The sequence below is a fragment of the Paracoccus haematequi genome, from assembly GCF_900631945.1.
GTDB lineage: Bacteria > Pseudomonadota > Alphaproteobacteria > Rhodobacterales > Rhodobacteraceae > Paracoccus > Paracoccus haematequi_A.
The window spans coordinates 168,101-223,228 of record NZ_UZWE01000024.1 but is presented as its reverse complement, the minus strand read 5'-3'; the positions used below and the strand labels follow the sequence as shown (position 1 = coordinate 223,228).

Genomic DNA, 55,128 nt, shown 5'->3' with positions numbered 1-55,128 from the left:
GTGACGCGGGCCAGTTCGCGGGTGTCCTTGAAGATGGTCGAATACTGCTCGCCCGCCTCGATGGATTTCACCGACTGCACCTCGGCGTCTTGGCCGGTGACGATGGGCATCTGCATGTCGCCCGACCCATAGCCCACGCCCTTCAGCGACGACAGGATCCCGATGGACAGCCCGTCATAGGGCGACAGCACCCCATGGACCTGCTTGTCGCCATAGTTCGAGGACAGAAGGTTATCCATCCGCGCCTGCGCCACCGCCGGATCCCAGCGCAGCGTGCCGACCTTTTCCATGCCGGTCTGGCCCGACCCGATCACGATGGAACCATCGTCGATCAGCGGCTGAAGAACCGACATCGCGCCGTCATAGAAGAAGAAGGCGTTGTTGTCGTCGGGGCTGCCGCCGAACAGTTCCACGTTCCAGGGCTTCACATCCGGGAAGCGTTCCTTCAGCCCGTCGACCAGCGTGCTCGCCTGCTGGACGCCGACCTTGAAGTTGTCGAAGGTCGCGTAATAATCGACATGTTCCGACCCGCGGATAAGGCGGTCATAGGCGATCACCTTGATGTCGGCGGCGGCGGCGTTTTCCAGGGCGTTCGACAGGGTGGTGCCATCGATGGCGGCGATCACCAGGACGTTCACGCCCTTGGTGATCATGTTTTCCACCTGGGCCAGCTGGTTCGGGATGTCGTCCTCGGCATATTGCAGGTCGGTGTCGTAGCCGGCTTCCTGCAACTGCTTGACCATGTTGTTGCCGTCGTCGATCCAGCGGGCGGACGATTTGGTGGGCATCGCGATGCCGATGGTTTCCGCCATGGCGCCGGTCGCCAGCCACGAGACCCCGATCGCCAGCGCGACCGCAGCGGTTCTGAACTTCATCTGTATCCTCCCCTTGCGCGGCACATGGGCCACGCATCCTCCGAATAGATGAGAAAAGATGTAGCAAACGGTTATCATGCCGGTAAAATGATAAAATAGGCAATCTTCATACCGAAAATGATATGTCCATACGCGCCCTGAAGCCGCCGCAACTGCGCCTGATCCACGAAATCGCCCTGCACGGACAGTTGCAGATGGCGGCCGAAGCGCTGGCCATGACCCAGCCCGCCGCCTCTCGGATGCTGGCCGAGGCAGAGCGCCATGTCGGCGCGGCCCTGTTTCTTCGCCAGCCCAAGGGGATGGAGCCGACCGAGATCGGCACCGCCGTGCTGCGCCGCGCCCGCGTGATCCTGCGCGAGATGGCCAGCATCGAATCGGACGTGCGCGCCCTGCGCGGCGGCTATGCCGGTTCGGTGCGGGTGGGGGCGGTGACCGGACCGGCGATCAGCTATCTTGTCAGCGCGATCCGCCAGATCAAGGAGGAAAGCCCCGGCGCCGACATCACCGTGGACGTGATGCCCTCGCGCGATCTGCTGATGCAGTTGTCGGGCGGAGAGATGGATTTCGTGCTGGGCCGGATCCTGCCGGAATTCGACAGCGACGCCTTCAACATCCTGCCGATGTCGGATGAAAAGGTGGCGCTGATGGCGCGGGCCGACCATCCGCTGGCCCGCGCCAGACTGGTCACGCTGACCGAACTGGCCGGGCAGGAATGGATCATGCAGCAGCGCGGCGCCCCGATCCGCGAGGCGACGCTGGCCGCCTTCGCGGGCGTCGGGCTGTCGGAACCCGACAACATCGTCAACAGCCCGTCGCTGCTGCTGACCATCGCCTATCTGGCGCAGACGAATGCGATCACTCCGGTGTCGCAAGAGGTCGCCGAACTGCTGATCCGCCCGCCGGTCGGGGCCGGGTTCACGATCATCCCGACGCCGCAGCCGATCCGGGTGTCGCCCTATTTCCTGCTGGATCTGAAACGCCGCCCGCTGTCGCCGCTGGCAAAACGCCTGCGCGACGCGGTGGCGCAGATGTCGCGCAGCCCGATCAGGAACGCGGACGCGCGCTGAGTTGCCTGCGCCGGGCGATTTCGTATGCCACCGCGCCGATCACCGTGACGGCGATGATGACCAGGGCCAGGGCGTTGACGGCAGGCGTCAGGCCGGTGCGGACCTTGGTGGCGATGAACACGGTCAGCGGCGTCTCGAACCCGCGCACGAACAGCGTGGTGTTATAATTTTCCACTGATTGCAGAATCGCCAGCCCGCCCGATGCCAGCAGCGCGGGCCGGAGGAATGGCAGCAGCACCCGGCGGAACACCATCAGCCGCGACGCGCCCAGGCCCAGGGCCGCCTCCTCTTGCGTGCGGTCGAAGCGTTGCAGGCGCGCCATCACCATCAGCATCACATAGCAGATGATGAAGGTCGTCTGCGCCACCACGATCAGCGCGATGCCGCCGCCGATGCCGACCTGCCGCCACAGGATCAGCGTGGAAATCCCGATCACCACCCCCGGCGTCAGCAGGGGCGAGACCATCACCGCATAGGCGAAGCTGCGCGCCCGCGAATGCAGCGTGGTCAGCACCAAGGCTGCGGCGGTGCCGACCGGCAGCGCCACCAACACCACAAAGAACGCCACGATGGCCGAGGTCCACAGCGCCCGCCACATCGCCGCATCCGCCCACATCGCGGAAAACCAGTCCAGCGTCGTGCCCTGCCAGGGGATCACCGTGGGAAAGCGGCTGGTGTTGAAGGCGGCGGCGCCCATGATGATCAGCGGCATGAACAGATAGGCCACGAAGGCCAGCAGATACAGCACGAACAGCCCGCGAAAGATCCGGTCAGGCGTCATTTCGCCACATCCGTCAGGTTCACGCGGAAGACGCGCAGCGTGACCAGCACCACGGCCAGGCACAGGACCAGCAGCGTCAGCGCATAGGCCGCGCCCCGGTTCCAGTCGCCACCCTCGAAGAACCAGTTGTAGATGATCTCGGTGAACCAGCGGCTGCCGGGGCTGCCCAGCAGCGCGGGCGCGACATAGGATCCGGCCGCCAGCATGAAGGTGAAGACGCAGCCGGTGGCGATGCCCGCCTTGGCATGGGGGATGACGATGCGCCAATGCGTCCGCCATGTGGGCGAGCCCAGATCCCGCGCGGCCTCAATCTGGGATTTGTCCAGCGATTCTATGGCGTTATAGATCGGCAGCAGCATGAACAGGATATAGGCATAGACCATCCCCGCCAGCACGCCGCCGTCCCCCTGCCAGCGGATCGGCGCATCGATCAACCCGATCCCCTGCAAGACCGCGTTCAGCGGCCCGCGATAGGCCAGCAGGATGAACCAGGCCAGCGTCCGCAGCACCTCGTTGATGAAGAAGGGGATGATGACCAGCATCAGCGCGATGGACAACTGCCCCGGCGTCGCGCGCTGCGCCATCCAGAAGGCGATCGGATAGCAGACCACCAGCGTCACCGCCGCGACCAGCGCACTGGCCCAGACCGTCTTGAAGAAGATCGCGCGATGCACGCCCTCGTTCGCCAGATACAGGAAATTGTCCGCCGACCACAGGTCCTGCGGTCCGCCGATCTGCGCGGGCGGCAGGTTCGGGCGCAGGGCATAGTCGATCATCATCAGGTTCGGCGCCAGCACCATCGCCGCCAGCCAGACCAGCACCAGCGACAGAAAGATCGTCGCCAAGCCGCCGCCAAAGCGCGCGTAAAGATCACGCATCGGCCAGCACCACGGCATGTTCCGGCGCAAAGGAAAAGCTGGCATCCGTCCCCGGCGCGGGCGCGTCGGCCAGACGGGTGGAGGGCACCGCCGCCGTCAGCGCCGCGCCGTCGGCAAACTGGCCGTGGATCAGGGCGAAGGCCCCTTCGAAATCCATGCGGCCGACACGGGCGCGCAGGGTATTGGCGCCGACGCCGGGCATCAGCGCCTCGGGGCGGACATACAGCGTGGCGGCCTGGCCGATGGCGACGGCGCCCTGCGCGCGTCCGTGCAGCGGACCCAGGGCGGTATCCACGCGGGCCATGCCGTCGCCCACGGCGCTGACCCGGCCCGCGATGGCGTTCGTCTCGCCCACGAAACGCGCGACGAAGGGCGTGGCGGGATTATCGTAAAGCTGGCGCGGCGTGGCTGTCTGCTGCAACACACCCGCCGACATCACGGCCACGCGGTCGGACATGGCCAGCGCCTCGGACTGATCGTGGGTGATATAGATGAAGGTGACGCCGGTGCGTTTCTGAAGGCTGCGCAGTTCCGCCCGCATGTGCTGGCGCAGCTTCAGATCCAGCGCAGACAGCGGCTCGTCCAGCAGCAGCACGCCCGGTTCCACGGCCAAGGCGCGGGCGATGGCGACCCGCTGGCGCTGCCCGCCCGACAGCTCGCCGGGCATCCGGTCGCCATATCCTTCCAATGCGATCAGATGCAGCAGATCGTCCGCCCGCTTGCGGCGTTCCGCGCGGCCCATGCCCCGCGCTTCCAGCCCGAAGGCGATGTTTTCCCAGACCGGCATCAGCGGGAACAGGGCCAGCGACTGGAAGATCATCGCCGTCGGCCGCTGGTTCGGGCCAAGCCCGGCCATGTCGCGGTCGCCGATCAGCACCCGTCCCTCGGTCGGCTGGATGAACCCGGCGATCATCCGCAGGATCGTGGTCTTGCCGCAGCCCGACGGCCCCAGGATCGAGAAGAACTCGCCCGGCTGGACCGTGAAGGACACGCCGCTGACCGCCTGCGTCCTGCCGAAGCGCATCCCGATCCCGTCAAGTTCCACCGAATGCGACATCCGTCCCCCGTTGGTGAGGGACAGGGGTCGGCTCCCCTGCCCCGGTTGGTCCTCAGGCCGACAGGAAGCGGTCCTGGTATTCGTTGCGCTTGGTCACATACCAGTTTTCCTGGATCGGCCACCACCACAGCTTGTCCAGCGCATCGCCCGGATAGGCGGCGGCGAAGAAGGCCTTGGCCTGATCCGACAGCAGGTCGGCCGATCCCACGGCGGTCGAGTTGATCGAGGTCGCGTTGCTGTACATCGCCCCGGCTTCCGGCGTCAGGAACCAGTTGATGAAGGCATAGGCGGCGTCCAGGTTCGCGGCGCCCTTGGGGATCGACAGCCCCTCCATCCAGGCCAGCGCGCCTTCCTTGGGCGCGATGAAGCCCACCGGCAGATCTTCCTTGGCCAGCGCGGCGGCGGTCGAATCCCAGGTCTGGCCGATGGCCGCGCCGTTGACGCGGAAGGCGCCCTGGGCCTCGTTCTCGTTGTTCCAGAACTGGATGATGTTGCCCTTGCGGGCGATCGCCTCGGCGACGATCACGTCGAAGATCTCGATCTGGGCCTCGGGCGTCTTGAAGGCGTCCAGCAGCGGACGGGGCAGCTTGCCCTCGGATTCCAGCCACAGGCCAAGGCCCACCAGCGCGGAATGGGCGCGCACGGTGGCCTTGCCCGCCGCGGCCTCGCCCCAGATGTCGCCATAGGAGGCGCTGCCGTATTCCAGCGGCATCTGGTCGCGGTCGAAGGCCACCGCCTCGGTCCCCCAGTCGGTCGGCACCTGATAGCGCTTGCCGTCCACCACCGCACCCAGGTTCGTGGAATTTTCCCAGGCCGAGGGCAGCACCTTCGCCACCTCGATCTTCGCTTCGTCCAGCGGCTGCACCAGGTCGAATTCGACATAGTTCGGCACCCGGTCCACGGTCGGCCAGATCAGGTCGAAGCCCGCGCCGTTGTTGGCGCGCAATTGGTTCAGCAATTCGTCGTTGGTGGCATAGGGGGTGTATTGCGGCTTGATTCCGGTGGCCTTTTCGAACGCGCCCAGAATCTCGTCGTTCAGATAGCCCGCCCAGGCGAAGATGTTCAGCGTGCCCGACCCTTGGGCAAATCCCGGCCGCGCGATCAGCGGCGCGGCCAGTGTCAGGCCCGCGGTTGCTGCGGCACCCTTCAAAAGCCCGCGGCGATGGAATGTGGTCATGTGTCGTCCCCCGATAAGGCCGCCCCGCCGGGGCGGTGGTCAATCGGCGCCAAGCATAGACCGGCCCTGTGACAGGTCAAAGACTTGTCTGATCTTTCATCGAAAATCAGCCGCCCCCTCAGTACCGCGACAGCAGGCTGTCAGGGCGCGACCGCGCCAGGGCCTGGGTGATCAGCCCGGTCAGCACCGCCTTGATCAGGTCGCCGGGGATGAAGGCCGTCACCAGAACCGCGCATTCGGCCAGGGTCTTGCCCAGCGCGATGGACATGCCGACGATGCCGAAGGCATACAGCACCACGATCCCGCCGATGACCGAGGCCGCCGCCGCCGTCACCGCCAGGGGCGCGCCGCGCCAGCGTTCGACGATCAGCCCGGTGACGAAGGCCGCGACCGGCCAGCCGATGAAGAAGCCCGAGGTCGGCGCGACGAAGGCCCCCAGGCCCCCGCGTCCGCCCGCCAGCAGCGGCAGGCCCAGCGCCACCAGCGCCATCAGCAGCAGCACCGCCAGCGCGCCGCGCCGCGCCCCCAGGATCGCGCCCGCCAGCATCACGCCCATGCTCTGCGCGCTGATCGGCACGCCGAAGCCCAGCGTCAGGCTGGGGATCAGCCCCAGGGCGGCGATCAGCGCGGCGAACAGCGCGATCCGGGTCATGTTGCGTTCCATCCGTCAGTCCCTCCCTGATCCGGTATCGGGCAGAATCCCGCCCCGCGCGCGCAGAGCTTCGGCGACATGATCGGCGTCGTCCAGTGCCAAGGCGGCCATCGGCATGACAATCCGCCAGTTCGGCCGCCGATGCGACCGGGCGCGCCAAGCCATCGACAGCCTGTTGCCGTTTTCCACCAGCATCGGGGTGAAGCGCAGCACCATGGCGATGGCAAGCGTCACCGCGCGGGTGGACAGGCCGATCCGGCGCAGCGGCGCCAGCAGCCAGGTCAGCACCGCGATCATGTCGGTCAGCCGCGTGGTCATGGTCACGAAATTCGCCAGCGCCAGCGCCGCCAGCAGGCGCAGGGCGATGATCAAGCCCGCCTGCACCTGCCCGGTCAGCCCGTGCCAGACCGCGATCAGCAGCAGGAACGGCCACAGCATCCGCAGATGGCGCAGCCCCTGCCGCAGGAAGACCGCGCCCGCCGACAGATACAGCGCCGCGATGGTCAGCAGGCCCACCCCCAGCATCCACGGCCGCTCGGCCAGGAACAGCGCCACCGTCAGCGCAGACAGGATCAACAGCTTGGTCCCGGCAGGCAGACGATGCGCCCAGGTCTCAATCGGTGAGGTCAGCGAGATCATCGAGACGCCCCCAATCCAACATCTGCGCCTCGAATCGCGGCAGAACCTCGCCGGGCGGGCCGTCCGCGACCAACTGTCCCTGGTCCAGCCACAGGATCCGGTCGAAGCCGCGAAGCTGGCCCGGATCATGCGTCACCATCACCACCTGCGCCGCGATCCCGCCCAGATAGCGCATCAGCTGCATCCGCGTCGGGATGTCCAGGCCCGAGAACGGCTCGTCCATCACGACCACCCCCGGCCGCATCGCCAGCACCGCCATCAGGCACAGAAGCTGCTTCTGCCCCTGCGAAAGGCTGTGCGTCGCCGCGCCCGCCCAATGCCCCTTGCTGAAACGGTCCAGCATGGCCTGGGCCGCGGCCTCCGCCTCGCCGGGGCGGCGGCCCTGCTGGGTCAGGCCGAAGGCGATTTCCTCCAGGACAGTCGGGAAGATGATCTGGTGATCGGGATTCTGGAAAATGAGTCCGACGCTTGCCAGGGCCGCGCGGCGGTTGCGCGCCATGTCGATGCCGCCGATCCGGGCGGTCCCGGAATCGGGCGCGATCAGTCCCGCGATCACCCGCGCCAGCGTCGTCTTGCCCGACCCGTTGCGCCCGACAATGCCGACCCGCCCCTCGGCCAGATGGGCCGAAACGCCTTGCAGCACAGAACGTCCGGCCAGCGTCACGCCGATGTCGCGCAGATCCACGCTCATCGCCCGCCTGTCCCGACAGTGTGCCGTTTGGATCGTGATGCCATCGCGCAAAGCCCCTCGACGCCCTGGCGCGCATCTGCCCCGGAACGGCGCCGCCGCGCAAGTCACGCGTCACTGATAGCTGCGCACCAAGGCCCCCGCGATCATCGACCAGCCGTCCACCGCGACGAAGAAGGCCAGCTTGAAGGGCAGCGACACGACCACCGGCGGCACCATCATCATCCCCATCGACATCAGCACGGCCGAGACCACCAGGTCGATGATCAGGAAGGGCAGCGCGATCAGGAAGCCGATCTCGAAGGCGCGCTGGATTTCGGACAGCATGAAGGATGGAATCAGCACGGACAACTGGGCCGAGCGGTCGCCTGTGCCGGGCGCGATCTCGGCCAGGCCCGCCAAGGTGTCGGGATCGGTGCGCGCGGCCATGAAGTCCTGGAAAGGCACGATGCCGCGCTGGATCGCCTCGCCCAGGGTGATGGTGCCGTCCTGCAAGGGGGCGCCCGCGACGGCCCAGGCCTCGCGCAATACCGGATCCATGATGAACCAGGTCAGGAACATCGCCAGGCTGACGATCAGCATGTTCGGCGGCGAGGATTGCAGCCCGATCGACTGGCGCAGGATCGACAGCACGGTGACGATGAAGGGAAAGCAGGTCACCATGATCGCGATGCCGGGCGCCAGCGACAGCGCCGTCAGCGCCGCGACCAGCAGGACCGCGTTCTGCCCCAGCCCCGCGCCCATCTGCCCGGCGATCTGGCCCAGCTGGTCCTGCGCCAGGGCTGCGGCAGGCATCGCGGCCAGCGCCGCCCCCAGCGCTGCGCGCAGGATCATGCCGCGCCGGGGGCGGGCAGGATGCGCACGCACAGCCGATCCTCGGCGCTGGCGTCGGCGGTCAGTTCGCCGCGCGCGATCACCTTGTCGCCCACGCAGATCTCGACCCCCTCGTCGATGGACTGGTCCAGAAGCAGGATGTCGTCGGCCCGCAGCGAGGAAAGCTGCGCGACGGTCTGGCGGGTCCGGCCCAGCCGCACGGTCACCTCGACCTGGATGGCGTCGGTGTCGATCAGGTGGTTCAATGCGTCCATGATGCCTCGTCTCCGTTCGGTTTCGGCCGGTTGATTTCGCTCAGCAGCGCGCGGATGTCCTCCGCCACACGGTCTGGATCCAGGTCGATCCGGCCGCCGTGCAGGGACAGGGAAATGCGGTCGGATTCGGTCGTCGTGACCTCGATCCCGTCCAGCCCGCAATCGGCCAGGCAGCGGTCCACCATCGCCCGCAGCGCCGGTCCGCAGGCGACGCTGGCGCGCAGCGGCGCGGCGGTGCGCGACAGGCGCAGCAGTTCCTCGGTCAGGGCGGCTTCCAGGCGGCGCGATTCGGCAACCGGAGCCAGGCAATCGAGAATCTGCGTCAGGATCGGGGCCAGGGCCTCGACGGCCTCGCGGCGCAGGTCCGCACGGCGCGCCTCGTCATCGGCCAGGGCGCGGGCCAGGCGGTCCAGTCCGGCATTCAGCGTGCGGACCTGTTCGTCCGCCTGGCGGGCCATGCCTTCCGCCAGCCCGTCGGCGAAGGCCTGGTCCACCGCCTCGCGGCTGAAGGTCAGGGCCGCCCCCTGCGCCGCCATCGCCGCGCCGAAGGATTCGAGCTTGAATACTGCAAGGGTCAATGCGCGTTCTCCTTGTTGTCGATCCACCCGGTCAAGATCTTGACGCTTTCGTCATGGCGTTCCTTCATCATGTTGCGCAGCCGGGCCACCGGATCGCCCGAGGGCAGCGCAAGCTGTTCGGGCGCGCGCGGCGGCGCGGGCGCGGCCATCGGCTCGGGCAGGACTTCGGCGGCGGGCAGGACGGTCCCGCTGAGAACGGGCGCGTCAAGGGCCGGGCGGCTGGTGTCCAGCGCCGGACGGGCGCGGCCCTTCAGGACCGGACGCAGCACCAGGAACACCACCGCCAGGGCGAACAGCCCGATCAGCAGGATCCGCGCCAGGCCGTTCAGCTCCAGCCGGTCCATCCAGCCGGGGGCCGCGGCCGTCCCGCCCTCGCCCAGGCCCGCGAAGGGCAGCGACTTGACGGTGATCAGGTCGCCCCGCGTTTCGTCATAGCCCACGGCCGAGGCCACCAGTTCGCGCAGCACGTCCAGTTCGGCCTGCTGGCGCGGCACCATCTGCGTCTCGCCCTGGGCGTTTTGCTCGGCCACGCCGTTGACCAGCACCGCCACCGTCAGGCGCCGGGTCGATCCGGGCTGGCGGGACACTTCGCGAGTCACTCGGGTCACCTCGTAATTGGCCTGCTGACGGGTTTCCTGGCGATTGGCCTCGGTCCGGTCGCCCTGCGCCTGATCGCCGTCCGGCAGGTTCGAGGCCGCCGTGACCGCGCCCGACCCGGTGCTGTTGCTCTGATCGGTGGTTTCCTCGGTCACCTGGGAAATCATCGCCCGGCTGTCGGGATCGAAGCGCTGTTCGGTCAGTTGTTCGCTTTCCGTGACCAGATCCAGGTTCAGCTCGACGATGGCGTTGCCGATGCCGACATGGGGTTCCAGGATGCGTTCGACATTGCGCTTCATCTCGGCGGCGCGATCGGCGCCCGGCTCATCCTCGCCCGAGGCGACGATGCCGGTCTTGGTGTCGATCACCGTCACCGATTCGGGCGCCATGCCCGGCACCCCCGACGAGATCAGGTATTTCAGCGCCGCCGCCTGGTCGCGGCTGACGCCCTGGCCGTTGGTGCCGATCGTCACCGACGCACTGCCCTGGCCGTCGCGGCGATAGCCGCGCCCGGTCTCGATGGCCAGGTGGACGCGCGCGGTCTTGACGTTGGGCAGCGCCAGGATGGTCCGCGCCAGTTCCCCTTCCTTGGCGCGCCAATAGGCGGCATCGAACATCTGCGAGGTCGTGCCGAAGCCCGACATGCCGTCCAGCAGTTCGTAGCCGGCCCCGCCCGCCGCAGGCAGGCCCTGCGCGGCCAGATCTATGCGCAGCTTGTCGCGGCTGGCGGCATCGACCCAGATCGAATCGCCCCGTACCTCGTAGGCCACGCCCGCGCGTTCGATCCCGGCCACGACCTCGCCCGCCTGGGCCGAATCCAGTCCGCCGTAAAGCAGGCTCATCGAGGGGCGGTTGGCAACCCAGGCAAAGCCGGCGATGGCCATGAATGTTGCCAGAAACGCCGCCACCAGGATGGCTTTCTGTTGTGAGCTTCGCTCTGTCCAGTAGTCCTGCAATTTTTGCAAAACCGGCCCTTTCGAATCAGCGTCAGGTTCCTTCGTCCCGCCGTTGATGACATGGGCGGCGTTAAGATTTGGTTAGTCGCGGGGTGCTAATTCCGTCTTGTCACGACGGAGAATCACCATGACCGATGCGACCGCCGATCAGGCCCTCGATCCGCCCGAAAAGGCATCCGGCAAGAAGAAGCTGGTGCCGATCCTTGCCGCCGTCCTGCTGGCGGGGGGCGGCTTCGCCTCGACCTATCTGGGGCTTTGGTCGCCCATGGCCCTGCTGGCCGCGAAAGAGGAGGCGCCGGTCCTGCCCTCGACCGTGTTCGTGACGGTGCCGACGGTCGACCTGATCATCCCCGGCGGATCGGGCCGCAACCTGGTGCTGTCCGCGAGCCTGGAAACCGACAGCGCCCACCAGGCCGAGGTCGCGCATCTGATGCCGCGCGTCTCGGACGCGTTCACCAGCTTCCTGTCGGGCATCGACCCCGCGGCCTATGACAAGCGCGGTGTCCTGGAAATCATCCGGGCCGAGCTTCTGACGCGCACCCGCTATGTCCTGGGCGAAAGCGCCATCAAGGATCTGCTCATCACGGAGTTTCGCTTCAAATGACATTGGAACACGTCTTTCAGGCCGCGCTGCTGGCGGCCTCCCTGGGCCTTGGGGGGTTCTGCCTGATGCTGTCGCGCCGTCTGCGCAGGCTCAACGACCTGGAAACGGGCCTTGGCGGGGCCATCGCCGTGATGGCCTCCGAGGTGGACCGCCTGGACCGCGCCATCCGCGACGCCAAGGCCGAGGCGACGGCCGCCGGAGAGGCGCTGTCGGCCGAAATCGCCTCGGCGCGCAAGGAACGCGCGCTGTGGGATCTGCGCCAGAAGATCACCCAGGCCCAGGCGCCCATGGCCCAGCCCGCGCCCGTCATTCCCATGCGCAGGCTGCGCAAGCGGGTGGTGAACGGCGATGCGTAAATCCGTCCTGACCATGCTGACGCTGGCCTTCGCCGTCCCCGCCGGGGCCGCGATATGGCAGGGCGGGAATCTGTCGCGCTTCTTCGCGGCCTCGGCCAGTTCGGACGACCTGCTGCAAGGCTGCACCGACGTACCCGAGGCGGTGGCGCTTGCGACCGAATTGCGCGACCGCGCCTTGCGGATCGAACGCTATATGGAGGCGATGGAGACCCGCAAGGCCGAGATCGCCACCGCCGAGGCCGCGCTGCGCGCCCGCGCGACCGAGTTGCGCCAGCAGAAATCCGGCATCCAGTCGCGGCGCGACACCGCGTCCCAGGCGGTGCGCGAGGATATCGACCGCCTGGTCGCCGTCTATGACCAGATGAAGCCCGCCGAGGCGGCGGCGGTGCTGACCAACCTGCCCCCCGATTTCGCGGCCGAGATCCTGATGCGCGTCCAGCCCGAGACCGGAGCCCGCATCATCGCCTCGGTCGAACCGCGCCAGGCGGCGCTGCTGACCGCCCAGATGGGCGCCCGCAGCATCCAGAACGACTGAAGGAGAAAGCCCATGTTCGGCATCGTCGGCATCGTCGTCACCTTCGCCATGGTCTTCGGCGGCTATACCCTTGCCGGGGGCAAGATGGGTGTGATCACGCACTCTCTGCCGTTCGAGATGATGATGATCGGGGGCGCCGCCATCGGATCCTATCTGCTGACCAACGACGGCCATACGCTGAAACAGACGCCGGGCGGCATCATCCGGGCGTTCAAGGGGCCGCAATGGAAGGAATCGGACCATCAGGACGTGCTGTGCCTGATGTTCCAGTTGCTGAAGGTAGCGCGCGAAAATCCCGTCGCCCTGGAGCAGCATATCGAGAACCCGACGGAATCGCCGATCTTCACCGCCTATCCGCGCCTCTTGGCCGATCACGAGGTCGTCTCGCTGATCGCCGACACGTTGCGTTCGGCCAGCCTGAACTATGACGATCCCTACCAGGTCGAGGAGATCCTGGCCCGCCGCCTGGCCGGGCTGCGCGAGGATTCGATGCATGTCCCCCATGCCTTGCAGAACATGGCGGACGCCCTGCCCGCCCTGGGCATCGTCGCCGCCGTCCTGGGCGTCATCAAGACCATGAGCGCCATCGACCAGCCGCCCGCCGTGCTGGGCGGCATGATCGGCGGCGCCTTGGTCGGCACCTTCCTGGGGGTGTTCCTGGCCTACGGCTTCGTGGCGCCGCTGGCGGGCCGCCTGGGCGGCGTCGTCAAGCAGGATCTGGCCTTTTTCGATGTCATCAAGTCGGTGCTGATCGCGGGCCTGCACCAGCACGCCACCAACCTGTGCGTCGAGGTCGGGCGCCAGGCCGTGCCCGACCATGTCCGCCCCAGCTTCAACACGCTGGAAGCCGCGCTGCGCGACCTGAAGAAGGCCGCGTGATGATCGGGGCGATGGTGATGGTGATCGCGCTGTCCGGCAGCGCCCCGGCCGATCCGGCCCTGCTGCCCGACGCTGCGGCCCTGGCCGACGAGGCGACAGGCTGGCTGCTGGAGGGCGAATCGCTGCCCGCCGACTATCGCGCGCGGCTGATGGCCATGTCGCCCGAGGCGCGGCTTCAGGCCCTGGTCTTCCTGCGCCGGGCCGGGCTGCTGACCAGCGAACCCTGGACGCTGTCCGATATCCTCGATCCCGCTCCGGCGCAGGAAGGTGCCGAATGACCGCAGCCCGACGCACCAACCGCCTGAAATCCCTCGACACCTCGGTGCTTGTCACCGGGGGGTTGGTGCTGATCGTCATCTCGATGGTCATCCCGCTGCCGCCGGCGGTCCTGGATTTCGGCTTTGCGCTGTCGATCGCGGCGGCGGTCCTGATCCTGGTCATGGCGTCGCTGGTGGAACGGCCCACCGACTTCCAGGCCTTCCCGATGCTGCTTCTGATGACGCTGGTGATCCGGCTGTCGCTGAACGTGTCCTCGACCCGGCTGATCCTGACCCAAGGCCATACCGGCACGGACGCGGCGGGCCATATCATCAACGGTTTCGCCAGCTTCGTCGCGGGCGGGTCGCTGATGGTCGGGCTGACGGTCTTCGCCGTCATCTCCATCGTCAACTTCATGGTCATCACCAAGGGCTCGGGCCGCATGGCCGAGGTCGCGGCGCGCTTCGCGCTCGATTCGCTGCCGGGCAAGCAGATGGCCATCGACGCCGACCTGAACGCCGGCGCCATCGACCACCAGGAGGCCAAGGGCCGCCGCGCCCGCGACCAGCAGGAGATCAATTTCTTCGGGTCGCTGGACGGGGCGTCGAAATTCGTCAAGGGCGACGCGGTGGCGGGCATCGTCATCACCCTGGTCAACCTGCTGGTGGGCCTGGGCATCGGCATCGTCGCCCATGGAATGCCCGTGGGCGAGGCGATGGCCAGCTATTCCCACCTGACCATCGGCGACGGGCTGGTGGGCCAGATCCCGGCGGTCATCACCTCGATGGCGGCGGCGCTGCTGCTATCGCGGGGGGGCGCGACCGACACGACGGCGCGGCTTCTGTCCAGCCAGCTGATCCGGGGCTGGCAGCCCGCCGCCGTGGTCGCGGCGGCAATGCTGCTGATGTCCTTCGTGCCGGGGATGCCGCGCCTGCTGTTCCTGGCGATCGCGGCCGCCATGGCCTTCGGCGCCTGGAGCCTGCATCGCAAGGCGGTTTCGGCCGCCACCGTCCTGCCCGATCTGCCGGCCGAATCGGCCGCCGCCCCGCGCCCCGCCGCCCGCATCGGCGACGTGCTGGACACAGACGAGATCAGCGTGGAAATCGGCTCGGACCTGGTGCTGATCGCGCTTGACCAGGCGCGGGGACTGGGCAGCCGGATCACCAACCTGCGCATCCATATCGCCCGCGCCTATGGCCTGATCCTGCCCGACGTGCGCATCACCGACACCGACGACCTGCATCCCGGCGACTATCAGATCCGCATCCACGGCGTCGTGCGGGGACGCGGCAGCCTGCGGCCGGGCGCGATCCTGGCGCTTGGCCCCGACACCGTGCTGCAAGGCCTGACGGGCGACGCGGTGCGCGAACCCGTCTATCTCAGCCCCGCCCGCTGGATCGACCGCGACGCCCAGGATGACGCCGCCACCCAGGGCGCCACCGTCGTCACCCCGATGGAGGTCCTGTCCACGCATCTGATGGAGGTCGTGCGGGCCAACCTCTCCTCGCTTCTGACGCTGGGCGCGATGCAGCGCCAGATCGAGGAGTTGAAGACCCTGTCCGACAGCGCGCGGGCCGAACGCAACCGGCGCTATTTCGACAGCATGATCCCCGACAAGGTCTCGCCTGAGACGCTGCTGGCGGTGCTGCGCGCGTTGCTGGACGAAAAGGTCTCGATCCGAAACCTGCCGCTGATCGTCGATGCGATGGCTGAATTCCGCGGCATCGAATCGGTCGAAACGGTCTATGAACTGGTTCGCAAGCGGCTGCGCGGCCAGATCACCCAGCAATACAGCGATCCCGCAGGCCACATCTCGGCCCTGCAACTGCACCCGGCATGGGAGGCCGAGTTCGTCCGCGCCGACGCGGAAACGGGGCGCGCGGGCGGCGGGGCCATGACGCCCGCCCTGTCGCGCAAGCTGCTGGACGCCGCGCGCCGCGCCATCGGGGCGGTGGAGCCCGCGCTCCAGACCGTGCTGGTGGCGCCCGACCACCGGCGGCGGATGCTGCGCGCGGTCCTGGGATCGAACGGCATCGCCATGCCGGTCCTGGGGCTGGAGGAAATCGACCCCGGCGCCGACCTACGCCTGATCGGCACCATCGAGGTCGGCTGATGTGGGACCAGCTTTCCCAGCTTCTGCCCGGGTTCGGCTGGACCTGGGTGCTGGTCTATCTGCGCGTGCAGGCCCTGATGCTGGTCCTGCCGGGCATCGGGGAACGGGTGATCCCGGTCCGGGTCCGCGCGGCGGCGGCCATCGCCGTCACGCCGATGCTGGCGGGTCTGGCGCCCCCCGCCCTGCCGCCCTCCGACACGCTGACGACGCTGGGCCAGGCGGCCGGTGAAACGCTGATCGGTCTGGCGGCCGGGATGGGCCTGCGCCTGCTGGCCCTGTCTCTGGACATCGCCACCTCGGCCATCGCGGCCACGGCATCCCTGTCGCAGCTGGTCGGCGGCCAGAACGAGGCCGCGCCCCATCCCATCGGCAACATGATCCACCTGGCCGGGCTGGCGGTGCTGATGGTCCTGGGCCTGCCCATCCTGCTGGTGCAGCTGATGGCAGACAGCCTGGCCTTGTGGCCTCCCGGCGGCTGGCCCGACGCCGACGGCCTGGCGGCCGAGGCGATCCGCCTGGTCGCCCGCAGCTTCTGGATCGCCATGCTTCTGGCCGCGCCCTTCACGCTGGGCGGCTTCATGTTCCAGGCGCTGTCGGGGGTGATCAACCGCGTCATGCCCGCGCTGCCGGTGATATTCATCGGCTCTCCTGCCGCGATCATGCTGGCGCTGGCGGCGCTGGCGCTGCTGGCGCCGGTGCTGATCGGGCTGTGGGCCGACGCGATCCTGGGCCATGTCCTGCCGGGGGCGCCATGAGCGAGGAAAACGACGACAAGCCCTTCGAGGCGTCCGAGCAGAAGCTGCGCAAGGCGCGAGAGAAGGGCGACATCCCGCGTTCGGCCGAGCTGAACGTGGCGGCGATGTATCTGGGCGCCTGGCTGGCCTTTGCCGTGGGCGCGGGCTTTGCCGTCAAGGCCTGGCTGTCGATGGCGACCCGCGCCCTGGGCGCCGAGGGCTGGACGCCCGGCACCACCGGGGCGATTGCCGAAGCGCTTGGCCATTACGCGGGCTGGGCGGTGCTGGCCCTGGCGGCGGTGCCGTCGCTGGTGATCCTGGTGGCGCTGATCGCAGGACGGGGGCTGGTCTTTGCGCCGCAGAAACTGGCCTTCGACCTGAACCGGATCAACCCGATGAAGACCGCCGGGCAGAAGTTCGGCAAGTCGGGGCTGGTGAATTTCGGGATTTCGCTGGGCAAGGTGGCGCTTGTCTGCGCGGGCGGCTGGTTCCTGTTCCGCGGCTTTCTGGGGCATCTGATGGCCAGCCCGCTGGCGGGCGACCGCTGGATCGCCGATCTGGGCGCGCTGCTGGGCCGGGTGCTGGCCCTGGCGCTGGCGATCTCGGTCCTGTTCGCGGGGCTGGACATGGGCTGGCAATGGTTCGACCACCGCCGCAAGAACCGCATGTCCCGCAAGGAGATGGAGGACGAATACAAGGATTCCGAAGGAGATCCGCATTTCAAGGCCGCCCGCCGCCAGCGCGCCGTGGAAATCGCCACCAGGCAGATGCTGGCCGATGTCGCGAAAGCGGACGTGGTGATCGTGAACCCCACCCACTATGCCGTGGCGCTGCAATGGAAACGCGGCAGCGGCCGGGCGCCGGTCTGCCTGGCCAAGGGCACCGACGAGGTCGCGGCCCGGATCCGAGAACGCGCGCGCGACAGCAAGGTGCCGATCTTTTCCGATCCGCCCTGCGCCCGCGCCATCCATGCCACGGTCGAGATCGGTCAGGAAATCCGCCGCGAACAGTTCGCCGCCGTCGCCGCCGCGATCCGCTTCGCCGAAAAGATGCGTGAAAAGGCCAGGGCGGGGTGGTGACATGAAGGACAGCGACAAGCTGGCGCAACTGGAGCGCATCGCGCGGATCAAGGCGGAACGCGAACTCAAGCGGTTCGCGGCCTTCAGCGTGCATATGACGCAGGCGCAGACCCGTGCGGACGCGATGCGCACCGCGCTTGACCAAAGCTATCGCAGCACGGCGCCCCTGTCGGTGGCCGAGGCGCGGATCGCCAATGCCCAGGCAGGCCGCAGCGCCCGCGAACTGCACCAGGCCGAGGCCGAGGTCGCCCGGATGCAGCCGCGCTTCGACGCCGCCCGCCGCGACGCGGCACGCGAATTCGGCCGGGCCGAGGTGCTGCTGAATCTGTCGGCGCTGCACCGCGCCGAAGAAGACGCGCCGCGATACTGAGAAGCCGTTCCGGGGATCCCGCCCTTGCGGCCTGGGCATGGTTGCATCAGACAAGGGCGATCGCCCTTCGTGCTTCACGCCATGACAGGGTGCCGGGCGGGACCAGAATGCACCGGCATTTCCTCGGCCTGCGCTGCGGCCGGGATCCGCCCCGACGATGGATCACCCGATCCAGCAGGGCGGACCAGCCCGCCAGCGACCCCCGCGACGCTAGCGCGCGGCCTCCAGCGAGTCCAAATCGATATCCACCCAGACCAGGCGATGGTTCGACGCCGCCTCGACCGCGGCGGCCAGCGGATCGCCCGGCGCGGGCCAGATCACGCCGCTGGCGATCACGCGCAATCCTTTGGCGGGCCAGGCGTAATCGACGCGCAGATTGCCCGGCCCGGCAGGATCATAGACCGCCGTATCTAAGGCGGGATCGCCCGTTTGCCGGGCATTGGCGCCCGCTTGGTCCGGCTGGAAAGCCCCCTTGGGCCGCGGATCCTGGGCGTGATCCAGCAGGGCCGTCATCGCCTGCGCGCGCCCGTCTCCGTCCGCCAGATCCAGGTTCGGATTGCCCAGCAGCACGAAGGGCGCGGCGGGCAGGTGGTCCAGCCAGAAGGCGGCCTCGTCATGGTTGCGGCGGCCGTTCAGATCCTCGGGTCCGTCGAAGACCGGGGGCGTCGCGGACCAGGCCAGCAGGTGCAGCGGTCCCCGATCCGTCAGCACCGGCACGTCCCAATGCGCGGTCGAGGACAGGCGCTGCCCCTGGGGCACGGATGCGGGCATCAGGCCGCCGGGCAGGTCGCGCCACAGGAAGGCCGTGTGATCCGTGACCGGACCCAGCGGCAGGCGCGACAGGATCGCCATCGCGTTCTGGCCGGAAAACTGGCCGAAGCCCTGGGCATCCCCGGCCCCGCCGCTGCGGCCGTCGCCATCCAGATCCAGTCCGGTCGGCATCCCGCTGTTCGGGCGGGCGGCAAAGCGGTGCGGCATCGGATGCCCCGCCTGTTCCAGCACCTGTGCAAAGGCCGACAGCGCCAGCCCGTCATGATCCCAGTCGAAGCCGGTCAGCAGGATCGCGTCGGGCGCCGCCGCCGCGATCACCTGGGCCGCCGCCAGCACCTGCGGGTCGGCGCGGCGGATGTCGCGCAGCAGCAGCCCCGGTCCCGGCCGAGACAGGCCGGGATCATAGGTGGCGATGCGCAGATCCCGCGCGGCGGCAGGACCGGCAAGGCACAGGAAAATCATCCAGACAAAACGGATCATCCGCCAGATGTGGCATGGCGCGCGCGGCCTTGCCAAGCCCTCAGCAGGGCGGCGGCGGGGCGATCAGGCCCGCGCCGAAGATCGCGTCCGGCCCGTCCGGTCCCAGGTCGCGGGCAGCGGCGCGCAGCCTGCCGCGCAGGTCGGCCGCCGTCAGCGCCGGATCGCGCTGCCACGCCAAAGCCGCCGCCGCCGTCACGAAGGGCGCCGCATAGGAGGTGCCGGTCTTGGTGCGCGCGCCGCTGATCGACGCCGCCGTCCAGACATTCACCCCCGGCGCCGCCAGGTCGATATGGTCGCCCCGGTTCGCGCGGCGATAGATCTGGCCGCGCCGGTCGACCGCCGTGACCGCCAGCACGGCGTCATGGGCGGCCGGAAAGGCGGGCGCGGCGCGGGGTCCGCCATTGCCCGCCGCCGCGATCAGCAGGATATCCGCCGCCGCCATCTCGGCGATCTGGGCGTCGAGCGCCGCATTATGCGGCCCGGCCAGCGACAGGTTGACGATGCGCACGTCCTGGGCGGCCAGGTAATCCAGCGCCTCGATCAGCGCGAAGGCGTCGGCGCGCTGATCCTGGGCGACCTTCTGGAAGGCGTCGACGGCGACCAGCTCGGCCCCCGGAACCAGACCGGGGCTGCGGCTGTCCCTGTTCCCCACCAGCAGCGCGGCGACGGCGGTCCCGTGCAGCAGGTCCGAGGGCGGCGCCTGCGTGTCGATCCGATGGACGCGGATCCGCGCCCCCGCAAGGGCGGCGTGATCGGCGTTCAGCCCGGTATCGACCATGCCGATGCGCGGCAGGGCGACGCAGCCCGCAAGGCCGGCGGGCCAGCCGATCATGTCGCGCGCAAGGCAATCGGCGCCCTCGCAGCGCGCCCCCGAACCGGCCTGTTCGCTGCGATAGAAATGGTTGAAATCGGCCCGATCCTCGGTGACCAGACCACGCACCCGGTCGCGGGCCTGGTTCATGGTCAGGGATGCAGGCTTCAGCAGCCGCGTCAGGCTGTCGCCATCCGACAGGTCGCGCCGTTGCAGCAGATCGAACCCCTCGGCCAGAAGGACGGCCAGATCGCCATCGGTCAGACCGCGGGCCAGAACCTCGTTCTCGGCGCGGGTCGGCAGGGGCGCGGGGGCTGCCTGGGCGGGGCGGACGCGGCGGATCACCCGGTCGTCGTCATCGTCATCATCGTCGTCGTCATCATCATCATCGTCGTCATCGTCCGCCTGGGCGGCGGCGACCAGCGACCAGCCTTCGGGTTGAAGGCGCGGATGGCTGGCCAGGGCCAGAAGGAGGACGGCAACAAACAGCAGAAGCCTTGGCATGGCCGGTTCCCTTTGGGCAGTTCGTTTCTGGACAATGACGCCCCAGACCCGCAAATATTCCCCCGCCGCAGGAAAAATCCAAGAGGAGTGGCATGGACGCAGCTTTCGGCGAAGCCCTGATCCGGCTTCTGCCCAATCTTCGCCGCTATGCGATGTCGCTGGCCCGCCGCCCGGATCTGGCCGACGACCTGGTGCAGACCACCGTGGAGCGGGCGATCCGCGCGGCGGACAGCCATGATCCGGCCGCGCGGCTGGAGCCGTGGCTGTTCCGCATCACCCGCAACGCCTTCATCGACCTGACGCGGCGGCAGCGCACCGAAGGCGTGCAGGTCGATGTCTTCGACATGCCCGAGGCCCTGGCCCACGACGGCGACCGCGCGGTCGAGGCGCGGCTGATGCTGCGCGCCACCCAGGACGCCATGCAGGCCCTGCCCCCGGAACAGTCCGAGATCCTGCACCTGATCTGCATCGAGGAACTCAGCTATGCCGAAGCCGCCGCCGTCCTGGACATCCCCAAGGGCACGGTGATGAGCCGCCTGTCCCGCGCCCGGCTGGCGCTTGCGGAAAAGCTGGGAATAAGATGACGCGCCAGGCGTATTCCCCCTACACCCGTTCGAAAGGAGCCGGCCGTGCAGATTGACGATGAAACCCTGATGGCCCTGGCGGACGGAGAGCTGGACGGGGCCGAAGCCGCGCGCGTCCAGGCCGCGATTGCCGACGATCCCGAAGCCCAGACCCGGCTGCGCCGCTTCACCGAAACGCGGGCGCGGCTGCGCGCGCTGTCGGCGGCCCCGGCCGGACAGAGCAGCGACGACGACCTGATCGCGCGAATCCGCACGGCCAGCATCCCCGCGCAGGCGCCCGTGGCCCCTGCCCCGGCAACTCCGGCGGGGGCGGCCAACCGGAACCGCGCGCCCTGGGCGGCCATTGCCGCCGGGCTGACGGCGGCCCTGGTGGGGCTGGGCTGGTGGCAGATGGGCGGCGCGCCCGCTGGTCTGGAACAGGCCGAGATCGCGGCCCTGGACAGCCTGCCCTCGGGCGAAGCGGCGATGTTGGACGATGGGCGCGACCTGACGATGATCGCCTCCTATCGCACGGCCGAAGGGATGTTCTGCCGGGAATACGAAACCGCCCAGGACGCCCGCGTGACGGTCAGCGTCGCCTGCCGCGACGACGGCGGCTGGCAGCGGCAATTCGCCAGCGTCATGACGGCGACCGACGGCTATGTCCCGGCATCGGGCGACATCGCGGCCCTGGAAGACTGGCTGGCGCGGACCGGCGCGGGCGATCCGCTGACCCCCGAGGACGAGGCGGCGGCCCTGTCCGAATAGCACGCTGTCCGACACCATCCTTCGAAAGGCCCCCGTCTCGGGGGCCTTTTTGCTGCCGCGATGGAAAAGATCCGTCCCGCCGGGAATAACCCCCTCTCCCGCCCGTAAACGCTGCATCAGGCGGAGGGGCGCACGGCCCCGCCCCGCCTGGCGGGCGCGGCGGCCATGGGCGGGGCGGCGCGGCCCCTTCCCCTTTACCGCCCTTGCAGGAGAAGACGACATGGCGACCTATCGTGGAAACGACGGCGACAACCGCTATAACGGGACCAGCGTGGCGGACCTGATCTATGGCCGGTCCGGCGACGACACCCTGTCGGGCGGCGGCGGCAACGACACCATCCACGGCGGCGAGGGCAACGACCAGATCCGCGGCGGCGAAGGCAACAACGTGCTGAGCGGCGGCGAAGGCAACGACCGCATCTGGGCCGGCAACGGCAGCGACCGCATCAACGCCGGAGAGGGCAACGACATCGTCAGCGCCGGCGCAGGGCACAACCATATCGTCCTGGGCGAGGGCAACGATTCCGCCGTCTCGTTGACGGGCAATGACAGCATCGACGCCGGAGAGGGCAATGACAGCGTGCGCTCGGGCGCGGGCCACGACAAGCTGTGGGGCCGCGAGGGCGACGACGTGCTGCTGGGCGAGGCGGGCAATGACGGCCTCAGCGGCGGCGAGGGCAACGACATCCTGAACGGCGGCCGGGGTAACGACGTGATGGCCGGGGGCGAAGGCGCCGACCGCTTCATCTTCAACAGCGGTCGCGACCGGATCACCGATTTCGAGAACGGCGACGATCAGATCGACCTGTCGGCCTTTTCCGCCTTCACCAGCTTTTCCAGCATCCGCGCCGCCGCCAGCCAGAGCGGGTCGGATGTCGTCATCCGCGCGGGCAGTCATTCGCTGGTGATCCAGGACACGCGGCTGCGCGAACTGGATGCGGACGACTTCATCTGGTGACTTCATCTGGCGACCCTGGGGGGCCGGGGCGTCTTGCGCGGCCTGGCCATCGCCATGGCAATGGCGCGACAGATCGGGCAATTCGGCGGCAAGGGACCGCCGAACCCCGCGCATGGCCTTGCATTTGCGGCAGAAGCAAACATTTGATGCCGCCAAAGGCCAGCCATCCGGGTTTCCATGACCATCGACCGTTTCAACCGCCGCCGCCTGCTGCAATCCGCCCTGGGCGGCGGCGCGTTCTTCCTGCTGCCGCATCTGGGCCGCGCGCAAGGCGCATCCGGCGAAAGCCAGCCGTTTTCCTTCGACCGGCTGCGCGACATGGCCCGCGACATGGCCACCCGTCCCCATGTCCCCGACGACATTCCCGATGCCGACATCCTGGACCAGGTGGATTACGACCGCCACAACCAGGTCCGCTTCCGCGCCGACCGCAGCCTGTGGCGCGGCCAGGGCCGGATCTCTCCGGTGCAGCCGTTCTTTCCGGGCATGTATTTCCGCAACCCGGTGCGCATCCACACCGTCCAGGACGGCATGGCGACCGAGGTGCCGTTTTCGCTGGACCTGTTCGACATTCCCGAAGGCAACCCGGCCCGGCAACTGACCCGGACCAAGGGTTTCGCAGGCTTCCGCGTCCAGGACGCCAAGACCGAGATCGACTGGATGGCGTTCCTGGGCGCCTCCTATTGGCGGACCTCGGGCTATAGCGGGCAGTTCGGGCTGTCGGCGCGGGGGCTGGCCATCGATACCGCGATCCCCGACGGACCCGAGGAATTCCCGCTGTTCACCCATTTCTGGCTGGAACCGGCCGAGAACGGCGACCTGACCGCCTATGCGCTACTGGACAGCCCGCGCGCGACGGGCGCCTATCGCATCGTCTCGCGGCGCGGCAACGGCGTGTCGCAGGACATCACCGCGACGGTGTTCCTGCGCGACGCCGTGGAACGGCTGGGCATCGCGCCGCTGACCTCGATGTTCTGGTTCGGCAAGACGGACCGCCACATCGCCCCCGACTGGCGCCCCGAGGTCCACGATTCCGACGGGCTGGAGATCCTGGCAGGCAATGGCGAACGCATCTGGCGGCCGCTGAACAATCCGCCGGGAACCCGGGTGAACAGCTTCCACGCGCCCTCGGTCAAGGGTTTCGGGCTGATGCAGCGGGAACGGGATTTCGCGCAGTACCAGGACGACGGGGTTTTCTACGACCGCCGCGCCAGCGCCTGGATCACGCCGCAGGGCGATTGGGGCGATGGCGCGGTAGTCCTGACCGAGCTGCGCACCGATGACGAGATCCACGACAATATCGTGGCCTTCTGGCAGCCCGCCGGGCCGACCGCGAAGGGCCAGCAGCACGATTTCGCCTATCGGCTGGACTGGGTGCGCGACAACCCGGCGGTCAGCACCATCGGCCATTTCACCGCCGTCCGCCTGGGCGCGGGCGGGGTGCCGGGCCAGCCGCGCCCCAAGGGCGTGGTCAAGGTCGTCTGCGACTTTGCCGGGCCGAACCTTGCGGGCCTGGGGCGCGAGGACGGGCTGAGCGTCGCGGCGACGACGGCGCAGGCGCGGGTGTCGAACACCGCCGTCTATCCGGTGGTGGGCACGGATTACTGGCGGGCGCTGTTCGACCTGTCCTTCGGCCCCGGAGACGATCCGATCGACCTGCGCGCCTATGTGGACGGCAAGGGCGCGGCCATGACGGAAACGCTGATCCTGCAACTGTTCCCGTCGCAACTGCGCGCGCTGCTGGCCAGCACGCCCTGATCCCCGGCCGGGGTCAGTGAGCCAGCATCTCCGCCACGATCCCGTCCGCGTCCAGCGAGGCCGGGTAATAGGTCGGCCAGTTCGTCACCTCGTCCAGCAGGGCGGCGCGGTCGTCGCCCCAATACAGGTGGAAATGGTCCGACGCTTCGGGCGCGATGCGGTGGTCGCTGAACTGGATGAAGTCCGGCGCGGCCTCATCGCCCTCGACCTTCTTGAAGATGAAGCGGACGCCGCGATTGCCCTTGGCATAGGTCAGGATCTCGTGGCCGTCGCTGGCGTATCGGCCCGTCGCAGCCTGATCGCCGCGATGGAAGGTCACGCTGTCGCCGTCGATGGCGATGCGGTCCACGTCGGTCTTGTAGCCCGTCTCGTAATAGGCGCGGTATTCCTCGGCGGTCTTGTCGCCGTGTTCGGCCTTGTGCGCCATTACCGGATCCAGCGTCCCGTCAGCCAGATAGGGATAGACCGATTGCCAGTCGCCCTGCCAGTCGGACAGGGGCCGGGCCTGCACCTGGGCATCCTCGAAATAGCCGTCATGGACCGATTTTTCCGCTTCGGAATGGTGATGCGCGTGGTCGTGGCTGTGGTCATGCTTGTGGTCATGGGCCATCGCCGGTGTGCCCATCGCCAGGGCCGCCACAAAGGCCGCAGCCGCCATCTGCCAGGTCTGTTCCATCGTCATCGCTCCGTAATTGATATGTTATTACGTCTCATTACTGTGCGGCCCTGACGGTGGCAAGGCCCGAAAACGACAAAGGGCAGGCCGAAGCCCGCCCTCTTGCCCCGCGCGTGGGAACGGTCAGCGATACAGGTCGCCGTATCGGTCGCGCAGCAGGTTCTTTTGCACCTTGCCCATGGTGTTGCGCGGCAGTTCATCGATGAACAGCACCCGCTTGGGCTGTTTGAACTTCGCCAGCCGACCGCCCAGCGCCGCCAGCACCTGGGCTTCGGAGATCGCGTCCGCGCCGGCCGGCACCACCACCGCCGTCACGCCCTCGCCGAAATCGCGGTGCGGCAGGCCGATCACAGCGGATTCGACGACGCCGGGCAGCGCGTCGATCTCGGATTCGATTTCCTTGGGATAGACGTTGTAGCCGCCGGTGATGATCAGATCCTTGCCGCGTCCGACGATGTGCAGATATCCGCGATCATCGAATTTCCCCAGGTCGCCGGTGATGAAGAAGCCGTTCTCGCGCAGTTCGGCGGCGGTCTTTTCCGGCATCTGCCAATAGCCCTTGAAGACGTTCGGGCCGCGCACCTCGATCATGCCGATCTCGCCCTGCGGCAGTTCCGCGCCGGTGTCGGGATCGGTCACGACGATCTGAACCCCCGGCAGGGGCATGCCGACGGTGCCCGCGACCCGGTCGCCGTCATAGGGGTTCGAGGCGTTCATGTTGGTTTCCGTCATCCCGTATCGTTCCAGGATGGCGTGGCCGGTGCGGTCCTGCCATTCGCGATGCGTTTCGGCCAGCAGCGGCGCGGACCCCGAAATGAACAGCCGCATAGGCGCGGTGGTGTCGCGGTTCAGCCGGTCGTCCTGCAACAGCCGGACATAGAAGGTCGGCACGCCCATCAGCACCGTCGCCCGGTCCATCAGGCCCAGGATCCTGTCCGGGTCGAACCGGGGCAGGAAGATCATCGAGGCGCCGGAAAACAGCGTCACATTGGTCGCCACGAACAGCCCGTGGGTATGGAAGATCGGCAGCGCGTGGATCAGCACGTCATCCGCCGTATAACGCCAGGCCTCGCGCAGGGCTTCGGTGTTCGACACCAGGTTGCCATGGGTCAGCATCGCGCCCTTGGACCGCCCCGTCGTCCCTGACGTATACAGCAGCGCCGCCAGATCGTCGGAATCGCGCGGCACGGTGGCGAAACCGGCGGGGGCGTCGGCGGCGGCATCGGTCAGGCTGCCCTGCCCCTTGGCATCCAGCGTCACGATCCGCGCCCCGGCCCGCGCGGCGGCATCGGCCAGCGCATCCGCCTTGGCCGGGTCGCAGACGAAGACTGCGGGCGTGGCATCGCCGATGAAATAGTCGATCTCGGCCGGGGTATAGCCCGTGTTCAGCGGCAGAAAGACCGCCCCCGCCCGCGCGGTGGCCAGATACAGGATGATCGCCTGCACCGATTTTTCCACCTGCGCCGCCACCCGGTCGCCGGGTTTCACGCCCAGCGACACAAGCGCATTGGCCATCCGCCCCGCGCGGGCGACCAGATCGCCATAGCTGATGCGCCCGCCCGCATCGGTTTCGATGGCGGTGGCGTCGGGATCGGCGATGCCGGATTCGAGGATGTGGAACAGGTTGGCGGTCATGGCTTTTCTTTCGTGGTGGTTTGCGCGGGCAGGTGGCGTCGCACCGAATCCGATGCGGCGATCTCGGTGCGTTCGGCGAAGGCCTCGTGGTTGGCCTCGATCCGGTCAAGGTCATAGAGGTAATTGACCATCAGCCCGTGCGACTGCTTCAACCCGTTCGCCGAGACGTCGCCGCCGAAATTCAGCCGCTCCAGGCAGGCGCCGTTGCCCAGGTGGAAGCGTGCCACCGGATCGACCGCCCGGCCCCTGGCATCGCGGGCGCGCAGGAAATAGATCGCGGCGGCGGCCAGCAGCGGCGCGCGCAGGGCCTGCGCCGCGTCGGGATCGACATGCCAGCCGGGCTGGTCCAGGGGCTTCAAGGCGGCGCGCAGGTCGTCGTCCAGCAGATCGCCCCCCTGCCGCGCCTTCGCCAGCCAGGCGGCGAAGCCCGGCACCGGGGACAGGGTGACGAAGGTCTGGATGTCGGGCAGTTCGGCCTTCAGATCCTCGACCACCTGCTTGATCAGGAAATTGCCGAAGGACACCCCCGCCAGACCGCGCTGCGTGTTGGAAATGGAATAGAACACCGCCGTGTCCGCCTGATCGGCCTCGATGGGGGTGCGGTCCAGATCCAGCAGCGGGGCCACCATGTCGGGGATCGCCCGGGTCAGCGCGACCTCGACGAAGATCAGCGGTTCGTCCACCAGTTGCGGGTGGAAGAAGCCATAGCAGCGCCGGTCGGTCGGTTGCAGGCGGTTGCGCAGGTCGTCCCAGTTCTGGATGGCGTGGACGGCCTCATATCGGATGATCTTTTCCAGGATCGCGGCCGGGGTGTTCCAGTCGATATGGCGCAGCACCAGAAAACCTCGGTTGAACCAGGACGCGAACAGATGCGCGAAATCGCTGTCCACCCGGCGCAGGGACGGGTTGTCCTTCAGATGGCGCAGCAGTTCCTCGCGCATGCGGACCAGGGCCGCCGTGCCGCCGGGGGCCAGGTTCAGGCGGCGGAACAGCTCCTGGCGGCGGGGTTCGGCGGCATTGTGCAGCGCCTCGAGGGCCTCGACCGAATCGGGTTGTGCCTGGATGGCCGCCACGGCCTTGCCGACGGCCTTGGGATCGGGACCGAAGCGGTCGGCGAGCGTCGCCAGAAACTCCAGCCGCTTGCCCTCGTCGGCTTCCTCGAAGGCGGCGACCAGGGCGCGGGCCAGGGCCACGCCCGAAGCCTCGCCCCGCCGGGACAGCAGCAATTCGCCCATCTCGGGCAGGCCGGGGGGCGCGGTCACCTGCCCCGCCGGATCGCGCCAGCGCAGCAGGGCGCGGCCCCGGTCGGTCAACATGTCGAACAGGTCGCCGAAGCGGTTCGAGCGAGAGGTCTGCGCGGTTCTGGTCACGCGTGTCTCCTTGGGACGGGTGCCGTCGGGTCAGCCCGGCAGCACGACAAAGATCAGCCACAGCACCACGGGCGCGACCACGGTCACGATGGCCCCATAGTTCAGCAGCTTGCGGAAGAAGGCCTGCTTGTCCACGCCATGCGCATTGGCCAGCACCAGCGCGCCATTGGTGGAAAACGGGCTGACATCGACGATGGTGGACGCAACCGCCATCCCGGCGATGAAGCCGATGGCGCTGACGCCGTTGTCGCCTTGCAAAAATGGCACCGCCAGCGGGATCAGCGACCCCAGCACTGCGGTGGACGAGGCGAAGGCCGACACCACCGCGCCGATGAAGAACAGCATCAGCGCCGCCAGCAGGGGCGAGGCCATGCCGGCCACGGAATCGCCCACGAAGTCGATGGTGCCCATCGCCTGCAACACCGCGACATAGGTCGAAACGCCGGTGATCAGCATGATTTCCGGCCAGGCGACCTGGGCCATGGCGCGTTTCTGCATGGTCGGGTTCCACAGCGCCAGCGCCAGTCCGATGGTCAGGGCGACGAAGCCGATGTCCAGGTTGAAGGCCAGCACAAGGATCGCCAGCAGGACCAGCCCGGCCAGCGTGAAGATCTGATAGGGCGTGCCGTCGGGCTGGTTGCCCTCGTCCACCTCGGCCACCAGTCGGTTGGAATCGCCGCCCGCTTCCGCGCCGATGCGGCGGGACAGGGCCTCGGCCTCGCTGTCGCCGAAAATCTGCGGGCCGGTGGCGGCGCGGGCGATATCGACATGCGGGACGTTTACGGTTTCGATCACGTCGCGCGCGGCCATCAGCTTGCGCCCGCCCAACACCATGAACAGGATCGCCGCGACCGCCGCGTTGACCGCGAAGCTGGCCGCGAAGGTGGTCATCGCCGACAAGGGCAGCCCCGCCTTGGCGACCACGCCGTTGGTGATGCCGCCATAGATGCTGATGGGCGAAAAGCCCCCGGCCTGCGCACCGTGAACGACCATCAGGCCCATCAGCAGCGGGCTGATGTGATAGCGGAAGGCAAAGCCCAAGGCGATGGGCGCGACGATGGCGACCGCGCCGGGGCTGACCGCGCCCACAGCCGTCAGCAGCGCGGAAATGCCGAACATGATCCAGGGGATCGCGCCGATGCGGCCCTTGACCGCGCGCACCGCCATGCGCACCAGCCAGTCGATGGTGCCGTTGTTCTGGGCCAGCGCGAACAGCCAGGTGATGCCGACCAGGGTCAGGAACAGCCCGCCCGGAAAGCCCGCGATGATGTCCTTGGTGGTCTGCGCCGCCAGCAGCGTGCCGACCAGAAAGGCGCCGACAAAGGCCAGAACGCCCATGTTGATCGGCCAGATGGTCGCGATCACGAACATCAGGACCAAGGCATAGATGGAAATCAGATGTGGTGTCATGCGGCTCTCCCCATAGCGCGACGATCAGGGGATCCGCCTCCGCACGAATCCTCCCCCCGCCATGGTTATACGCCTGCGCCCGCGTGATGTATATAACAGAATTGTTGTTGGATGTTTCTGCTCCGCTGGGCTAGACTCCTGGCAGGAGGATCAGGCGTGGCAAGCGTTCCCAATACCCTGCGCATCCGGCGCGCCCTGGAGGATGCCATCGTCGCGGGCCGATACCTGCCCGGCACCCGCCTGGACCCCGAGGCGTTGGAGCGCGAATTCGACTGTTCCCGCACCCCCATCCGCGAGGCGTTCCAGCAACTGGAAGCCTCGGGCCTGGTGCGGGTGATGCCCAAGCGCGGCACCTTCGTCAGCCAGTGGACGCCCGAGGAACTGGCCGAACGCTTCGAGGTCATGGCCGAGATCGAGGCAAGCTGCGCCCGCCTGGCCGCCCGCCGCATCACCCAGGCCGAACTGGACGCCTTCCAGCAGGTCCATGACGACTGCCGCCGCCTGGCCGAGGCGGGCGAGGTCGAGGCGTATTACCTGCGCAATTCGGACTTTCACCACTGCATCTATCGCGCGACGCACAACGCCTTCCTGATGCAAGAGGCCGCGCGGCTGCACGCGATGCTGCAACCCTATCGGCGGATGCAGTTGCAGGTCCGCAACCGCATGGGCCGGTCCTTCGCCGAACATGACGCCATCGTCGCGGCTATCCGCGACGGCGACGGCGAGGCGGCAGCGCAGGCGCTGAGGGATCATGTGATCGTGCAGGGCGACCGCTTCCATGACCTGATCGCGGTGCTGCGCCAGACGCTGGCCTAGCCGCGTCCGCGCCGCCGGATCAGCCGGAACAGGATCGGCGCGCCGGTCAGCACCAGGATCACGCGCGTGATGTGGTGGACCACCACGAAGCTGAGATCGGCGCCCGCGATCAGGGCCAGCATCGACATCTCGGCCTGACCGCCGGGCATGAAGGCCAGGAAGCCCTCGACCGGCGGGGCGAGGCCCGTCACGGTGACGAACTCCGTCACTGCGCCCGCGATCACCGCCAGGATCAGCACGAAGACCGCGCCGCCCGCGACCGTTTCGCGCAATTCGCGCAGGGTGACGCCGACATAGCTGACGCCGATGCCGATGCCGATCAGGAATTGCGCGGCCAACAGCGCCTCTCGCGGGGGGCGCATGTGCAGGACGCCCAGCAGCCACAGCGCCGCCGCCGCGATCAGGGGACCCAGGATCGCCGCGCCGAACAACCCCACCCGCTCGGCCGCCTTCCAGCCCAGCAGGGCGGCGGCGGCCATGACGGCCAGTTCAAGGACCGGAATGTCGGATGCAGGTTTGCCGACCGGATGTGTCAGTTCGACGCCATAGAGGCCCACCAGGACCAGTGGGCCGACGATCATGATCACCAGAAGCCGCGTCACATGGACCAGCGAGACCTGGCGGATGTTCGCCCCGGCCTCGGCCCCGAAGATGGTCATGTCCGCCGCGCCCCCCGGCATCGCGGCATAGAAGGCCGTCACCAGGTCGAAGCCGCAGAAGCGGCGGAAGAACGGCACCCCGACCAGGCCGATGGCGGCGATATAGAACGGAATGATCGCGACCGAGGCCAGCATCGACGGCAGTTCGGCCAGCAGCGCCGGGGTGACCGATGCGCCGATGGCGACCCCCAGAACCGACCGCGCCGCGACCGAGGCCTGCCCCAGCCCGGCCAGCGGCACCCCGCAAAGGGCCGCGACAAGCGACGCGATCATCGGCCCGAACAGGAAGGGCAGCGGCAGGTGCAGCACCGAAAACAGCGCGACCCCGGTGACGCCGATCAGCAGCGTCACCGCCTGATGCACGCGCAATCCGCCGACCACCCTCCGCCCTCCCTTCGACTGTCTGGAAAGACTAGACCTCGTCCCGGCCCGAGGCCAGGATGCACAGCAGCGTGACCACCGCCGCTGCCAGCAGGTAATAGCCGACATGGGCCAGGCCATAGTTCTGTTGCAGCCAGGTCGCCGCATAGGGCGCCAGCGAGGCGCCGAAAATCCCCGCGAAGTTGAAGGTGATCGAGGCGCCGGTATAGCGCACCTTGGTCGGGAACGGCGCGGCCAGCGCGGCGCCGATGACGCCATAGGTCAGCCCCATCAGGAACATGCCGACGGTGATGAAGACGTAAAGGCTGGCCGCGCTGCCGCCCATCAGAGGCGCCAGGAGGAACGAGAAGGCGCCGATCAGCACCGTGACCACGACCAGGAACGGCCGCCGCCCGGTCGCATCGGCGATCTTGCCCGCCAGCGGGATCGCCAGACCGAAGATGACCGAGCCATAGATCTGCATCAGCAGCGCATCCATGAAGGCGATCTGGCGCACCTTGACGTTATAGGACAGCAGCCAGGCCGAGCAGATATAGAACAGAACGAAGGTCACCAGCGCGACAAAGGTGCCCAGGAACAGGCTGCGCTTGTGATGGCGGAACAGTTCGACCACGGGGACCGAGACGCGTTGGTCGCGCTTGACGGCCTCGGCGAATTCGGGGGTTTCGGTGATCGACAGGCGCACCCACATTCCCAGCACGATCAGCACGATCGACGCCAGGAACGGCAGGCGCCAGCCCCAGGCCAGCAGGTCGTCCTGGCTCATGAAATGCAGCAGCACCCAGAAGAAGCCCGAGGACAGGAACAGCCCCACCGGGGCGCCAAGCTGCGGGAACATGCCGTACCAACTGCGCTTGCCCTCGGGCGCGTTCTCGGTCGCCAGCAGCACCGCGCCGCCCCATTCGCCGCCCAGGCCGAAGCCCTGCCCGAACCGGCACAGCGCCAGCAGCGCGGGCGCGGCGACGCCGATCTGGGCATAGGTGGGCAGCAGGCCGATGACGACGGTCGAGACGCCCATGGTCAGCAGCGCCGCGATCAGCGTGGCCTTGCGCCCGACCCGGTCGCCGAAATGGCCGAAGACGATGGCGCCGAAGGGCCGCGCGAAGAAGGCGATCGAGAAGGTGGCGAAAGAGGCCAGCAGCGCGGTCGTCGGATCCGCCGCCGGGAAGAACAGCGCGGGAAAGACCAGCACGGCTGCCGTCGCATAGACGTAGAAGTCGAAGAACTCGATCGTCGTGCCGATCAGGCTGGCCAGCAGCACCCGTGCCGGAGAGTTGACGGAGGTGCCGCCGCGCGCCGCTGCGGGCGCGGAAATCGTCTGATCAGTCATCGGTCGTTGATCCGCTTGTCATGGAAGTGGGGCGCCGGAATCGCGGAAGATGCCGGTCGGCGCCCCCGCTAGCGCAAAACTTGCCCCAAGGAAATGCGCGGCACACCGAAAATTGCACCGGCATGGCAGCCTTGCAGCCGGGTCGTGGGTCAGGCGGACCAGCCCCCGGCCTCGGCCAGTTTTTGCAGGATGTCGCCGATCTGATAGGGCTTGCCGACGATGGGGATGTCCGCGAAGCCTTCGGGCAGGCCGATGTCGCGGCCATAGCCGGTGGCGAAGACGAAGGGAATGGACCGGGCGCGCAGGGTCTCGGCCACGGGCAGCGAATCCTCGCCCGTCAGGTTCACGTCCAGGACCGCCAGATCCGGCGGATCGGCCTGGATCAGCGCCAGGGCGGCCGCGACGGTGGCGGCGCGGCCGGTGACGTGCAGGCCGCAATCCTCCAGTTCCGCCTGAAGCGACATGGCGATCAGGGTCTGATCCTCGACCAGCAGGACGCGGCGGCCGGACAGGGGATGGACCGAGGCCGGGGCCGCGATGGGCCGGGGCCGGGCCAGCGGGCCGGGATCGGCAAGGCGGATGAAATCGGCGGGCAGCATGAAGGCGGCGGCGATCCCCTGCGGGCGATAGTCGATGCGGCTTTCGCCGCCCAAGTCGAAGGGCAGCGACTGCTGGATCAGCGCCGATCCGAAGCCCGACCGCTGCGGCGGGACCAGCCCCTCCAGCCCGTCCTCGGTCCAGCGGATCCGGCAATGGCCGTCGCTGTCGATCTGCCAGTCCACCGACAGGTGCCCGCCCGGCCGGGACAGGGCGCCGTATTTCGCGGCATTCGTCGCCATTTCGTGAAAGATCAGCGCCATGACCGAAAAGGCCCGCGCGTCCAAGGCCACCGCGGGACCGTCCAGGCGGATCGGCTTGCCGTCGCCCGCATAGGGGCCAAGCTCGGCCCCCAGCAGGTCGCCCAGCAGCCCGCCCTGGTCGTCGCGGACCACCTGATCATGGGCGAAGGCCAGGGCCTGGATGCGGCCCCGCAGCGCATCGGCGTAATCGACCAACGCCTCGTCGTCGCGGGGCTTGCGGCTGACCAGGGACTGGATCACCGCCAGGATGTTCTTGACCCGGTGGTTCAGTTCCTGGTTCAGCATCCGCTGCCGCACGGCGGCGCGCGAGCGTTCGTCGGCCAGCACCTCGCTGTTGAACAGCAGCACCTCGACCACGGCGATGCGCAGCGCCTCGGCAAAGCGGCGGTCGGCCTCGGACCAGGGGTGGCTTTTGTGGCGGACGGTTTCCTTCCAGATCGCGAAGCTTTTGCGCGGGGTCAGGCGGTCGCCGAACGGGCCGGTGGCATAGGTCTTGTTCGGATCGCCCGCCCAGTCCAGCGTCTGCACGGCCTCGCGGCGGAAATAGAACAGGAAGTCGCGCGGCCGCCGCGACAGCGGGATGATCATCACCCCGGCGGCCAGGGCGGTCAGGTCGGGCGCATCGGGCAGCAGGTCGGACAGGCAGTCGGTCTGGAACACCTGGCCTTCGGGCAGACCTTCGGACAGCGCCAGGATCGGCGCGGCCTGCGCCCGGTCGGGGGCGTGGCCCAGGGTGGTCCAGCACCCGTCCAGCCACATGGCGATGCCGTCCGCCGCGATCAGCCCAGCCAGATCGGGCAAGCGGCTTTGCAGGGCCTGGCCCGCATCCTCGTTCTGGCTGGCATCGACCAGCAGGTCGTCCAGAGCGCGCCGCGCGTCCAGTTCGGCGTCCCGCGCCTGCTTGCGGGTCAGCGCGTCCAGATGCATCGAGAAGAACTCGCCCACCATCTCGGCCGCCGCGCGGTCCGCCATGTCCAGCACCTTGGGAGAGTAATGGTGGCAGGCGATCAGCCCCCACAGCGCCCCGTCGATGATGATCGACACCGACATCGACGCCGCCACCCCCATGTTGCGCAGGTATTCGCAATGGATCGGGGACACGCTGCGCAGATGGGCATAGGACAGATCCAGCGGTTCGGCCTGGGAATCGTCGCCCTGGACCGGCACCGGCGTGAAGGACGCGTCGCCGATCACTCGGATCGGATTGCGCAGATACAACGCGCGGGCCTGCTGGGGAATGTCGCTGGCCGGGAAATACTGGCCGCGAAAGCTTTCCTGGTCGTCCAGCTTGGCCTCGGCCACGACCTTGCCCGCGCCATCCTCGCCCAGCTGATAGATCATCACCCGGTCGTAGCCCAGCTGCGCCTGCATCAGCATCGCGGCCTGGGCGACCAGCCGTTCGGTGTCCTCGGTGGCGCGCAGCCGTTCGATCACCGTGCGCGCCAGGCTGATGATCGTCCCCAGCCGGTTCGAGGCCGGTTCGAATTCGACGATCGTGCGGCCCTTGAAGCGGTGGATTGTGGCGTCCAGTTCCCGGCCGTTGACCGTCACGCCGAAGGCCAGGGCCGGGCGCGGCTTCTGGCCCGACACCGCCAGGGCGTTCAGCAGCCGGTGCGCGGGTTCGGATCCGATCGCCTCGGCCAGGGTTAGGCCCAGGGGATCGCCGGGCAGATCCAGTGTCGCCGCCGTATTCGCGGATCGATACACCACCCGGCGCGCGGTGTTGTCGCAGGCCAGAAGGCATCCGTGGGGCTGGATGCTGCCGGGGATGTGGATCGGCTCTCGATCGCAATTGGTCAGGTCGATGGGCTGGCCGACCAGGGAAGCATCGGAGAGGGCGTTTTCGTTCATGCCGGCGCCTTGACCCCATAGGCCCGCAGCGCCAGCCCGAAAACCGCGCGCGCGGCCGTTACCGCCGGGGCCGGGGGAATGTCGGCGCCCTCAAGCCAGTCCAGGAACTGCCGCCAGCGGCGCGGGGATCCGGTCTGCGCGGCCAGGTGGCGGGCGCCGCGTTCGGGCGTGAAGCCCTGGTCCGCCGCGCGCCGGGCCAGCAGCCGCGCACCCAGGGCCGAACCCTCCAGCACATAGCAGGCGGCGGCCTGGGCCGCCGGGTCCGCCAGCACCGGCGCATCGGGAAGGGCGGGACGGGGCATGTCCAGATCGGCCAGATCCAGCGCGATCAGCGGGGCCAGGCGCTGCACCTGCCAGCCGGGGCGGGCCAGCGCCGGTTCGACCGCCGCCCGGAACGCATAGCTGCCGGACAGAAAGGCGCGATAGGCGGCGGGGTCGGCAAAGCTGCCGATCGCATCGTCCAGGCGGACATGCAGGTCGCGTGTCTCTGTCATCAGAACGCGACGCAGGGAAGTGTCCTTGGCCATCATGCGCCAGCTTTCGAACTGTTTTCCCAGACATACCGGCGCTTGCCGAAATGCCGCAATAGCGGAAACCCCCAGATGCCGTTAACGTAAGTTAGTCGTGATCGGTTCAGTAACCGCGCCCGCGATCCACCAGATGCAGGACCGGACGGCCCGCCATGGCGCGGCGCAGGTTCTCGACCGCGACGGGGGCGGCTGTGCTGACCCGCGTCTCGGCGGCGATATGGGGGGTCACGGTGACGCCGGGATGGGACCAGAAGGGATGGCCGGGGGGCAGCGGTTCCGTGCGGAACACGTCCAGCACCGCGTGGCCCAGCCGGCCGCCGTCCAGGGCCGCCAGCAGCGCGTCGTCGTCCAGCACCGTGCCGCGTCCGGGATTGATCAGCCAGGCGCCTTGCGGCAGCAGCGCCAGCCGGTCGGCGTCAAGCAGCCCGCGCGTCTGCGGGGTGTCGGGCAGCAGGGAGATCAGGATTTCGGCACGCGACAGGGCGCGGCTCAGGTCGGTCGTGATCTCGGCCCCCTGCACCGCGCGGCCCGATGCGCTGAAGCCCGCGATGCGGAACCCGATGCCCCTCAGCATGGCCGCGACGCTGCGGCCCAGTTCGCCCATCCCTAGGATCGTCACCTGCCGCCCCTCGGCCAGGCGCGGCGTCAGGGCGTTGCGCCAGACCCCGTCCTGCGCGTAACGGTCCATTCCCAGATGCGCGCGCAAGGCCCAGCCGGTGCAGTATTCCGCCATGCCGCGCGCCAGCCCCGGATCGACCATCCGCGCCAACGGCTGCGTCAGGGTGGGGTTTGTCACGATCCGTTCGACCCCCGCCCACAGGCTTTGCACCAGCCGCGCGTTCACGAAGGGCGACAGGTCGCTGACCGGCCCGCCCGGCGCAAAGATGATTGCGTCGATGCTGGCCGGGTCGGCCTCTCGGACCAGCTCCATCTCGGGCGCAAGGGCGGTCAGGGCGGGCGCCCATTCCGGCCACAGCGCGTCGGGGGCGGCAAACAGCACCCGCATCATCGCGGCCTGTGGACATGGGCGGCCTGCACCAGCCCGAAGCCCAGCATCAGGATCATCAGCGACGTGCCGCCATAGCTGACCAGCGGCAGGGGCGATCCCTTGGCGGGCAGCATCCCCATCACCGTGGCCATGTTGATCGAGAAATACAGGAAGAACGTCCCGCTGATGCCCACCGTGATCAGCGCGGCGAAGCGGTCGCGGTTCGACAGCGCCGAATAGAGGCAGAAGCCGATGATCAGCGTATAGAGACCCAGCAGCGACATGGCGCCGACGAAACCGAACTCCTCGGCCAGGACGGTGAAGATGAAATCGGTGTGCTTCTCGGGCAGGAAGTTCAGCCGCGACTGCGTGCCCTGCATGAAGCCCCGCCCCGACCAGCCGCCCGATCCCAGGGCGATCTGGCTCTGGATGATGTTGTAGCCCGCGCCCAGCGGATCAGCGGTCGGGTCCAGGAAGGTGTCGATGCGGCGGAACTGATAGTCCTTCAAAAGCTGCCAGTCCGTGCCCCGGCTTTCCAGCACGGTCGCGACCAGCCCCACGGCGGCGGCGATCACCACGGCGAAATACCACAGCGACACGCCCGCCGCGAACATCAGGATGCCACCCCCCGCCACCAGCATGATCGAGGTGCCCAGATCCGGCTGGATCAGCACCAGGGCGGTCGGCGCCAGGATCAGCAACACCGGGATCAGCACCCACAGGGGCTTTGATACCCGATGCGGGGCCAGCCAGTCGTAATAGGCGGCCAGCAGCAGCACGAGCGAGATCTTCATCAGTTCGGACGGCTGCAACCGGATCGGGCCGATGTCGATCCAGCGCTGCGCGCCCATGCCGATGGTGCCCACCAGTTCCACCGCGACCAGCAGCAGGAAGCAGCAGACATAGGCTGGAACGGAAATCCCGCGCCAGAACCACATGGGCACGAAGGCCAGGCCGACCATGATGACCATGCCGGCGGCAAAGCGATACATCTGCGGCTCGGCCCAGGTATCGACCCGGCCCCCGGCGACCGACACCAGCATCAGAAAGCCGATGCTGGCCACGGCTGCGATCAGGAAGACCAGCGGCCAGTTCAGATACAGGATCTTGCGGATGCCGGTGGGGGTCTGGGCGACCTTGTAGTCAAGATAGGACATGGCGTCAGGCCCGCGACAGCCGGGGCGCATCCGGCGTGAACAGGTGCATGGCGTTGTGGCGCTCCTCCATCGCGTCGCGCTGATCGCCGGGCACGGCGTCCAGCGGCGGCAGGCCGCCGTTCAGCGCAAACAGCAGAATGTCGCGGGCAATGGGCGCGGCCGCCGTCGATCCGCCGCCGCCATGTTCCACCACCACCGACACCGCATAGCGCGGCGCCTCGTACGGGGCATAGCAGACGAACAGCGCGTGGTCGCGCCGGTTCCAGGGCAGTTGCTCGTTCGACACCACGCCCCGCGCGCGTTCGGCGGCGGTGATGTTGCGCACCTGGCTGGTGCCGGTCTTGCCTGCCATGCGCCATTCCTCGCGGATGATGCGCGACCGCTTGGCGGTGCCGCTTTCGGAATTCATCACCGCGTCCATGCCCGCGCGGGCCACGCGCAGGAAGGCCGGGTCCACGTCCAGCGCCGGAAAGTCGGCCACCGGGTGGGCCACCCCGTCGATGGCCCGGACCAGGCGCGGCCTGACCTCTCGCCCGGATGCGATGCGCGCCGTCATCACCGCCAGTTGCAGGGGCGAGGCCAGCACATAGCCCTGCCCGATGGATGCGTTCAGGCTGTCGCCCACCTGCCAGGCCTGGCCGTGGCGCGCCTGCTTCCAGGCCCGGTCGGGAGCGATCCCCTCGGCCACGGCGGACATGGGCAGGTCGTGGCGCTGGCCCAGGCCCAGCCTGCGGGCCATGGCCGCGATGCGGTCGATGCCGACCTTCTGTGCCAGTTCGTAATAATACACGTCGCAGCTGTGGGACAGGCTTGTCACGGCATCGACGCTGCCATGCCCGCCCCGGCGCCAGCAATGAAAGCGCCGCCCGCCGACCTCGGTATAGCCGGGGCAATAGAACCGCGAGCCTGCGTTGATGACGCCTGAATCCAGCCCGGCCAGCAGCGTGACCATCTTGAAGGTCGATCCCGGCGGATAGACGCCCTGCACCGTCTTGTCGGCCAAGGGCCGGTGGTCGTGGTTCATCAGCGCCTTGTAGTCGGGCGAGGAAATCCCGCGCACGAACTTGTTCGGATCGAAGGACGGCGACGAACAGATCGTGACGATATCGCCCGTCTGGCAGTCGATCACCACGGCGGCGGCGCTCTCAGAGCCCATGCGCTGGGCCGCGTAATTCTGCAGCCGCGCGTCCAGTGTCATCTGCACGGTCGCGCCCTGTTCGCCCTCTTGCCGGGACAGTTGCCGCATCTCGCGGCCCGCGCTGTTCACCTCGACCCGGCGCTGACCGGCCTTGCCGCGCAGGTGTTCCTCCATCCGGGCCTCGAAGCCAACCTTGCCTAATTGGAACTCGGGCAGCATCAGCACCGGATCAGGGTTTTCGATCTTGGACAGGTCATAGTCCGACACCGGACCGACATAGCCCAGCACATGCGCCATGTCGCCCCCGCGGGGATAGACGCGCGACAGACCCGATTCCGGCGTGACGCCCGCCAGCGCGGGCGCGTTCACGGCGATGGAGCTGAACTGTTCCCAGGTCAGGCGATCGGCCAGGACAATGGGAGTGATCGCGCTGCGCCTGGAAAATTCGTCCAGAAGCTCGGCCATGCGGGCGTCGCTGATGGGGATCAGCCGGGCCAGGCGGCGCAGAACGGGTTCCACGTCGCCGCCCGCTTCCTCGCGCGTCAGGGTCACGCGGTAATTCTGCTCGTTGCCGGCGATGACGATGCCGTTGCGGTCGTGGATCAGCCCGCGCGCGGGCACCAGCAGGCGGATCTTGATGGAATTGCCGTCGGCCAGCATCCGGTATTCCTCGGCATGTTCCACCTGCATGGACCGCAGCTTCAGCGCCAGGGTCGTGACCACGCCCAGCTGGATGCCCGCCAGCAGCAGCCCCCGGCGGCCGATGCCCCGGCCCGTGTCGCCGGTCTGGCGCGGCGTTCGTGTCATCGGGCGAACCTCATCTGCTCGGCTTCCGCCAGGGTGACGCGGCGCAGTCCGAACAGGACGCGCGCGGCCAGCACCACCGCCGGATAGGCGGCGACGGTGGCGATGTATTGCAGGATCACCTGCCCCAGGGCCGGAACCGGCAGCATGAACACCACCTGCGCGAAGCGATAACCCAGCATCATCACGCCCATCAGGACCGACACGCGCAGCCATTCAACCATGAACGGCCCATCGCGCCAACGCCCCTCACGCAGGCGTGCGGCCTCGGATCCGGCCAGCACGATGGCGGGCCACAGGCCCAAGGGGTGAAACAGGATGGCGTTCTGGACCAGGAAGGCCAGGGCGATCACCGGGGCGGCAAGCTGGTCGGGACGGCGCAGCATCCAGGCCAGCACCAGGCACAATTCCAAGTCGGGTCCCGGCCAGCGCGTCGTGCCCGGCGACAGGGGCAGCAGCCGCAGGAACAGCAGCACCGCCATGGCCGTGCAGAACAGGATCGTTCCGATCAGCACCTGCCGGTTCATCATTCGGCGCCCGTGGCCAGCGGATCGGACGCCACCGCCGCCTCGACCGGCGAGGCGGGCCGCTGCGGTCCGATCAGGCCCCGGTCGCCGGGCGCGATCACCGCGCCGCTGTCCACCACCATCTCGGCCGGATGGGACCGCAGCACCCGCAGGAATTCCAGCCGCCCGTAATCGGCCGCCAGCCGCAGCCGTATCCGCCCGTCGCTGCCCTGGACCACCTGCCCCGCCAGCAGCCCCGGCGGAAACACCCCGCCGTCGCCCGAGGTGACGACCCGGTCGCCGGGCCGCACATTGTCGGGCATCTCGATGAAATCCAGGAACGGCAGCGACGTGTTGTCGCCCGTCAGCAGCGCCCGTTCACCGGACGGCTGGGCGGTCACCGGGATGCGCGACGACGGATCGGTCAGCAGCACCACCCGGCTGGTCCGCTGGCCCACCCCCGAGATGCGGCCGACAAGGCCCAGCCCGTCCATCGTCGCCCAGCCTTCGACGATGCCGTCCTGCGCGCCCACGTTCAGCAGCACCGACTGGCGGAAGGCCGACCCGCTGTCGGCCATTACCATGCCGGTGACGCTGGTCAGCGCCGGGTCGATGCGGACGTTGTTCAGCGCCATCAGCTTGGAGTTTTCCTGTTCCAGCTGGACGGCGGCTTCCTTCCAGGCCTGCATCTGCTGCAATTCCCGGCGCAGTTCCTGGTTCTGCTCGTAGATCCGGGCATAGGACTGGAACCCGCCGATCATCTGGCTGGCCCGCGTGACCGGCGCCAGCGCCCATTCGAAGCGGGGCACCACGCGGTCGATGATGGCGATGCGCATCGCCTCGGCGCGCGGGCTGTCGATGCGCCAGAACAGGAACAGCGCCACCAGCACAAGCGCCATCAGCGCGATCAGCACGCGCCGCACGGGTGTGGTGAAATCTGGTCCCTTGCGTGCCATTCACGCAGCCCCCTTCCGGGCCGCCTCTCAGCTGTCGTAGTCGATGACGTGGCGAAGCTGCTTTTCGTATTCAAGCGCCTTGCCGGTGCCAAGCGCCACGCAGTTCATCGGCTGGTCGGCCAGCGTGATCGACAGGCCCGTCTGCTCGCGCAGCGCCAGATCCAGGTCGCCCAGCATCGCCCCCCCGCCCGTCAGGATCACGCCGCGGTCCACGATGTCGGCGGCCAGATCCGGCGGCGTCGCCTCCAGCGCGACCATCACCGCCTCGCAGATGGCCTGCATGGGCTCGGCCAGCGCCTCGGCCACCATGGCCTGGCTGATCTCGATCTCCTTGGGGATGCCGTTCAGCAGGTCGCGGCCCCGCACCATGATCGTGGCGCCGCGCCCGTCGTCGGGCATCCGCGCCGTGCCGATGCTGGTCTTGACCCGCTCGGCCGTGGATTCGCCGATCAGCATGTTCTGGTTGCGGCGCAGATAGTTGATGATCGCCTCGTCCATGCGGTCGCCGCCAATGCGGACCGAACGCGCGTAAACCACGTCGCCCAGCGACAGCACGGCAACCTCGGTCGTGCCGCCGCCGATGTCCACGACCATGGAGCCGGTCGGCTCGGTGATGGGCATCCCCGCGCCGATGGCCGCCGCGATCGGTTCCGCGATCAGCCCGGCCTTGCGGGCGCCCGCCGACAGCACCGACTGGCGGATGGCGCGCTTTTCGACCGGGGTCGCGCCGTGCGGCACGCAGACGATCACCTTCGGCTTGGAAAAGCCGCTGCGCTTGAACACCTTCTTGATGAAGTGCTTGATCATCTGTTCGGCGCTGTCGAAATCGGCGATGACGCCCTCGCGCATGGGCCGGATCGCCTCGATGCTGCCGGGGGTGCGGCCCAGCATCAGCTTCGCGTCCTCGCCCACGGCCAGCACCTGCCGCTTGCCGTCCTTGACGTGATAGGCCACGACCGAGGGTTCGTTGAGGATGATCCCCTTGCCCTTCACATAGATCAGCGTGTTCGCCGTCCCGAGGTCGATTGCGATGTCGGTCGAAAACAAACCGCCGAATGCCATGCCCGTATCCCTTTCGCGCCGGTTTCACCGGCTGATGCCCGTTCTTGTCCGCCTATGGCGCAGCCACGGCGCGGAATCGACGCGCGAAGCTTCCCAGGTGGTGTCCCCATATAGAAGCCTCGGCTGCGGCGCGAAAGCCCCGTTGCCGTGATCGGCGGAACCGGGCACATGCCCTGGTTGCGGGGCGCAGATGCGGCGCAGGCATGAAAAAGGGCGCCCCCGACCGGCGAGGGCACCCTTCATAGATTGCCTGACCGTCAGCGCGCCTTGCGGCGACGGCGCAGAAGGGCCAGCGCGGCAACACCGGCGGGCAGCAGCGCGGCGCCGGCGGGCAGCGGGACCGGCGCGGGCTGGGGTTCGGCCACGGCATTGCCCGGAACGGCGATGTTGTAGTTCAGGCTGCCATGGGTGCCGTAAAGGCCCAAATACAGGACGCCGGCGAAATCGTCGCCCAGGTTCAGCGCATAGGTGAAATCACCGCCGCGGTTCGCGTGGTTCAGGGCGACCCTGCCGAACGTCGTGCCCTCCCAGGCGCTGTATTTCGGCGCATAGGTTTGATAGCGCAGTTCGCCCCCGGCCGAGAACGACCAGTCGGTCGCGCCGATGGGCGTCTTGGGCGAAAAGGTCAGCGTGATGGTCTGCGCACCCGCCTTCAGCGAGGTGAAGCCCAGGATGTCGTGATCGTTCTGGACGTCCCAGCTGCCCGAAATGTGATCGACGCCTGCGGCGACGATGGTGGGGTTTTTCCAGTCGTGCGAAAATTCGGCGGCTCCGGTACCCTCGGTCAGGGTGGCGGCGTTGGCAGCCCCGGCCGCCATCAGGGCGGTCGCGATGGCAAGACAGAAGGCGCGCATCTTATCCTCTTTACTGGCGCATTCAGCACCAAAACAATTAAAAGGCCCGGCAGATTCTCTGCCTGGCGAGGGATCTCTCATTATGTGACGTTTACGTCAACGAAATGGCGATGCCGCGCGGCTGTCTTTTTGTACAGGCTTAATGCGGAAAGCCCCGGCGCCGTGGCACCGGGGCTGGAAAGCATCCGCCGTGAACGGGCGTCAGTGCGAATACATGCTGATTTCCTTGCCGTCCCGGCCCGCCCGCGTACGGCGCACGATCAGGTGGTTCAGCGCGCCGACATAGGCCTTGACGCTGGCCAGGATCGTGTCGGTGTCGGCGGCCTGGCCGTTCACGATGCGGCCGTCCTCCTCCATCCGCACGCTGACGGTGGCCTGGGCGTCGGTGCCTTCGGTCACGGCATGGACCTGATACAGCTTCAGCGTCGCATTGTGCGGGAAGATCTGCTTCACGGCATTGAAGCAGGCATCGACCGGGCCGTCCCCGGTGGCATGGACGGTCTGTTCCTGCCCGTCCACGATCATCGTCAGATCCGCCGACTGCCCGTCGCTGCCGCAGACCACGCGCAGGTGCTTGACCTGAAGGAAATCGTCGCCGGTATTGGCCGAGGCGTCCTGGACAAGCGCCACGATATCCTCGTCATAGACCTCTTTCTTGCGGTCGGCCAAGGCCTTGAAGCGCACGAAGATGTCCTTCAACTGGTTGTCGCCGACCTCGTATCCCAGATCGGCCAGCTTGGCGCGCAGGGCGGCGCGGCCCGAATGCTTGCCCATGGCGATGTTGGTTTCATTCAGCCCGATGTCGGCGGGGCGCATGATCTCGAAGGTCTCGACATTCTTCAGCACGCCGTCCTGGTGGATCCCCGATTCGTGCAGGAAGGCGTTCTTGCCGACGATGGCCTTGTTGAACTGCACCGGGAAACCGCTGACCTGGGCCACGCGGCGGGAAATGCCGATGATCTTCGTGGTGTCGATGCCGGTGTCGAAGGGCATGATGTCATGGCGCACCTTGAGCGCCATCACGACCTCTTCCAAGGCCGTGTTGCCCGCGCGTTCGCCAAGCCCGTTGATGGTGCATTCGATCTGGCGGGCGCCTGCTTCCACGGCGGCCAGGGCGTTGGCGGTCGCCATGCCCAGGTCGTTGTGGCAATGGGTGGCGAAGACCACGTTTTCCGACCCCGGCACGCGTTCCAGCAGCATGCGGATCAGGTCGGCCGATTCGCGCGGGGCGGTATAGCCCACGGTATCGGGGATGTTGATGGTGGTGGCGCCCGCCTTGATGGCGATTTCCACCACGCGGCACAGATAGTCATGTTCGGTCCGCGTGGCGTCCATGGGCGACCATTGTACGTTGTCGCAGAGGTTGCGGGCGTGCGTCACGGTCTGCTCGATCCGTTCGGCCATCTGGTCCATGTCCAGGTTCGGGATCGCCCGGTGCAGGGGCGAGGTGCCGATGAAGGTGTGGATGCGCGGGCGTTTCGCGTGGCGCACGGCCTCCCAGCAACGGTCGATGTCGGGCAGCTGCGCGCGGGCCAGGCCGCAGATCACGGCGTTCTTCGCCTGTTTGGCGATCTCTGACACGGCGGCGAAATCGCCTTCCGAGGCGATGGGGAAGCCCGCCTCGATGATGTCCACGCCCATCTCGTCCAGCATGGACGCGATTTCCAGCTTTTCCTCGTGGGACATGGTGGCGCCGGGCGACTGCTCGCCGTCGCGAAGGGTGGTGTCGAAGATGACGACGCGGTTCTTGTCGGTCATGGGATGCGCTTTCTTACGGGGTCTGTCGGGAATGACCGGGCACGTTCCTGGCTGAGCGGCGGCCCGGAGACCCGCTCAGCGCAGCGTAAGAAGCAGCAGACCGCGGAGGTTCACGACCAGACGCGCGCCGAAAGGCGCGGTCGAGGCGGCGGGAATGTCCAGCATCCGGGTCATGGCGGGGACTATGCCGCCCAAGATCGCGTTTGAAAAGACCAAAACCGGCGGAACCCGATCGTCAGGCCGGATCGGACCCGTATGGAACGGCAAGTTCATCCATCAGGCGCCGCAACCGCAGCCGGTCGGGACCGGGCAAGGCCTCGGCCCCGCGCGCGCAGGCCAGCCGCAATTGCGCGGCCGCCGCCTGACGCGCGGCCTGGGGGCCGGTGCGGGTCAGCGCGTCCAGGCCCTTGATCAGCCGGGTCAGGATGTCGATATGGCCCGCAGCCTCGCGCGCCATCATGTAGAAGGCGTCGTCCAGCATGTCCTCGTGGCGCAGGGGCGGCAGACGCAGGCGGGGATAGCGGGGTTCCTGCGTCTCGGCCTTGTGCCAGCCGTCGCCCCAGAAGGTCAGCAGCCGCACATGCCGCCCGATCACGTCGATTGCGGTGCCGGGATCGTTGACGGCGGCGGACAGGGCGCGCATTCCGACCTCGGTCAGGGCGATCACGCCGAAGCGCGGATCCTGGTCGAAGGACCGCGCGGCCGAAATGGTGAAGGCGCGACGCACCCGGTCGGCCAGATCGTCGGCGGCGGTTCCGCCGCGCGGCACGGCCAGCGTGCTGCCGTGATAGACGAAGGCGCCCGGCAGGACGCGGATGTCCAGCCCGATGCCGCGATCCTCGCACAGGTCGGACAGGGCGGCGGTGTCGATGAATTCGACATAGCCCACCTGGTCCGACAGGATGGCGGGGGCGTCGGGCGCGTCGTCGGGCAGCGGGCGGCCGCCCAGGAAAGGCAGGTCCAGCCGCGCCTGCATGGACCGGCGGGTCGCGTCCTCAAGCCGGTCGATGGTGTCGCCGACCCGGCCCAGCTTGGTCAGCTGGTGGATCCAGCGCAGCAGCGCCAGCACGATCAGGACGATGACCAGCACCGTGGTCACGAACAGCAGCGCCCGGCCCTGCGGGCCGTAGACGCTGACCCGCAGCGCGACCAGCCCGACGATGCTGAACAGGAACGACCCGATGAAGGTCGCCAGCACCGACTGGATGAAGTCGTCCTCGGTCAGCAGGCGGGTGGCGCGGGGCGTGGCGTTCGAGGTGGCCGAGCCATAGGCCGAGGTCAGCGCCGTGACAGAAAAGGTCGTGACCGCCAACATGCTGCTGGCGATGACGTTCAGCAGGCTGTCGATCGCCTCGGCGCTGATGTCGATGGGCAGGGGCCAGGGCAACCAGGCGGCCAGCGTCGCCGCCACCGCCGCCGCGACCCCCAGCACCGCATAGAGCGCGACGCGCACCCACAGCGTCCGGCGCAGCCGCGACAGGATCCAGCGCAGCCGGGACATGTCAGGGCGCCCACCGCACCTTGGTCAGGTCGTTGGCCTGCGTCGGCGCGTTTTCCCACAGCCCCTGGATCCGGGCATCCGCGACGCCGGTCTTGGCAAGCTGGAACAGGAAGGCGTTGACGTAATCTTTCGCGATCATCTCCTGCGCCTGCCGATACAGATCGCTGCGCTGCTGGGGCGTCACGGCGGCCTGCAAGCGGTCCATCAGCGCGACGAAATCCGGCCTGGCATAGTGGAAGTAATAGTCGGGGCGGGCATAGATATCGATGTCCAGCGGCTCGGTATGGCTGATGATCGTCAGGTCGAAATCGCCGCCCTTGAAGACGGTTTCCAGCCATTGCGCCCATTCCATGTTGGCGATCTGCGTCTGGATGCCCACGGCGGCAAGCTGGGCCTGCACGATTTCTCCGCCGCGACGGGCATAGGGGGTGGGCGGCAGGGCCAGGCGCAACGTGATCGGGCCGACCCCCGCCTCGGCCAGCAGGGCCTTCGACTTTTCGGGATCGTATTCCGACAACCCGGTCAGATCGACGTAATCGGGGTGGTGCGGCGCGAAATGGCTGCCGATGGGCGTGCCATAGCCGAACATCGCGCCGTCGATGATGTCCTGGCGGTTGATCGCATGGGCGATGGCCTGGCGGACCTTGATATTGTCCAGGGGCGCGCGGGCGTTGTTCATCGCCAGGATCGTCTCGCCCTCGGTGGTGCCGACGATCACCTGGAAGCGCGGATCGGCCTGCAACTGCGGCAAGGTCTCGGGCGCGGGAAGGTTCGGGAAGGCATCCACGTCGCCTGCCATCATCGCGGCAAACGCCGCCGAGGGGTCGCCGATGATGCGGAAGGTCGCGGTCTTCAGCGCGGGCTTTTCGCCCCAATAGCCGTCAAAGGCCGTCAGCACGATCCGGTCGCCCTGAACCCATCGGTCAAGCCGGAAGGGGCCGGTGCCGACAGGCCGGGTGGCAAGGTCGTCCGCGCTGGCCGGGTCCAGCATCACCGCATCGCCCCAGGCCATCTTGAAGGGAAAGTTGCCGTCCGGCACGGTCAGGGTGACGCGGACGGTCAGCGGATCCACGGCCTCGACCGTATCGATGCCCTGGAACAGCACCTTCTGGGCATTGGTCGAATCGGGCGCGCGGGCGCGGTCCAGCGTGAACACCACGTCGCTGGCATCGAAAGCCGCGCCGTCATGGAAGGTCACGCCGTCATGCAGGTGGAAGACATAGACACGGCCGTCTTCCTGAACGTCCCAGCGTTCGGCCAGGGCAGGCTCGATGGCGCCGTTCGGGCCGAAGCGGGTCAGACCTTCGAAGACATTGGCATAGACCACCTCGTCGGTGGCCGCCGCCGCGCCGCCGGTCGGGTCGAGGTTCGGCGGCTCCAGCACCATGCCCAGGGTGATGGCGTCCTGGGCGCTTGCGGGCAGGGCCAGCAGCATCAGCGCCGCCAGGGGTTTCAGGGCATGGATCATCGGCGTCCCCCGTCAGGCGCGTTCGGGCAGCAGCTGCTGCGCGGCCCCCGCCAGCATCAGCCACAAGGATGTCACGACCAGCCCCCAGTTGGCCCAGCTGTCGGGATGGAAATCGACCCAGGCGGCACGGGCCGCGAAGACGCACCACAGGATCGAAACGGGCAGAGAGATCGCCCGCCACCGTTCGGTGCGCACCGGGTGGATGAACTTGATCGGCAGGAACATCGCCACGGTCAGCGCGACGACGATCGTCAGGATCACCGTCCAGTGCGGATCGGTGGCGAACAGCACCAGCACCACCATGTTCCAGCAGCCCGGAAAGCCGGAAAAGGAATTGTCCCTGGTCTTCATCCGCGTGTCGGCGAAATAGATCACGCTGCCATAGACGATGACGATGATCGCGAACCAGCCGGTCCAGCCCGACAGCAGCCCCGACTTGAACAGCGCGTAGGCCGGGATGAACACATAGGTCAGATAGTCGATGATCAGGTCCATCAGCACGCCGTCATAGGTCGGCGAGTTGATCTTGACATCGTATCGCCGCGCCAGCGGACCGTCGATGCCGTCGACGACCAGGGCCACGACCAGCCACAAGAACATCAGCGACCATTCGCCCTCGACCGCGGCCAGCATGGCCAGCATGGACAGGACGGCGCCGGTGGCGGTCAGAAGGTGGACGGAAAGCGCTTTGTGACGTGTCTTCATGGTCCGGTTCTGGCAGTTTGGCGGCGATCACGCAACCGTGCAGCGCCGATCAGCGCAGGATCGGCGGGCCTTTCGGGCGCCGCGGCGACTGGGGCGCCTCCGGCGGCGTCAGGTCGAAGCGCAGGATGCCTGCGGGCAACGCCGCGTCGGTAAAGCTGACATCGACGCCGCCGGGCTGTTCGGGCAGGAAGGCCAGCGCCTCGGCCAGGGCCTTGGCGATGGCGGGCTGATGGGCGGGATCGGCGCCCGCGACCAGCAGGACATGGCCGTCGCCCGTCCCGGCCAGCGCCGCGCCCGCGATCAGCCCGCGCATGTCGCCCAGCCGTTCGGCCAGGGGCTGAGCCAACGCCTCGACGGTGGCGGGGGCGGGCGGGGTCAGGCGCAGGCGGGCGTCCGTGGCCTCGGGCGCGGCGGACAGCGCGCCGGTCAGCCAGTCCAGCATGGCGGCGTCCAGCAGCATTTCCGACGGCTGGCCCGGATTGACCAGCAGCCCCGCGCCTTCGGATTTCAGCAGCCCCGCCAGCACCCGCCCCGGCATGGCGGCATAGGCCACCGGCCCGCCGAAGAAGCCCGCCAGCCGATCCTCGGCATCGCAGGCAAGGGCCACGGGGCCGCCGTCCAGCGGGAAGATGCGCAGTTCCACGGTATCGCCCTCGGGTTCCGCAGCCAGGGCCACGGCCAGTTCCGTATCGGCCAGCCGCGACAGCATCCGCGCGCGCTGCGGGGCGTCGGCGTCGTGGAAGGGAACCGGGGCAAGGTCGTCAAGCGCGGTCATGGCATGGCCTTCGGATCGGGGACGGCCCTGCCCTAATCGCGGCGGGCGCGCCCGGCAAGGCCCCGCTGACGCAAGCGTGATTCCCCGATGCGCGCCCGCCGCCCATATATCGCTGATGAACCGACGCACCCTTCTGCTGGCCGCCGGCCTGTCGCCGCTGCTTGCCGCCCCCGTCCGGGCGCAGGCCGACCTGAACCCGATCCTCGACGACGCCCGGCGGCTGGAGAACCTGCGCGCCGTCGCCGTCTGGTCCGCCGGCCGGGAGATCGCCGCGCGCGGCTATCACGGCTTCACGCCCGACAGCCCCACGAACATCAAGTCTGCCTCGAAATCGATCATCTCGGCCCTGGCAGGCATCGCCATCGACCGGGGCGATCTGGACGGCCCCGACCAGCCCATCGCGCCGATCCTGCGCGACCAGTTGCCCGACGACCCCGACCCCCGCCTTGCCACGGTCACGCTGGGCCATCTTCTGTCGATGCAGGCCGGGCTAGAGCGGCAGTCGGGCGCGAATTACGGGGCCTGGGTCAGCAGCCGCAACTGGGTGCGCGCCGCCCTGGCCGCGCCCTTCACCCAGGATCCGGGCGGGCGGATGCAGTATTCGACCGCCTCGACGCATCTGGTCTCGGCCGTCCTGACGCGGGTGACGGGGCGGTCCACGCTGGATCTGGCGCGCGACTGGCTGGGCGAGGTGCCCGGCTTCGCCATCACGGGGTGGGAACGCGATCCCCAGGGCATCTATCTGGGCGGCAACCAGATGGCGATGTCCACGCGGTCCCTGCTGGCCTTCGGCGCGGTCTATGCCGATGGGGGCCGCGCGGGCGGACGGCAGGTGGTCCCCGCCGACTGGATCGCGGAAAGCTGGCGGTCGCGCACCGCGTCGATCTTCAGCGGGCAGGGCTATGGCTATGGCTGGTTCATCGGCCAGGCCAGCGGGCGTCCGGTGCGATACGGCTGGGGCTATGGCGGGCAGATGATCTATGTCTTTCCCGCGACCGGGCGGCAGCCTGCGGTGGCCATCGCCATGACCTCGGATCCCGACCAGCCCTCGGCGCGGACGGGATACCGCAACGACCTGCACATGCTGGCGGACCGGATCGTGCAGACCCTGTAGCGGCCGGGCACATGCAGGCACGCGCCCTGCGTCAGTCGATGATGTCCGCCGCCTGGAAGTTGCCCAGGTTGCCCAGCAGCTGCCCGATCAGCGAGATCTCGGTCACGCTGCCTTCGGTCACGCGGCGCGACAGGGTGACGATGCGGCCGCGCTCCAGCCCGAAACGTTCGACATTCGTCACCACGCCGCTGGGCGCGAATGAGACGGCCACGACCTCTCGGCTGACCTCGCGCGGTTCCATCGGGCCGTAATGGCGCCAGCGCGATCCGACATAGTACCAACCCGATCCCGTCAGCAGGCCCTGGGCCGAGGGACGGCCGATCAGGCCCTGAAGCTCGTCCACGGTGGTCTGGCCGACGACGACCTGGGACAGATCCTCGGGCGCGGGGATGAAGCCGTGGTTGCGATAGACCGGCGCGCAGGCGGCAAGCCCCAGGACGGCCACGAAAGCCAGAACCAGTGCAGTCTTCATGGCTTTCATTCCGTGGTTTCCCTTGCTCGGACTGTTGACGCGGCCCGTCCGGCTTAGCAAACTCGGGCACCGCGCTCAAGAATGACAATCCCGCCGGGGATTTGCCGCCGACCGCCGGTGCCGATTCCCCGGACGACATGACAAAGGCCCCGCCATGACCGCCCCCGCCAACCAGCCCGACCGCCTGCGCGTCGCGCATCTGAACCCGCGCGCGCCCACCGCCTTTTCGCTGACGCCCGATGCCGACCGCTGCGCGGCCATCGCCGCCGAACTGGGCATCGGCGGCTTGTCGAAGCTGATCTTTACCGGAGAAATCCGCGCCGAGGCGGGCGAGGCCTGGGAACTGACCGGACGGCTGCGCGCCCGCGTCACCCAGCCCTGCGTTATCACCTTGAAGCCCGTCAAGACCGCCCTGGACGAGGAGGTCGAGCGGCATTATTCGCCCCACCTTGCCGCCCCCCAGGGCGACGAGGTGGAAATGCCCGACGACCGGCTGGAACCGCTGGGGCAGTTCATCGACCTGGCCGCCGTGATGATCGAGGAACTGGCCCTGGCCCTGCCGGAATACCCGCGCGCGGAAGGGGCCGAACTGGACACCGGACCCCAGGAGCCCGTCGCCGACACCCGCCGTCCCTTCGCGGGGCTGGACCGGCTGCTGCGCGGCGGAGAGGCGGACCAGGGCTGATTCCGGCCCGCCGACCGCCCCACCGTGGCCCTGGTGCCACAGCGGGCGTGGATTCCGACGCCGCCCCGCGCGTGACGCTGGCGGAAAGCCCGCGCGCCGGTGCAATTAGCCCTGCCTGCCCCGACGCAAGGGGTTGCGGGCGGGGCCGTCATGGCGTATCTGCGCGGTTCATTTTCGAATTCAAATCCCTGGGGATGCGCAAGACGCCAGCGCGTCGCACCCCCTCAAACCCGAGGTTGTGACATGGCTGTCCCTCAGAATCGCGTTACCCGGTCCCGCCGGAACATGCGCCGCGCCCACGATGCCCTGGTTGCGGGCAACCCGAACGAATGTTCGAACTGCGGCGAGCTGAAGCGCCCGCACCACGTCTGCCCGTCCTGCGGCCACTACGCCGACCGCGAAGTGATCGCGCAGGCGAATGAGATCGACCTGGACGACGACGCGGCCTGATCGGGCTTGGCAACCGCGCCAGATGACCGACCGTGACGTGACCCAGACCGCAACGCCCGCCCCCGACCACGGGGGCGGCGTGGTGATATCGGTCGATGCCATGGGCGGCGATCGCGGCCCCGTGGCTGTCGTCGCGGGCATGGCCGAAAGCGCGGCCAAGAACCCGGAAATCCGGTTCATCGTGCATGGCGACGAGGCAGAGCTTCGCCGCCTTGTCGGGCGCCGCAAGGCGCTTTCCGGTCGTTGCGACATCCGTCACGCGGCAGGCGTCGTCACCATGGACGACAAGCCCAGCCAGATCGTGCGCAAGGGCGACGGCACCTCGATGTGGTCGGCCATCGAATCGGTCAGGACCGGAGAGGCCGGGGCCGCCGTCAGCTGCGGCAATACCGGCGCGCTGATGGCCCTGTCGATGCTGCGCCTGCGCAAGCTGCCGGGCGTGAACCGCCCCGCCATCGCCTGCCTGTGGCCGTCGCTGAACCCGCAGGGCTTCAACATCATGCTGGACGTGGGCGCCGATATCCGCGCCGACGCCCATGACCTGCTGCAATATGCGCTGATGGGCGCGTCCTATGCCCGCAACGGCCTGGACGTCGAACGCCCCCGCGTCGGCCTGCTGAATGTCGGGACCGAGGAGCACAAGGGCCGGGCCGAACTGAAGCAGGCCCAGGACATGATCCTGGCAGCCGCCGATGCGGGCAAGTTCGATTACGTGGGCTTCGTGGAAGGGGGCGACCTGCCCTCGAACCGCGTGGATGTGATCGTCACGGACGGCTTCACCGGCAACATCGCCTTGAAGACCGGCGAAGGCACGGCCAAGCTGGTCGGCACCCTTCTCAAGGACGCCTTCGCGAATTCGATCATGTCCAAGTTTGCCGCCGTGCTGGCGATGACCTCTTTGAAACGCCTGCAAAAGCGCATCGACCCGCGCCGTGTCAACGGCGGGATCTTCCTGGGCCTGAACGGCACCGTCATCAAGTCGCACGGTTCCGCCGACGCGACCGGCGTGTCCGCCGCGATCAAGCTGGCCTTCCAACTGGCCAAATCCGGCTTCCAGGACCGCCTGGCCGCCCGCGTGGCCCAGGGCGCCGCCTCGGTCGCATCCGGCCCTCAAAGCGAGGCCGCGTCGTGACCCTGCGATCCGTGATCCGGGGAACCGGCCATTACCTGCCCGAACGCATTGTCGAGAACGCCTGGTTCGAGGACAAGCTGGACACCACCGACGAATGGATCCGCTCGCGCACCGGGATCGAGCGGCGGCATTTCGCGGCCGAAGGCCAGGCGACCAGCGACATGGGCCTGCGCGCCGCCCGCGCGGCCCTGGACAAGGCCGGCCTGCGTCCCGACGACATCGACGGGATCGTCCTGGCGACCTCGACCCCCGACTATACCTTTCCGGCGTCCGCCACGATGATCCAGCACGGGCTGGGGATGACGCATGGCTTCGCCTATGACGTGCAGGCGGTCTGCGCGGGCTTCGTCTTCGCGCTGGCCAATGCCGACGCGATGATTCGCGGCGGGATGGCGAAACGCGTCCTGGTCGTCGGCGCCGAGACGTTCTCGCGCATCATGGACTGGTCCGACCGCGGCACCTGCGTGCTGTTCGGCGACGGTGCCGGTGCGGTGGTGCTGGAAGCGCAGGAGAGTGCCGGCACCAGCGACGACCGGGGGATCCTGGCCAGCGACCTGAACAGCGACGGCCAGTACCGCGACCTGCTGTATGTCGACGGCGGCGTGTCCACCACCGGCACGGCGGGGCATCTGCGGATGCAGGGCAACCTGGTCTTCCGCCATGCCGTCGAAAAGCTGGCGAAAACCGCCCATGTCGCCCTGGACAAGGCCGGGCTGACGCCCGCCGACGTGGACTGGCTGGTGCCGCACCAGGCCAATGCGCGGATCATCACCGCCACGGCGCAAAAGATGGGCCTGCCGATGGACAAGGTGGTGCTGACGGTCGCCGACCACGGCAACACCTCGGCCGCGTCGATTCCGCTGGCGCTGTCGGTGGCCGATGCCCAGGGCCGCTTTGCCCAAGGCGACCTGATCGTGACCGAGGCGATCGGCGGCGGGCTCAGCTGGGGATCGGTCGTCCTGCGCTGGTAAGCGGTTATTTCAACTGCGAATCCTTGCTGCCGCGCCGGTTGATGCCCGCCGCAGGACGGAATGCACGGTCGCGATCCGCTTGACAGTCAATGCAAAGCTGCACCCCTGGCAGGGCCTGCCGCCGCGCTTCAGGAATGGGTTCGTCGCAGTCGATGCAGGCCGTGGCGCTTACCCGCACGGCGCCGCCCTGCCCAGCGCGCAGCCGGGCGCGGGCCACGGCCTCGGCCGTGCTGATCTCGATCTGGTCGTTTACCGCGTCGTCGCGCGCCCATCCACCGGCCATCGCATCCTCCTCCGATCCTCTTACAGATAGGACAAGGCGGCTCGGTTGCAACGGTTCGGGGCGGTCGCGCGATCATTGTCCCCTGCGGCCCTTGAATCGGAACGAAAAAGCCCGCTTGTCGTTGACAGGCTGAACGATTCCCACCATCCTGGTGAAATCAAAGGGGAAAACTCATGGGTGAGAAGACGCTGACTCGGATGGATCTGGCGGAAGCCGTTTTTCGGGATGTCGGCCTGTCGCGCCACGAATCCGCCCAG

Annotated in this window: 57 protein-coding genes (2 of these 57 only partly in view); 21 read left to right on the top strand and 36 right to left on the bottom strand. The window is 68.2% G+C overall.

The window, feature by feature from the left end; all coding sequences use genetic code 11:
- Window positions 1-875 carry the 5' portion of a multiple monosaccharide ABC transporter substrate-binding protein gene (gene chvE, locus PARHAE_RS06275; RefSeq protein ID WP_126153744.1) on the bottom strand. The gene continues 181 nt to the left of window position 1, outside the view, so the window shows 875 of its 1,056 coding nt (coding positions 1-875); its start codon is at window positions 873-875; its stop codon lies off the left edge, out of view.
- A 122-nt stretch (window positions 876-997) separates the two neighbouring features.
- On the opposite strand from chvE, the gene PARHAE_RS06270 reads away from it, so the two are divergent.
- Window positions 998-1,942, top strand: coding sequence for a LysR family transcriptional regulator (locus tag PARHAE_RS06270; RefSeq protein ID WP_126153743.1), 945 nt, complete (start codon window positions 998-1,000; stop codon window positions 1,940-1,942).
- On the opposite strand, the gene PARHAE_RS06265 is transcribed toward PARHAE_RS06270, so the two are convergent.
- The 11 genes from PARHAE_RS06265 to fliF form a co-directional block, all read right to left on the bottom strand.
- Window positions 1,920-2,723 (bottom strand): ABC transporter permease, encoded by an 804-nt coding sequence (locus PARHAE_RS06265; RefSeq protein ID WP_126153742.1) that lies wholly within the window; start codon window positions 2,721-2,723, stop codon window positions 1,920-1,922. The two genes, PARHAE_RS06270 and PARHAE_RS06265, sit on opposite strands and share 23 nt — an antisense overlap.
- Window positions 2,720-3,601 carry an ABC transporter permease gene (locus PARHAE_RS06260; RefSeq protein WP_126153741.1) on the bottom strand — a complete coding sequence of 294 codons (882 nt, stop codon included), beginning with the start codon at window positions 3,599-3,601 and terminating at the stop codon, window positions 2,720-2,722. Before PARHAE_RS06260 ends, PARHAE_RS06265 begins: the two co-directional genes overlap by 4 nt.
- Entirely contained in the window at window positions 3,594-4,658 is a 1,065-nt protein-coding gene (locus tag PARHAE_RS06255) for an ABC transporter ATP-binding protein (RefSeq protein WP_126153740.1), read from the bottom strand. The genes PARHAE_RS06260 and PARHAE_RS06255 overlap by 8 nt, the downstream gene beginning before the upstream one ends.
- Before the next feature lie 52 nt (window positions 4,659-4,710).
- Window positions 4,711-5,835, bottom strand: coding sequence for an extracellular solute-binding protein (locus tag PARHAE_RS06250; protein WP_126153739.1), 1,125 nt, complete (start codon window positions 5,833-5,835; stop codon window positions 4,711-4,713).
- A gap of 118 nt (window positions 5,836-5,953) precedes the next feature.
- Window positions 5,954-6,499 carry a biotin transporter BioY gene (locus tag PARHAE_RS06245; protein ID WP_126153738.1) on the bottom strand — a complete coding sequence of 182 codons (546 nt, stop codon included), beginning with the start codon at window positions 6,497-6,499 and terminating at the stop codon, window positions 5,954-5,956.
- Between the two features lie 3 nt (window positions 6,500-6,502).
- Window positions 6,503-7,126 carry an energy-coupling factor transporter transmembrane component T family protein gene (locus PARHAE_RS06240; RefSeq protein WP_126153737.1) on the bottom strand — a complete coding sequence of 208 codons (624 nt, stop codon included), beginning with the start codon at window positions 7,124-7,126 and terminating at the stop codon, window positions 6,503-6,505.
- The gene (locus tag PARHAE_RS06235; RefSeq protein ID WP_126153736.1) at window positions 7,101-7,817 is read right to left on the bottom strand and encodes an energy-coupling factor ABC transporter ATP-binding protein; all 717 of its coding nucleotides are present in this window, start codon (window positions 7,815-7,817) and stop codon (window positions 7,101-7,103) included. The genes PARHAE_RS06240 and PARHAE_RS06235 overlap by 26 nt, the downstream gene beginning before the upstream one ends.
- A 111-nt stretch (window positions 7,818-7,928) precedes the next feature.
- Entirely contained in the window at window positions 7,929-8,648 is a 720-nt protein-coding gene (gene fliP, locus PARHAE_RS06230; RefSeq protein WP_241232689.1) for a flagellar type III secretion system pore protein FliP, read from the bottom strand.
- A complete protein-coding gene (locus tag PARHAE_RS06225; RefSeq protein ID WP_126153735.1) occupies window positions 8,645-8,902 on the bottom strand; it encodes a FliM/FliN family flagellar motor switch protein in 258 nt (85 codons plus the stop codon). The genes fliP and PARHAE_RS06225 overlap by 4 nt, the downstream gene beginning before the upstream one ends.
- The gene (locus PARHAE_RS06220; protein WP_126153734.1) at window positions 8,890-9,480 is read right to left on the bottom strand and encodes a hypothetical protein; all 591 of its coding nucleotides are present in this window, start codon (window positions 9,478-9,480) and stop codon (window positions 8,890-8,892) included. The genes PARHAE_RS06225 and PARHAE_RS06220 overlap by 13 nt, the downstream gene beginning before the upstream one ends.
- Window positions 9,477-11,033 (bottom strand): flagellar basal-body MS-ring/collar protein FliF, encoded by a 1,557-nt coding sequence (fliF, locus tag PARHAE_RS06215; RefSeq protein WP_277600649.1) that lies wholly within the window; start codon window positions 11,031-11,033, stop codon window positions 9,477-9,479. The genes PARHAE_RS06220 and fliF overlap by 4 nt, the downstream gene beginning before the upstream one ends.
- A gap of 127 nt (window positions 11,034-11,160) precedes the next feature.
- Here fliF and PARHAE_RS06210 point away from each other — a divergent pair, with 127 nt between their 5' ends.
- From PARHAE_RS06210 to PARHAE_RS06170, 9 genes are read left to right on the top strand one after another with little or no spacing between them, the layout of a single operon-like run.
- Complete coding sequence (locus PARHAE_RS06210) at window positions 11,161-11,637, top strand: flagellar basal body-associated FliL family protein (RefSeq protein WP_126153732.1); 477 nt, start codon at window positions 11,161-11,163, stop codon at window positions 11,635-11,637.
- Window positions 11,634-11,993, top strand: a complete 360-nt coding sequence (locus tag PARHAE_RS06205) for a hypothetical protein (RefSeq protein WP_126153731.1) — start codon at window positions 11,634-11,636, stop codon at window positions 11,991-11,993. The genes PARHAE_RS06210 and PARHAE_RS06205 overlap by 4 nt, the downstream gene beginning before the upstream one ends.
- Window positions 11,986-12,528: a MotE family protein gene (locus PARHAE_RS06200; protein WP_126153730.1), complete on the top strand. Its 543-nt coding sequence runs from the start codon at window positions 11,986-11,988 to the stop codon at window positions 12,526-12,528. The genes PARHAE_RS06205 and PARHAE_RS06200 overlap by 8 nt, the downstream gene beginning before the upstream one ends.
- A 12-nt stretch (window positions 12,529-12,540) precedes the next feature.
- Complete coding sequence (motA, locus tag PARHAE_RS06195) at window positions 12,541-13,407, top strand: flagellar motor stator protein MotA (protein ID WP_126153729.1); 867 nt, start codon at window positions 12,541-12,543, stop codon at window positions 13,405-13,407.
- Window positions 13,407-13,685 carry a hypothetical protein gene (locus PARHAE_RS06190; protein ID WP_126153728.1) on the top strand — a complete coding sequence of 93 codons (279 nt, stop codon included), beginning with the start codon at window positions 13,407-13,409 and terminating at the stop codon, window positions 13,683-13,685. The genes motA and PARHAE_RS06190 overlap by 1 nt, the downstream gene beginning before the upstream one ends.
- Window positions 13,682-15,778 carry a flagellar biosynthesis protein FlhA gene (locus PARHAE_RS06185; RefSeq protein ID WP_126153727.1) on the top strand — a complete coding sequence of 699 codons (2,097 nt, stop codon included), beginning with the start codon at window positions 13,682-13,684 and terminating at the stop codon, window positions 15,776-15,778. Before PARHAE_RS06190 ends, PARHAE_RS06185 begins: the two co-directional genes overlap by 4 nt.
- Window positions 15,778-16,533 (top strand): flagellar biosynthetic protein FliR, encoded by a 756-nt coding sequence (locus PARHAE_RS06180; protein WP_126153726.1) that lies wholly within the window; start codon window positions 15,778-15,780, stop codon window positions 16,531-16,533. The genes PARHAE_RS06185 and PARHAE_RS06180 overlap by 1 nt, the downstream gene beginning before the upstream one ends.
- Window positions 16,530-17,591: a flagellar type III secretion system protein FlhB gene (flhB, locus tag PARHAE_RS06175; RefSeq protein WP_126153725.1), complete on the top strand. Its 1,062-nt coding sequence runs from the start codon at window positions 16,530-16,532 to the stop codon at window positions 17,589-17,591. Before PARHAE_RS06180 ends, flhB begins: the two co-directional genes overlap by 4 nt.
- A 1-nt stretch (window position 17,592) precedes the next feature.
- Complete coding sequence (locus PARHAE_RS06170) at window positions 17,593-17,961, top strand: hypothetical protein (RefSeq protein ID WP_126153724.1); 369 nt, start codon at window positions 17,593-17,595, stop codon at window positions 17,959-17,961.
- Window positions 17,962-18,171: 210 nt separating this feature from the next.
- Here PARHAE_RS06170 and PARHAE_RS06165 read toward each other — a convergent pair whose 3' ends face one another.
- Together PARHAE_RS06165 and PARHAE_RS06160 are read right to left on the bottom strand one after the other, a co-directional pair.
- Entirely contained in the window at window positions 18,172-19,212 is a 1,041-nt protein-coding gene (locus tag PARHAE_RS06165; protein WP_241232688.1) for an endonuclease/exonuclease/phosphatase family protein, read from the bottom strand.
- Between the two features lie 40 nt (window positions 19,213-19,252).
- The gene (locus PARHAE_RS06160; protein WP_126153723.1) at window positions 19,253-20,527 is read right to left on the bottom strand and encodes a S8 family serine peptidase; all 1,275 of its coding nucleotides are present in this window, start codon (window positions 20,525-20,527) and stop codon (window positions 19,253-19,255) included.
- Between the two features lie 92 nt (window positions 20,528-20,619).
- Here PARHAE_RS06160 and PARHAE_RS06155 point away from each other — a divergent pair, with 92 nt between their 5' ends.
- The 4 genes from PARHAE_RS06155 (at window position 20,620) to PARHAE_RS06140 (ending at window position 24,574) form a co-directional block, all read left to right on the top strand.
- Window positions 20,620-21,111 carry an RNA polymerase sigma factor gene (locus PARHAE_RS06155; protein WP_126153722.1) on the top strand — a complete coding sequence of 164 codons (492 nt, stop codon included), beginning with the start codon at window positions 20,620-20,622 and terminating at the stop codon, window positions 21,109-21,111.
- A 45-nt stretch (window positions 21,112-21,156) separates the two neighbouring features.
- Window positions 21,157-21,858, top strand: a complete 702-nt coding sequence (locus PARHAE_RS06150; protein ID WP_126153721.1) for an anti-sigma factor family protein — start codon at window positions 21,157-21,159, stop codon at window positions 21,856-21,858.
- A 220-nt stretch (window positions 21,859-22,078) separates the two neighbouring features.
- Complete coding sequence (locus tag PARHAE_RS06145) at window positions 22,079-22,816, top strand: calcium-binding protein (protein WP_126153720.1); 738 nt, start codon at window positions 22,079-22,081, stop codon at window positions 22,814-22,816.
- A gap of 177 nt (window positions 22,817-22,993) precedes the next feature.
- Entirely contained in the window at window positions 22,994-24,574 is a 1,581-nt protein-coding gene (locus tag PARHAE_RS06140) for an OpgD/OpgG family glucan biosynthesis protein (RefSeq protein WP_126153719.1), read from the top strand.
- A gap of 13 nt (window positions 24,575-24,587) precedes the next feature.
- On the opposite strand, the gene PARHAE_RS06135 is transcribed toward PARHAE_RS06140, so the two are convergent.
- From PARHAE_RS06135 to PARHAE_RS06120, 4 genes are all read right to left on the bottom strand, one after another.
- Window positions 24,588-25,256 (bottom strand): metal-binding protein ZinT, encoded by a 669-nt coding sequence (locus PARHAE_RS06135; RefSeq protein ID WP_420899390.1) that lies wholly within the window; start codon window positions 25,254-25,256, stop codon window positions 24,588-24,590.
- A gap of 117 nt (window positions 25,257-25,373) precedes the next feature.
- The gene (locus tag PARHAE_RS06130; protein WP_126153717.1) at window positions 25,374-26,885 is read right to left on the bottom strand and encodes a malonate--CoA ligase; all 1,512 of its coding nucleotides are present in this window, start codon (window positions 26,883-26,885) and stop codon (window positions 25,374-25,376) included.
- A complete protein-coding gene (locus tag PARHAE_RS06125; RefSeq protein ID WP_420899391.1) occupies window positions 26,882-28,201 on the bottom strand; it encodes a malonyl-CoA decarboxylase in 1,320 nt (439 codons plus the stop codon). The genes PARHAE_RS06130 and PARHAE_RS06125 overlap by 4 nt, the downstream gene beginning before the upstream one ends.
- An 84-nt stretch (window positions 28,202-28,285) precedes the next feature.
- Entirely contained in the window at window positions 28,286-29,665 is a 1,380-nt protein-coding gene (locus PARHAE_RS06120; RefSeq protein WP_126153715.1) for an SLC13 family permease, read from the bottom strand.
- A 156-nt stretch (window positions 29,666-29,821) separates the two neighbouring features.
- Between PARHAE_RS06120 and PARHAE_RS06115 the strand changes: the two genes are divergently transcribed.
- Window positions 29,822-30,481, top strand: a complete 660-nt coding sequence (locus PARHAE_RS06115) for a GntR family transcriptional regulator (protein ID WP_126153714.1) — start codon at window positions 29,822-29,824, stop codon at window positions 30,479-30,481.
- Here PARHAE_RS06115 and PARHAE_RS06110 read toward each other — a convergent pair.
- The 16 genes from PARHAE_RS06110 to PARHAE_RS06035 all read right to left on the bottom strand — a co-directional run bounded on the left by PARHAE_RS06110 (window position 30,478) and on the right by PARHAE_RS06035 (window position 49,764).
- Window positions 30,478-31,521, bottom strand: coding sequence for an AbrB family transcriptional regulator (locus PARHAE_RS06110; protein WP_241232687.1), 1,044 nt, complete (start codon window positions 31,519-31,521; stop codon window positions 30,478-30,480). The genes PARHAE_RS06115 and PARHAE_RS06110 overlap by 4 nt on opposite strands.
- A gap of 31 nt (window positions 31,522-31,552) precedes the next feature.
- The gene (locus tag PARHAE_RS06105; RefSeq protein WP_126153712.1) at window positions 31,553-32,851 is read right to left on the bottom strand and encodes an MFS transporter; all 1,299 of its coding nucleotides are present in this window, start codon (window positions 32,849-32,851) and stop codon (window positions 31,553-31,555) included.
- A gap of 149 nt (window positions 32,852-33,000) precedes the next feature.
- On the bottom strand, window positions 33,001-35,562 hold the full coding sequence (locus tag PARHAE_RS06100) for an HWE histidine kinase domain-containing protein (protein WP_206436879.1): 2,562 nt from the start codon (window positions 35,560-35,562) through the stop codon (window positions 33,001-33,003).
- Window positions 35,559-36,056, bottom strand: coding sequence for a biliverdin-producing heme oxygenase (locus tag PARHAE_RS06095; protein ID WP_126153711.1), 498 nt, complete (start codon window positions 36,054-36,056; stop codon window positions 35,559-35,561). The genes PARHAE_RS06100 and PARHAE_RS06095 overlap by 4 nt, the downstream gene beginning before the upstream one ends.
- 139 nt (window positions 36,057-36,195) lie before the next feature.
- Window positions 36,196-37,098 carry an NAD(P)-dependent oxidoreductase gene (locus PARHAE_RS06090; RefSeq protein WP_126153779.1) on the bottom strand — a complete coding sequence of 301 codons (903 nt, stop codon included), beginning with the start codon at window positions 37,096-37,098 and terminating at the stop codon, window positions 36,196-36,198.
- Window positions 37,098-38,237: a rod shape-determining protein RodA gene (rodA, locus tag PARHAE_RS06085; RefSeq protein WP_126153710.1), complete on the bottom strand. Its 1,140-nt coding sequence runs from the start codon at window positions 38,235-38,237 to the stop codon at window positions 37,098-37,100. Before rodA ends, PARHAE_RS06090 begins: the two co-directional genes overlap by 1 nt.
- A gap of 4 nt (window positions 38,238-38,241) precedes the next feature.
- Window positions 38,242-40,182, bottom strand: a complete 1,941-nt coding sequence (gene mrdA, locus PARHAE_RS06080) for a penicillin-binding protein 2 (RefSeq protein ID WP_126153709.1) — start codon at window positions 40,180-40,182, stop codon at window positions 38,242-38,244.
- Window positions 40,179-40,694 (bottom strand): rod shape-determining protein MreD, encoded by a 516-nt coding sequence (locus tag PARHAE_RS06075; protein WP_206436878.1) that lies wholly within the window; start codon window positions 40,692-40,694, stop codon window positions 40,179-40,181. The genes mrdA and PARHAE_RS06075 overlap by 4 nt, the downstream gene beginning before the upstream one ends.
- Before the next feature lie 11 nt (window positions 40,695-40,705).
- Window positions 40,706-41,641 (bottom strand): rod shape-determining protein MreC, encoded by a 936-nt coding sequence (gene mreC, locus PARHAE_RS06070; RefSeq protein WP_126153707.1) that lies wholly within the window; start codon window positions 41,639-41,641, stop codon window positions 40,706-40,708.
- 27 nt (window positions 41,642-41,668) lie between these two features.
- Entirely contained in the window at window positions 41,669-42,703 is a 1,035-nt protein-coding gene (locus PARHAE_RS06065) for a rod shape-determining protein (protein ID WP_126153706.1), read from the bottom strand.
- A gap of 257 nt (window positions 42,704-42,960) precedes the next feature.
- Window positions 42,961-43,557 (bottom strand): hypothetical protein, encoded by a 597-nt coding sequence (locus PARHAE_RS06060; RefSeq protein WP_126153705.1) that lies wholly within the window; start codon window positions 43,555-43,557, stop codon window positions 42,961-42,963.
- Between the two features lie 201 nt (window positions 43,558-43,758).
- Entirely contained in the window at window positions 43,759-45,315 is a 1,557-nt protein-coding gene (locus PARHAE_RS06055; RefSeq protein WP_126153704.1) for a 2-isopropylmalate synthase, read from the bottom strand.
- 235 nt (window positions 45,316-45,550) lie between these two features.
- The gene (locus PARHAE_RS06050) at window positions 45,551-46,816 is read right to left on the bottom strand and encodes a DUF2254 domain-containing protein (protein ID WP_126153703.1); all 1,266 of its coding nucleotides are present in this window, start codon (window positions 46,814-46,816) and stop codon (window positions 45,551-45,553) included.
- 1 nt (window position 46,817) lies between these two features.
- Entirely contained in the window at window positions 46,818-48,284 is a 1,467-nt protein-coding gene (locus PARHAE_RS06045) for an ABC transporter substrate-binding protein (protein ID WP_126153702.1), read from the bottom strand.
- A 12-nt stretch (window positions 48,285-48,296) separates the two neighbouring features.
- A complete protein-coding gene (locus PARHAE_RS06040; protein ID WP_126153701.1) occupies window positions 48,297-48,989 on the bottom strand; it encodes a CDP-alcohol phosphatidyltransferase family protein in 693 nt (230 codons plus the stop codon).
- A gap of 49 nt (window positions 48,990-49,038) precedes the next feature.
- Window positions 49,039-49,764 carry an SseB family protein gene (locus PARHAE_RS06035; protein WP_126153700.1) on the bottom strand — a complete coding sequence of 242 codons (726 nt, stop codon included), beginning with the start codon at window positions 49,762-49,764 and terminating at the stop codon, window positions 49,039-49,041.
- Window positions 49,765-49,879: 115 nt separating this feature from the next.
- On the opposite strand from PARHAE_RS06035, the gene PARHAE_RS06030 reads away from it, so the two are divergent.
- Complete coding sequence (locus PARHAE_RS06030; protein WP_126153699.1) at window positions 49,880-50,878, top strand: serine hydrolase domain-containing protein; 999 nt, start codon at window positions 49,880-49,882, stop codon at window positions 50,876-50,878.
- Between the two features lie 31 nt (window positions 50,879-50,909).
- On the opposite strand, the gene PARHAE_RS06025 is transcribed toward PARHAE_RS06030, so the two are convergent.
- Window positions 50,910-51,350, bottom strand: a complete 441-nt coding sequence (locus PARHAE_RS06025) for an outer membrane protein assembly factor BamE (RefSeq protein ID WP_338142917.1) — start codon at window positions 51,348-51,350, stop codon at window positions 50,910-50,912.
- A 154-nt stretch (window positions 51,351-51,504) separates the two neighbouring features.
- Here PARHAE_RS06025 and PARHAE_RS06020 point away from each other — a divergent pair, with 154 nt between their 5' ends.
- The 4 genes from PARHAE_RS06020 to PARHAE_RS06005 all read left to right on the top strand — a co-directional run bounded on the left by PARHAE_RS06020 (window position 51,505) and on the right by PARHAE_RS06005 (window position 54,588).
- Window positions 51,505-52,035, top strand: a complete 531-nt coding sequence (locus tag PARHAE_RS06020) for a YceD family protein (RefSeq protein ID WP_206436877.1) — start codon at window positions 51,505-51,507, stop codon at window positions 52,033-52,035.
- Between the two features lie 243 nt (window positions 52,036-52,278).
- Window positions 52,279-52,485: a 50S ribosomal protein L32 gene (rpmF, locus tag PARHAE_RS06015; protein WP_126153697.1), complete on the top strand. Its 207-nt coding sequence runs from the start codon at window positions 52,279-52,281 to the stop codon at window positions 52,483-52,485.
- Window positions 52,486-52,507: 22 nt separating this feature from the next.
- Window positions 52,508-53,617: a phosphate acyltransferase PlsX gene (plsX, locus tag PARHAE_RS06010; protein WP_126153696.1), complete on the top strand. Its 1,110-nt coding sequence runs from the start codon at window positions 52,508-52,510 to the stop codon at window positions 53,615-53,617.
- Window positions 53,614-54,588, top strand: a complete 975-nt coding sequence (locus PARHAE_RS06005; protein WP_126153695.1) for a beta-ketoacyl-ACP synthase III — start codon at window positions 53,614-53,616, stop codon at window positions 54,586-54,588. Before plsX ends, PARHAE_RS06005 begins: the two co-directional genes overlap by 4 nt.
- A gap of 4 nt (window positions 54,589-54,592) precedes the next feature.
- On the opposite strand, the gene PARHAE_RS06000 is transcribed toward PARHAE_RS06005, so the two are convergent.
- Complete coding sequence (locus tag PARHAE_RS06000) at window positions 54,593-54,871, bottom strand: DksA/TraR family C4-type zinc finger protein (protein WP_126153694.1); 279 nt, start codon at window positions 54,869-54,871, stop codon at window positions 54,593-54,595.
- 173 nt (window positions 54,872-55,044) lie between these two features.
- On the opposite strand from PARHAE_RS06000, the gene ihfA reads away from it, so the two are divergent.
- Window positions 55,045-55,128, top strand: partial view of an integration host factor subunit alpha gene (gene ihfA / locus PARHAE_RS05995; protein ID WP_126153693.1) — the 5' portion only. 219 nt of this gene lie beyond the right edge of the window; 84 of the gene's 303 nt are visible here — the first part of the coding sequence; the start codon lies at window positions 55,045-55,047; its stop codon lies beyond the right edge, outside the window.

Bases quoted from the DNA above. Each gene is read 5' to 3' on its own strand.
- PARHAE_RS06035 (WP_126153700.1), bottom strand. From the start codon at position 49,764: ATGACCGCGCTTGACGACCTTGCCCCGGTTCCCTTCCACGACGCCGAC.
- PARHAE_RS06210 (WP_126153732.1), top strand. From the start codon at position 11,161: ATGACCGATGCGACCGCCGATCAGGCCCTCGATCCGCCCGAAAAGGCA.
- mreC (WP_126153707.1), bottom strand. From the start codon at position 41,641: ATGGCACGCAAGGGACCAGATTTCACCACACCCGTGCGGCGCGTGCTG.
- PARHAE_RS06055 (WP_126153704.1), bottom strand. From the start codon at position 45,315: ATGACCGACAAGAACCGCGTCGTCATCTTCGACACCACCCTTCGCGAC.
- PARHAE_RS06130 (WP_126153717.1), bottom strand. From the start codon at position 26,885: ATGACCGCCAACCTGTTCCACATCCTCGAATCCGGCATCGCCGATCCC.
- fliP (WP_241232689.1), bottom strand. From the start codon at position 8,648: ATGATCCTGCGCGCAGCGCTGGGGGCGGCGCTGGCCGCGATGCCTGCC.
- flhB (WP_126153725.1), top strand. From the start codon at position 16,530: ATGAGCGAGGAAAACGACGACAAGCCCTTCGAGGCGTCCGAGCAGAAG.
- PARHAE_RS06200 (WP_126153730.1), top strand. From the start codon at position 11,986: ATGCGTAAATCCGTCCTGACCATGCTGACGCTGGCCTTCGCCGTCCCC.
- PARHAE_RS06255 (WP_126153740.1), bottom strand. From the start codon at position 4,658: ATGTCGCATTCGGTGGAACTTGACGGGATCGGGATGCGCTTCGGCAGG.
- PARHAE_RS06205 (WP_126153731.1), top strand. From the start codon at position 11,634: ATGACATTGGAACACGTCTTTCAGGCCGCGCTGCTGGCGGCCTCCCTG.
- PARHAE_RS06095 (WP_126153711.1), bottom strand. From the start codon at position 36,056: ATGACAGAGACACGCGACCTGCATGTCCGCCTGGACGATGCGATCGGC.
- PARHAE_RS06180 (WP_126153726.1), top strand. From the start codon at position 15,778: ATGTGGGACCAGCTTTCCCAGCTTCTGCCCGGGTTCGGCTGGACCTGG.
- PARHAE_RS06270 (WP_126153743.1), top strand. From the start codon at position 998: ATGTCCATACGCGCCCTGAAGCCGCCGCAACTGCGCCTGATCCACGAA.
- PARHAE_RS06165 (WP_241232688.1), bottom strand. From the start codon at position 19,212: ATGATCCGTTTTGTCTGGATGATTTTCCTGTGCCTTGCCGGTCCTGCC.
- PARHAE_RS06235 (WP_126153736.1), bottom strand. From the start codon at position 7,817: ATGAGCGTGGATCTGCGCGACATCGGCGTGACGCTGGCCGGACGTTCT.
- PARHAE_RS06120 (WP_126153715.1), bottom strand. From the start codon at position 29,665: ATGACACCACATCTGATTTCCATCTATGCCTTGGTCCTGATGTTCGTG.
- PARHAE_RS06100 (WP_206436879.1), bottom strand. From the start codon at position 35,562: ATGAACGAAAACGCCCTCTCCGATGCTTCCCTGGTCGGCCAGCCCATC.
- motA (WP_126153729.1), top strand. From the start codon at position 12,541: ATGTTCGGCATCGTCGGCATCGTCGTCACCTTCGCCATGGTCTTCGGC.
- rpmF (WP_126153697.1), top strand. From the start codon at position 52,279: ATGGCTGTCCCTCAGAATCGCGTTACCCGGTCCCGCCGGAACATGCGC.
- PARHAE_RS06030 (WP_126153699.1), top strand. From the start codon at position 49,880: ATGAACCGACGCACCCTTCTGCTGGCCGCCGGCCTGTCGCCGCTGCTT.
- PARHAE_RS06225 (WP_126153735.1), bottom strand. From the start codon at position 8,902: ATGGACGCATTGAACCACCTGATCGACACCGACGCCATCCAGGTCGAG.
- PARHAE_RS06240 (WP_126153737.1), bottom strand. From the start codon at position 7,126: ATGATCTCGCTGACCTCACCGATTGAGACCTGGGCGCATCGTCTGCCT.
- PARHAE_RS06140 (WP_126153719.1), top strand. From the start codon at position 22,994: ATGACCATCGACCGTTTCAACCGCCGCCGCCTGCTGCAATCCGCCCTG.
- PARHAE_RS06145 (WP_126153720.1), top strand. From the start codon at position 22,079: ATGGCGACCTATCGTGGAAACGACGGCGACAACCGCTATAACGGGACC.
- PARHAE_RS06040 (WP_126153701.1), bottom strand. From the start codon at position 48,989: ATGAAGACACGTCACAAAGCGCTTTCCGTCCACCTTCTGACCGCCACC.
- PARHAE_RS06020 (WP_206436877.1), top strand. From the start codon at position 51,505: ATGACCGCCCCCGCCAACCAGCCCGACCGCCTGCGCGTCGCGCATCTG.
- PARHAE_RS06160 (WP_126153723.1), bottom strand. From the start codon at position 20,527: ATGCCAAGGCTTCTGCTGTTTGTTGCCGTCCTCCTTCTGGCCCTGGCC.
- PARHAE_RS06250 (WP_126153739.1), bottom strand. From the start codon at position 5,835: ATGACCACATTCCATCGCCGCGGGCTTTTGAAGGGTGCCGCAGCAACC.
- PARHAE_RS06245 (WP_126153738.1), bottom strand. From the start codon at position 6,499: ATGGAACGCAACATGACCCGGATCGCGCTGTTCGCCGCGCTGATCGCC.
- PARHAE_RS06190 (WP_126153728.1), top strand. From the start codon at position 13,407: ATGATCGGGGCGATGGTGATGGTGATCGCGCTGTCCGGCAGCGCCCCG.
- PARHAE_RS06060 (WP_126153705.1), bottom strand. From the start codon at position 43,557: ATGCGCGCCTTCTGTCTTGCCATCGCGACCGCCCTGATGGCGGCCGGG.
- PARHAE_RS06155 (WP_126153722.1), top strand. From the start codon at position 20,620: ATGGACGCAGCTTTCGGCGAAGCCCTGATCCGGCTTCTGCCCAATCTT.
- PARHAE_RS06170 (WP_126153724.1), top strand. From the start codon at position 17,593: ATGAAGGACAGCGACAAGCTGGCGCAACTGGAGCGCATCGCGCGGATC.
- PARHAE_RS06185 (WP_126153727.1), top strand. From the start codon at position 13,682: ATGACCGCAGCCCGACGCACCAACCGCCTGAAATCCCTCGACACCTCG.
- PARHAE_RS06050 (WP_126153703.1), bottom strand. From the start codon at position 46,816: ATGTCCCGGCTGCGCTGGATCCTGTCGCGGCTGCGCCGGACGCTGTGG.
- PARHAE_RS06065 (WP_126153706.1), bottom strand. From the start codon at position 42,703: ATGGCATTCGGCGGTTTGTTTTCGACCGACATCGCAATCGACCTCGGG.
- PARHAE_RS06135 (WP_420899390.1), bottom strand. From the start codon at position 25,256: ATGACGATGGAACAGACCTGGCAGATGGCGGCTGCGGCCTTTGTGGCG.
- PARHAE_RS06125 (WP_420899391.1), bottom strand. From the start codon at position 28,201: ATGTTGACCGACCGGGGCCGCGCCCTGCTGCGCTGGCGCGATCCGGCG.
- PARHAE_RS06025 (WP_338142917.1), bottom strand. From the start codon at position 51,350: ATGAAGACTGCACTGGTTCTGGCTTTCGTGGCCGTCCTGGGGCTTGCC.
- mrdA (WP_126153709.1), bottom strand. From the start codon at position 40,182: ATGACACGAACGCCGCGCCAGACCGGCGACACGGGCCGGGGCATCGGC.
- PARHAE_RS06090 (WP_126153779.1), bottom strand. From the start codon at position 37,098: ATGCGGGTGCTGTTTGCCGCCCCCGACGCGCTGTGGCCGGAATGGGCG.
- PARHAE_RS06105 (WP_126153712.1), bottom strand. From the start codon at position 32,851: ATGACTGATCAGACGATTTCCGCGCCCGCAGCGGCGCGCGGCGGCACC.
- PARHAE_RS06000 (WP_126153694.1), bottom strand. From the start codon at position 54,871: ATGGCCGGTGGATGGGCGCGCGACGACGCGGTAAACGACCAGATCGAG.
- plsX (WP_126153696.1), top strand. From the start codon at position 52,508: ATGACCGACCGTGACGTGACCCAGACCGCAACGCCCGCCCCCGACCAC.
- PARHAE_RS06260 (WP_126153741.1), bottom strand. From the start codon at position 3,601: ATGCGTGATCTTTACGCGCGCTTTGGCGGCGGCTTGGCGACGATCTTT.
- PARHAE_RS06265 (WP_126153742.1), bottom strand. From the start codon at position 2,723: ATGACGCCTGACCGGATCTTTCGCGGGCTGTTCGTGCTGTATCTGCTG.
- PARHAE_RS06045 (WP_126153702.1), bottom strand. From the start codon at position 48,284: ATGATCCATGCCCTGAAACCCCTGGCGGCGCTGATGCTGCTGGCCCTG.
- rodA (WP_126153710.1), bottom strand. From the start codon at position 38,237: ATGTCCTATCTTGACTACAAGGTCGCCCAGACCCCCACCGGCATCCGC.